This is a genomic window from Weissella paramesenteroides (assembly GCF_051903945.1).
Taxonomy (GTDB): Bacteria; Bacillota; Bacilli; order Lactobacillales; family Lactobacillaceae; genus Weissella; species Weissella paramesenteroides_A.
On record NZ_CP192268.1, the window covers coordinates 1,266,200 to 1,323,870 of the forward strand.

48 protein-coding genes, 6 tRNA genes and 3 rRNA genes (2 of these 57 running past the window's edge) are annotated in these 57,671 nt (G+C 38.2%); 9 read left to right on the forward strand and 48 right to left on the reverse strand.

What is annotated here, in order from left to right; translation table 11 throughout:
• The 11 genes from yajC to ruvA form a co-directional block, all read right to left on the reverse strand.
• Window positions 1–327, reverse strand: the 5' portion of a protein-coding gene (gene yajC / locus ACQ4QH_RS06080; RefSeq protein WP_439818163.1) for a preprotein translocase subunit YajC. The gene continues 63 nt to the left of window position 1, outside the view; only the first 327 of its 390 coding nucleotides appear in the window; its start codon is at window positions 325–327; the stop codon falls past the left edge of the window.
• A gap of 35 nt (window positions 328–362) precedes the next feature.
• Window positions 363–1,508, reverse strand: coding sequence for a tRNA guanosine(34) transglycosylase Tgt (gene tgt / locus ACQ4QH_RS06085; RefSeq protein WP_439818164.1), 1,146 nt, complete (start codon window positions 1,506–1,508; stop codon window positions 363–365).
• A 168-nt stretch (window positions 1,509–1,676) separates the two neighbouring features.
• Window positions 1,677–1,749, reverse strand: a tRNA-Val gene (locus ACQ4QH_RS06090).
• An 8-nt stretch (window positions 1,750–1,757) separates the two neighbouring features.
• A 5S ribosomal RNA gene (rrf, locus tag ACQ4QH_RS06095) occupies window positions 1,758–1,874 on the reverse strand.
• A gap of 77 nt (window positions 1,875–1,951) precedes the next feature.
• Window positions 1,952–4,867, reverse strand: a 23S ribosomal RNA gene (locus ACQ4QH_RS06100).
• A 201-nt stretch (window positions 4,868–5,068) separates the two neighbouring features.
• Window positions 5,069–5,141, reverse strand: a tRNA-Ala gene (locus ACQ4QH_RS06105).
• Window positions 5,142–5,211: 70 nt separating this feature from the next.
• A 16S ribosomal RNA gene (locus ACQ4QH_RS06110) occupies window positions 5,212–6,786 on the reverse strand.
• Together the 16S, 23S and 5S rRNA genes with 3 tRNA genes alongside form the textbook arrangement of a ribosomal RNA operon.
• 178 nt (window positions 6,787–6,964) lie before the next feature.
• Window positions 6,965–7,036 (reverse strand) — tRNA-Gly (locus ACQ4QH_RS06115).
• 96 nt (window positions 7,037–7,132) lie between these two features.
• Window positions 7,133–8,179, reverse strand: coding sequence for a tRNA preQ1(34) S-adenosylmethionine ribosyltransferase-isomerase QueA (gene queA / locus ACQ4QH_RS06120; protein WP_439818165.1), 1,047 nt, complete (start codon window positions 8,177–8,179; stop codon window positions 7,133–7,135).
• A 12-nt stretch (window positions 8,180–8,191) separates the two neighbouring features.
• The gene (ruvB, locus tag ACQ4QH_RS06125; RefSeq protein ID WP_439818166.1) at window positions 8,192–9,202 is read right to left on the reverse strand and encodes a Holliday junction branch migration DNA helicase RuvB; all 1,011 of its coding nucleotides are present in this window, start codon (window positions 9,200–9,202) and stop codon (window positions 8,192–8,194) included.
• Between the two features lie 17 nt (window positions 9,203–9,219).
• Complete coding sequence (ruvA, locus tag ACQ4QH_RS06130) at window positions 9,220–9,810, reverse strand: Holliday junction branch migration protein RuvA (protein WP_439818167.1); 591 nt, start codon at window positions 9,808–9,810, stop codon at window positions 9,220–9,222.
• A gap of 405 nt (window positions 9,811–10,215) precedes the next feature.
• Here ruvA and ACQ4QH_RS06135 point away from each other — a divergent pair, with 405 nt between their 5' ends.
• Window positions 10,216–11,445 (forward strand): multidrug efflux MFS transporter, encoded by a 1,230-nt coding sequence (locus tag ACQ4QH_RS06135; RefSeq protein ID WP_439818168.1) that lies wholly within the window; start codon window positions 10,216–10,218, stop codon window positions 11,443–11,445.
• Between the two features lie 80 nt (window positions 11,446–11,525).
• On the opposite strand, the gene ACQ4QH_RS06140 is transcribed toward ACQ4QH_RS06135, so the two are convergent.
• The 4 genes from ACQ4QH_RS06140 to uvrC form a co-directional block, all read right to left on the reverse strand.
• A complete protein-coding gene (locus tag ACQ4QH_RS06140; protein WP_439818169.1) occupies window positions 11,526–12,140 on the reverse strand; it encodes a DUF1361 domain-containing protein in 615 nt (204 codons plus the stop codon).
• An 81-nt stretch (window positions 12,141–12,221) separates the two neighbouring features.
• Window positions 12,222–12,923: a YigZ family protein gene (locus tag ACQ4QH_RS06145; protein ID WP_439818170.1), complete on the reverse strand. Its 702-nt coding sequence runs from the start codon at window positions 12,921–12,923 to the stop codon at window positions 12,222–12,224.
• Window positions 12,924–13,020: 97 nt separating this feature from the next.
• Entirely contained in the window at window positions 13,021–14,331 is a 1,311-nt protein-coding gene (gene obgE, locus ACQ4QH_RS06150; RefSeq protein ID WP_439818171.1) for a GTPase ObgE, read from the reverse strand.
• Between the two features lie 92 nt (window positions 14,332–14,423).
• Window positions 14,424–16,217, reverse strand: coding sequence for an excinuclease ABC subunit UvrC (uvrC, locus tag ACQ4QH_RS06155; RefSeq protein ID WP_439818172.1), 1,794 nt, complete (start codon window positions 16,215–16,217; stop codon window positions 14,424–14,426).
• Window positions 16,218–16,344: 127 nt separating this feature from the next.
• Between uvrC and ACQ4QH_RS06160 the strand changes: the two genes are divergently transcribed.
• The gene (locus tag ACQ4QH_RS06160) at window positions 16,345–16,476 is read left to right on the forward strand and encodes a hypothetical protein (RefSeq protein WP_002828375.1); all 132 of its coding nucleotides are present in this window, start codon (window positions 16,345–16,347) and stop codon (window positions 16,474–16,476) included.
• Between the two features lie 131 nt (window positions 16,477–16,607).
• On the opposite strand, the gene ACQ4QH_RS06165 is transcribed toward ACQ4QH_RS06160, so the two are convergent.
• The 23 genes from ACQ4QH_RS06165 to coaBC form a co-directional block, all read right to left on the reverse strand.
• Window positions 16,608–17,858 carry an ABC transporter permease gene (locus tag ACQ4QH_RS06165; protein ID WP_439818173.1) on the reverse strand — a complete coding sequence of 417 codons (1,251 nt, stop codon included), beginning with the start codon at window positions 17,856–17,858 and terminating at the stop codon, window positions 16,608–16,610.
• The gene (locus ACQ4QH_RS06170; RefSeq protein ID WP_439818174.1) at window positions 17,851–18,753 is read right to left on the reverse strand and encodes an ABC transporter ATP-binding protein; all 903 of its coding nucleotides are present in this window, start codon (window positions 18,751–18,753) and stop codon (window positions 17,851–17,853) included. Before ACQ4QH_RS06170 ends, ACQ4QH_RS06165 begins: the two co-directional genes overlap by 8 nt.
• A 222-nt stretch (window positions 18,754–18,975) precedes the next feature.
• A complete protein-coding gene (locus ACQ4QH_RS06175; RefSeq protein ID WP_439818175.1) occupies window positions 18,976–21,750 on the reverse strand; it encodes a DNA translocase FtsK in 2,775 nt (924 codons plus the stop codon).
• A 35-nt stretch (window positions 21,751–21,785) separates the two neighbouring features.
• Window positions 21,786–22,301, reverse strand: coding sequence for a tRNA (cytidine(34)-2'-O)-methyltransferase (locus ACQ4QH_RS06180; protein ID WP_439818176.1), 516 nt, complete (start codon window positions 22,299–22,301; stop codon window positions 21,786–21,788).
• 120 nt (window positions 22,302–22,421) lie between these two features.
• Complete coding sequence (locus ACQ4QH_RS06185) at window positions 22,422–23,570, reverse strand: AI-2E family transporter (RefSeq protein WP_439818177.1); 1,149 nt, start codon at window positions 23,568–23,570, stop codon at window positions 22,422–22,424.
• Between the two features lie 133 nt (window positions 23,571–23,703).
• Window positions 23,704–24,729: a lactonase family protein gene (locus ACQ4QH_RS06190; RefSeq protein ID WP_439818178.1), complete on the reverse strand. Its 1,026-nt coding sequence runs from the start codon at window positions 24,727–24,729 to the stop codon at window positions 23,704–23,706.
• 90 nt (window positions 24,730–24,819) lie between these two features.
• Entirely contained in the window at window positions 24,820–25,770 is a 951-nt protein-coding gene (locus ACQ4QH_RS06195) for a TerC family protein (RefSeq protein WP_439818179.1), read from the reverse strand.
• Window positions 25,771–25,985: 215 nt separating this feature from the next.
• Window positions 25,986–28,070, reverse strand: coding sequence for a glycine--tRNA ligase subunit beta (glyS, locus tag ACQ4QH_RS06200; protein ID WP_439818180.1), 2,085 nt, complete (start codon window positions 28,068–28,070; stop codon window positions 25,986–25,988).
• Window position 28,071: 1 nt separating this feature from the next.
• Entirely contained in the window at window positions 28,072–28,998 is a 927-nt protein-coding gene (glyQ, locus tag ACQ4QH_RS06205) for a glycine--tRNA ligase subunit alpha (RefSeq protein WP_150191199.1), read from the reverse strand.
• A 298-nt stretch (window positions 28,999–29,296) separates the two neighbouring features.
• Window positions 29,297–30,088 (reverse strand): DNA repair protein RecO, encoded by a 792-nt coding sequence (gene recO, locus ACQ4QH_RS06210; RefSeq protein ID WP_439818181.1) that lies wholly within the window; start codon window positions 30,086–30,088, stop codon window positions 29,297–29,299.
• A 60-nt stretch (window positions 30,089–30,148) separates the two neighbouring features.
• Window positions 30,149–31,057 (reverse strand): GTPase Era, encoded by a 909-nt coding sequence (era, locus tag ACQ4QH_RS06215; RefSeq protein WP_439818182.1) that lies wholly within the window; start codon window positions 31,055–31,057, stop codon window positions 30,149–30,151.
• Between the two features lie 26 nt (window positions 31,058–31,083).
• The gene (locus ACQ4QH_RS06220) at window positions 31,084–31,509 is read right to left on the reverse strand and encodes a diacylglycerol kinase family protein (protein ID WP_436586040.1); all 426 of its coding nucleotides are present in this window, start codon (window positions 31,507–31,509) and stop codon (window positions 31,084–31,086) included.
• Complete coding sequence (gene ybeY, locus ACQ4QH_RS06225; protein ID WP_131473462.1) at window positions 31,493–31,975, reverse strand: rRNA maturation RNase YbeY; 483 nt, start codon at window positions 31,973–31,975, stop codon at window positions 31,493–31,495. Before ybeY ends, ACQ4QH_RS06220 begins: the two co-directional genes overlap by 17 nt.
• Before the next feature lie 2 nt (window positions 31,976–31,977).
• A complete protein-coding gene (locus tag ACQ4QH_RS06230; protein ID WP_002828390.1) occupies window positions 31,978–32,961 on the reverse strand; it encodes a PhoH family protein in 984 nt (327 codons plus the stop codon).
• A gap of 88 nt (window positions 32,962–33,049) precedes the next feature.
• Window positions 33,050–33,490: a GatB/YqeY domain-containing protein gene (locus tag ACQ4QH_RS06235; protein WP_439818183.1), complete on the reverse strand. Its 441-nt coding sequence runs from the start codon at window positions 33,488–33,490 to the stop codon at window positions 33,050–33,052.
• A 73-nt stretch (window positions 33,491–33,563) separates the two neighbouring features.
• A complete protein-coding gene (gene rpsU, locus ACQ4QH_RS06240) occupies window positions 33,564–33,749 on the reverse strand; it encodes a 30S ribosomal protein S21 (RefSeq protein WP_002828392.1) in 186 nt (61 codons plus the stop codon).
• Between the two features lie 121 nt (window positions 33,750–33,870).
• Window positions 33,871–34,752: a YitT family protein gene (locus ACQ4QH_RS06245; protein WP_439818184.1), complete on the reverse strand. Its 882-nt coding sequence runs from the start codon at window positions 34,750–34,752 to the stop codon at window positions 33,871–33,873.
• 259 nt (window positions 34,753–35,011) lie between these two features.
• Window positions 35,012–36,817 (reverse strand): aspartate--tRNA ligase, encoded by a 1,806-nt coding sequence (gene aspS, locus ACQ4QH_RS06250; RefSeq protein WP_439818185.1) that lies wholly within the window; start codon window positions 36,815–36,817, stop codon window positions 35,012–35,014.
• Between the two features lie 6 nt (window positions 36,818–36,823).
• A complete protein-coding gene (gene hisS / locus ACQ4QH_RS06255) occupies window positions 36,824–38,131 on the reverse strand; it encodes a histidine--tRNA ligase (RefSeq protein ID WP_439818186.1) in 1,308 nt (435 codons plus the stop codon).
• Window positions 38,132–38,421: 290 nt separating this feature from the next.
• Window positions 38,422–39,306, reverse strand: a complete 885-nt coding sequence (locus ACQ4QH_RS06260; RefSeq protein WP_439818187.1) for an N-acetylmuramoyl-L-alanine amidase — start codon at window positions 39,304–39,306, stop codon at window positions 38,422–38,424.
• 312 nt (window positions 39,307–39,618) lie between these two features.
• Window positions 39,619–40,059: a nucleoside 2-deoxyribosyltransferase gene (locus tag ACQ4QH_RS06265; RefSeq protein ID WP_439818188.1), complete on the reverse strand. Its 441-nt coding sequence runs from the start codon at window positions 40,057–40,059 to the stop codon at window positions 39,619–39,621.
• A 128-nt stretch (window positions 40,060–40,187) separates the two neighbouring features.
• Window positions 40,188–41,354 carry a hydroxymethylglutaryl-CoA synthase gene (locus tag ACQ4QH_RS06270; protein ID WP_439818189.1) on the reverse strand — a complete coding sequence of 389 codons (1,167 nt, stop codon included), beginning with the start codon at window positions 41,352–41,354 and terminating at the stop codon, window positions 40,188–40,190.
• Entirely contained in the window at window positions 41,351–42,565 is a 1,215-nt protein-coding gene (gene coaBC, locus ACQ4QH_RS06275; protein WP_439818190.1) for a bifunctional phosphopantothenoylcysteine decarboxylase/phosphopantothenate--cysteine ligase CoaBC, read from the reverse strand. Before coaBC ends, ACQ4QH_RS06270 begins: the two co-directional genes overlap by 4 nt.
• Window positions 42,566–42,781: 216 nt before the next feature.
• On the opposite strand from coaBC, the gene ACQ4QH_RS06280 reads away from it, so the two are divergent.
• The 3 genes from ACQ4QH_RS06280 (at window position 42,782) to ACQ4QH_RS06290 (ending at window position 43,127) form a co-directional block, all read left to right on the forward strand.
• A tRNA-Glu gene (locus ACQ4QH_RS06280) sits at window positions 42,782–42,853 on the forward strand.
• A 30-nt stretch (window positions 42,854–42,883) separates the two neighbouring features.
• Window positions 42,884–42,955 (forward strand) — tRNA-Glu (locus ACQ4QH_RS06285).
• Window positions 42,956–43,038: 83 nt separating this feature from the next.
• Window positions 43,039–43,127 (forward strand) — tRNA-Ser (locus ACQ4QH_RS06290).
• A 194-nt stretch (window positions 43,128–43,321) separates the two neighbouring features.
• Here the strand turns inward: ACQ4QH_RS06290 and ACQ4QH_RS06295 are convergent.
• On the reverse strand, window positions 43,322–43,747 hold the full coding sequence (locus tag ACQ4QH_RS06295; protein WP_439818191.1) for an ArpU family phage packaging/lysis transcriptional regulator: 426 nt from the start codon (window positions 43,745–43,747) through the stop codon (window positions 43,322–43,324).
• A gap of 194 nt (window positions 43,748–43,941) precedes the next feature.
• Between ACQ4QH_RS06295 and ACQ4QH_RS06300 the strand changes: the two genes are divergently transcribed.
• Window positions 43,942–45,276, forward strand: coding sequence for an ISL3 family transposase (locus ACQ4QH_RS06300; RefSeq protein WP_439818095.1), 1,335 nt, complete (start codon window positions 43,942–43,944; stop codon window positions 45,274–45,276).
• Between the two features lie 436 nt (window positions 45,277–45,712).
• On the opposite strand, the gene ACQ4QH_RS06305 is transcribed toward ACQ4QH_RS06300, so the two are convergent.
• Window positions 45,713–45,871, reverse strand: coding sequence for a hypothetical protein (locus tag ACQ4QH_RS06305; protein WP_439818192.1), 159 nt, complete (start codon window positions 45,869–45,871; stop codon window positions 45,713–45,715).
• Between the two features lie 274 nt (window positions 45,872–46,145).
• On the opposite strand from ACQ4QH_RS06305, the gene ACQ4QH_RS06310 reads away from it, so the two are divergent.
• Window positions 46,146–46,487: a hypothetical protein gene (locus ACQ4QH_RS06310; RefSeq protein ID WP_439818193.1), complete on the forward strand. Its 342-nt coding sequence runs from the start codon at window positions 46,146–46,148 to the stop codon at window positions 46,485–46,487.
• A gap of 1,169 nt (window positions 46,488–47,656) precedes the next feature.
• Here the strand turns inward: ACQ4QH_RS06310 and ACQ4QH_RS06315 are convergent.
• Window positions 47,657–47,914 carry a hypothetical protein gene (locus ACQ4QH_RS06315; RefSeq protein WP_439818194.1) on the reverse strand — a complete coding sequence of 86 codons (258 nt, stop codon included), beginning with the start codon at window positions 47,912–47,914 and terminating at the stop codon, window positions 47,657–47,659.
• Between the two features lie 181 nt (window positions 47,915–48,095).
• Here ACQ4QH_RS06315 and budA point away from each other — a divergent pair, with 181 nt between their 5' ends.
• On the forward strand, window positions 48,096–48,803 hold the full coding sequence (gene budA, locus ACQ4QH_RS06320) for an acetolactate decarboxylase (protein ID WP_439818195.1): 708 nt from the start codon (window positions 48,096–48,098) through the stop codon (window positions 48,801–48,803).
• Window positions 48,804–48,870: 67 nt separating this feature from the next.
• On the opposite strand, the gene ACQ4QH_RS06325 is transcribed toward budA, so the two are convergent.
• From ACQ4QH_RS06325 to ccpA, 3 genes are all read right to left on the reverse strand, one after another.
• A complete protein-coding gene (locus ACQ4QH_RS06325) occupies window positions 48,871–50,211 on the reverse strand; it encodes an aspartate aminotransferase family protein (protein ID WP_439818196.1) in 1,341 nt (446 codons plus the stop codon).
• A gap of 35 nt (window positions 50,212–50,246) precedes the next feature.
• Window positions 50,247–51,719, reverse strand: coding sequence for an APC family permease (locus tag ACQ4QH_RS06330; RefSeq protein WP_439818197.1), 1,473 nt, complete (start codon window positions 51,717–51,719; stop codon window positions 50,247–50,249).
• Window positions 51,720–52,129: 410 nt separating this feature from the next.
• Window positions 52,130–53,143 carry a catabolite control protein A gene (gene ccpA, locus ACQ4QH_RS06335; protein WP_439818198.1) on the reverse strand — a complete coding sequence of 338 codons (1,014 nt, stop codon included), beginning with the start codon at window positions 53,141–53,143 and terminating at the stop codon, window positions 52,130–52,132.
• 257 nt (window positions 53,144–53,400) lie between these two features.
• On the opposite strand from ccpA, the gene ACQ4QH_RS06340 reads away from it, so the two are divergent.
• The gene (locus ACQ4QH_RS06340) at window positions 53,401–54,501 is read left to right on the forward strand and encodes a M24 family metallopeptidase (protein ID WP_330155005.1); all 1,101 of its coding nucleotides are present in this window, start codon (window positions 53,401–53,403) and stop codon (window positions 54,499–54,501) included.
• A 93-nt stretch (window positions 54,502–54,594) separates the two neighbouring features.
• Here the strand turns inward: ACQ4QH_RS06340 and ACQ4QH_RS06345 are convergent, their stop codons facing one another.
• The 4 genes from ACQ4QH_RS06345 to ACQ4QH_RS06360 form a co-directional block, all read right to left on the reverse strand.
• Complete coding sequence (locus tag ACQ4QH_RS06345) at window positions 54,595–55,185, reverse strand: hypothetical protein (protein WP_439818199.1); 591 nt, start codon at window positions 55,183–55,185, stop codon at window positions 54,595–54,597.
• A 30-nt stretch (window positions 55,186–55,215) separates the two neighbouring features.
• Complete coding sequence (locus ACQ4QH_RS06350) at window positions 55,216–55,614, reverse strand: DUF948 domain-containing protein (RefSeq protein WP_002828408.1); 399 nt, start codon at window positions 55,612–55,614, stop codon at window positions 55,216–55,218.
• A 139-nt stretch (window positions 55,615–55,753) separates the two neighbouring features.
• Window positions 55,754–57,568: an oligoendopeptidase F gene (gene pepF, locus ACQ4QH_RS06355; protein WP_439818200.1), complete on the reverse strand. Its 1,815-nt coding sequence runs from the start codon at window positions 57,566–57,568 to the stop codon at window positions 55,754–55,756.
• Window positions 57,569–57,632: 64 nt separating this feature from the next.
• On the reverse strand, window positions 57,633–57,671 hold the final stretch of the coding sequence (locus ACQ4QH_RS06360; protein ID WP_439818201.1) for a competence protein CoiA. 1,020 nt of this gene lie beyond the right edge of the window; 39 of the gene's 1,059 nt are visible here — the last part of the coding sequence; the start codon falls outside the window, past its right edge — the gene reads right to left on this strand; the stop codon is at window positions 57,633–57,635.

Genomic DNA, 57,671 nt, shown 5'->3' on the forward strand with positions numbered 1-57,671 from the left:
TTCAGAAGCTGCCTCAGATTTTGTTGTTTCAGGTGTTTCTGTTAATTCTTCTGTCGTAACCGGTGCATTAGCTTCCTTAACAACCTGACGAATTGCTGATAATTCAAACACCAAGATAACACCTTCTGCATCTAAATCAAAAGTACGTGCTTCTTTGTTAACTGCTGCTATAGTACCATGCAATCCACCAATAGTGATTACTTCAGCACCAGGCTGCACGTCATTAATCATTGCTTGACGCTTCTTTTGTGCCTTTTGTTGTGGACGAATCATAATAAAGTACATTGCGGCGATAAATACAACTAAAATAAGTATATTTGCGTTCATAATAAATTTAAACTCCTTAAGTATATTGACTAATTTTAAAATAATCTGGCATTTGGTTCAAAATAACCGTACTTACGTAGCGTTTCTTCTCTAAACTCAAGTAAACGGTCTTCAGCGATTGCCTGACGCATATCTTCCATTAATTTTAATAAATAACGTAAATTGTGAACGGAAGCAATTGTTTGACCATATAATTCATTTGTCTTGAAAAGATGATGTAAGTAAGCCTTCGTAAAGTGCTGTGAGCCGTAATCTTCAGTTTCAGGATCAATTAACGAAAAATCATCTTTATATTTTGCGTTCTTTATCACCACTCGACCATTTGAAGTCATTAGTGTTCCCTTACGACCGATACGAGTAGGCAATACACAGTCAAACATATCAATACCACGAATTGCTGCGTCAATTAATGAATCTGGAGCAGCCACACCCATTAAGTATCGCGGTTTATTCTCTGGTAAGAATGGTACTGTGAAATCAAGTACACGGTTCATCTCCGGCTTTGACTCTCCAACCGACAAACCACCAATAGCATAACCAGGCAAGTCTAATGAAACTAAATCTTGAGCTGATTGCTTTCGTAATTCTCGGAACCCTGCTCCCTGGACAATACCAAATAATGCCTGATCTTGCTCACGCTTATGTGCTTTTTGAGCTCGCTCTGCCCATCTAGATGTTCGTTCAACTGAATTTTTAACATAGTCGTATGTTTCAAAATATGGAATTGCTTCGTCTAGTTGCATCATGACGTCTGAACCAAGGTTATTCTGAATTCTCATAGCAACTTCTGGAGACAGGAACATCTCATCACCATTTAAATGATTTCTAAAGGTAACTCCTTCTTCAGTAATATGATTATGGTCTGATAATGACCAGACTTGAAAACCACCTGAATCAGTCAATATTGGGCCATCCCAATTCATAAATTTATGCAATCCACCAGCTTGAGCAATCAATTCGTCTCCTGGTCTTAACCATAAATGATATGTATTTGATAAAATGAATTGTGATTTAATTTCTTTTAATTCACGTGGGGACACACCTTTTACGGTTGCTTGTGTACCAACAGGCATAAACATTGGGGTCATAACTTCCCCATGTGGTGTCGTAATTTTTCCCAATCGCGCACCGGTATGTTTTTCGACATGAAGTAATTCATACTTCACTGCGTAATCCGACATATCACGTTTCCTTTCACTTCTATATAAACAAACTAGTATACATTATATCAGAAACATGGGTTCCATAACGCCTAGATTTATATTTTGTCTACTTATTTTAGTTTTAAAAGAAAAAAGCTACCAATAATTTGGTAACTTTTTTATAAAATATGTATGCAATCTTCATTATGGACGTTACAGGGATCGAACCTGTGACCCCCTGCTTGTAAGGCAGGTGCTCTCCCAGCTGAGCTAAACGTCCATTATAATGCATCGCGATGTCCTATCCTCGCAGGAGGCGATCCTCCAACTACTTTTGGCGCTACTGAGCTTAACTACTGTGTTCGGTATGGGAACAGGTGTGACCTCAGTGCCATCATCACGACACGTTTTTTATTGAGTGAACTTAGTTCCCTCAAAACTGAATCATAATTGCGTTTTTCTTGCCTTACACCACTTGCTACTTGGTTAAGTCCTCGAACCATTAGTACTAGTCCGCTCCATGCGTCACCGCACGTCCACTTCTAGCCTATCTACCTCATCATCTCTGAGGGGTCTTACTTCATTTCTGAATGGGAAATCTCATCTCGAGGCGAGTTTCACACTTAGATGCTTTCAGCGTTTATCTCATCCGTACATAGCTACTCAGCGATGCTCCTGGCGGAACAACTGATACACCAGTGGTACGTCCACCCCGGTCCTCTCGTACTAAGGGCAGCTCCTCTCAAATTTCCTACGCCCGCGACGGATAGGGACCGAACTGTCTCACGACGTTCTGAACCCAGCTCGCGTACCGCTTTAATGGGCGAACAGCCCAACCCTTGGGACCGACTACAGCCCCAGGATGCGATGAGCCGACATCGAGGTGCCAAACCTCCCCGTCGATGTGGACTCTTGGGGGAGATAAGCCTGTTATCCCCAGGGTAGCTTTTGTCCGTTGAGCGATGGCCCTTCCATGCGGAACCACCGGATCACTAAGCCCTACTTTCGTACCTGCTCGACTGGTAAGTCTCACAGTCAAGCTCCCTTGTGCCTTTACACTCTGCGAATGATTTCCAACCATTCTGAGGGAACCTTTGGGCGCCTCCGTTACCTTTTAGGAGGCGACCGCCCCAGTCAAACTGCCTGCCAGACACTGTCTTCCACCACGCTTAGTGGTGTGAGTTAGAGTGTTCATACAACGAGGGTAGTATCCCACGTTTGCCTCCATCGAAACTAGCGTCCCGATTTCTACGGCTCCTACCTATGCTGTACAAGCTGCACAAACACTCAATATCAAGCTACAGTAAAGCTCCATGGGGTCTTTCCGTCCTGTCGCGGGTAACCCGCATCTTCACGGGTCTTTAAATTTCACCGAGTCTCTCGTTGAGACAGCGCCCAGATCGTTACGCCTTTCGTGCGGGTCGGAACTTACCCGACAAGGAATTTCGCTACCTTAGGACCGTTATAGTTACGGCCGCCGTTTACTGGGGCTTCAATTCGTACCTTCGCCGAAGCTAAGCACTCCTTTTAACCTTCCAGCACCGGGCAGGCGTCAGCCCCTATACGTCATCTTACGATTTTGCAGAAACCTGTGTTTTTGATAAACAGTCGCCTGGGCCTATTCACTGCGGCTCAGCTTGCGCTGAGCACCCCTTCTCCCGAAGTTACGGGGTCATTTTGCCGAGTTCCTTAACGAGAGTTCACTCGCTCACCTTAGGATGCTCTCCTCGACTACCTGTGTCGGTTTGCGGTACGGGCAGGTAAACACTAACTAGAAGCTTTTCTCGGCAGCGTGACATCACAGACTTTCCTACTTTATTTCGGTCCCCATCACAACTTGTCCGTATAAGTGCAAGCATTTGACTCACACTAAGACTTGTTGCTTGGCCCAGCATTTCCAGCCGCTGGGTTCTGTTAGCCTTCTGCGTCCCTCCATCTTTCAAACATGTTCACCTGGTACAGGAATCTCAACCTGTTAGCCATCGACTACGCCTTTCGGCCTCGCCTTAGGTCCCGACTAACCCTGGGAGGACGAGCCTTCCCCAGGAAACCTTAGTCATACGGTGGACAGGATTCTCACCTGTCTTTCGCTACTCATACCGGCATTCTCACTTCTAAGCGCTCCACCAGTCCTCACGGTCTGACTTCATTGCCCTTAGAACGCTCTCCTATCGCGCCACTGATGTGGCACCCGTAGTTTCGGTGGTGTGTTTAGCCCCGGTACATTTTCGGCGCAGAATCACTCGACTAGTGAGCTATTACGCACTCTTTAAATGGTGGCTGCTTCTGAGCCAACATCCTAGTTGTCTATGCAACTTCACATCCTTTTCCACTTAACACACACTTAGGGACCTTAACTGACGATCTGGGCTGTTCCCCTTTCGACAATGGATCTTATCACTCACTGTCTGACTCCCGGACATACGTGATTGGCATTCGGAGTTTATCTTAATTTAGTAACCCGAGATGGGCCCCGCACCAAAACAGTGCTCTACCTCCAACACGCTATCTTCCGAGGCTAGCCCTAAAGCTATTTCGGAGAGAACCAGCTATCTCCAAGTTCGATTGGAATTTCACCGCTACCCACACCTCATCCCAACATTTTTCAACATGTACGGGTTCGGGCCTCCAGTGCGTTTTACCGCACCTTCACCCTGGACATGGGTAGGTCACCTGGTTTCGGGTCTACAACAACATACTAAAACGCCCATTTCAGACTCGCTTTCGCTACGGCTCCGGTCTTTCCACCTTAACCTTGCATGGTATCGTAACTCGCCGGTTCATTCTACAAAAGGCACGCTATCACCCATTAACGGGCTCTAACTTGTTGTAGGCACATGGTTTCAGGAACTTTTTCACTCCCCTTCCGGGGTGCTTTTCACCTTTCCCTCACGGTACTGGTTCACTATCGGTCACTAGGGAGTATTTAGCCTTACGAGATGGTCCTCGCAGTTTCCGACCGGATTTCACGTGTCCGGCCGTACTCAGGATCCTACACGGGAGTTTGCTTACTTTCGCATACGGGGCTATCACCCTGTTTCGTTCAGCTTCCCAGCTGATTCTGCTAATAAACAAATTTGTAACTCCACAACGGTAGTCCTACAACCCCAGAGTGCAAGCACTCTGGTTTGGGCTCCTCCGCGTTCGCTCGCCGCTACTGACGGAATCGATTTTTCTTTCTTCTCCTGTTGCTAATGAGATGTTTCAGTTCACAACGTCTACCTTCGTTTAACTATGTATTCATTAAACGATAACTTGCATCACAAGTTGGGTTCCCCCATTCGGAAATCCCCGGATCACAGCTTACTTACAGCTCCCCGAGGCATATCGGTGTTAGTCCCGTCCTTCATCGGCTCCTAGTGCCAAGGCATTCACCATGCGCCCTTAATAACTTAACCGATCAACTTTCGTTGATGATTTCGTTTGAGTATTGTGACTCAATGGTCACAAGCGATTTTAAACTTATTTAAAAAACTCAAAAAATTACGCGGTGTATTTTTTCGGCTCAATTTAATTGATTTGATCAATTATAATGAATTTAAAAATTTACAATTATGATTCAGTTTTCAAAGAACTAATTAACAACCAGATGGTTGTTATGGAGAATATCGGGTTCGAACCGATGACCCCCTGCTTGCAAAGCAGGTGCTCTCCCAGCTGAGCTAATTCCCCATGTTTGAATGTTAACCACTCAAAACTAAATATCGTTTCGTTGAATGTGTAGGTTTCCGATTTTCCTTAGAAAGGAGGTGATCCAGCCGCAGGTTCTCCTACGGCTACCTTGTTACGACTTCACCCTAATCATCTGTCCCACCTTAGACGGCTGGCTCCTAAAAGGTTACCCCACCGGCTTTGGGTGTTACAAACTCTCATGGTGTGACGGGCGGTGTGTACAAGACCCGGGAACGTATTCACCGCGGCGTGCTGATCCGCGATTACTAGCGATTCCGACTTCATGTAGGCGAGTTGCAGCCTACAATCCGAACTGAGACATACTTTAAGAGATTAGCGCACCCTCGCGGGTTGGCGACTCGTTGTATATGCCATTGTAGCACGTGTGTAGCCCAGGTCATAAGGGGCATGATGATTTGACGTCATCCCCACCTTCCTCCGGTTTGTCACCGGCAGTCTCACTAGAGTGCCCAACTGAATGCTGGCAACTAATAATAAGGGTTGCGCTCGTTGCGGGACTTAACCCAACATCTCACGACACGAGCTGACGACAACCATGCACCACCTGTCACCTTGTCTCCGAAGGGAACATCCTATTTCTAGGATTGGCAAGGGATGTCAAGACCTGGTAAGGTTCTTCGCGTTGCTTCGAATTAAACCACATGCTCCACCGCTTGTGCGGGTCCCCGTCAATTCCTTTGAGTTTCAACCTTGCGGTCGTACTCCCCAGGCGGAGTGCTTAATGCGTTAGCTGCGACACTCAAGGGCGGAAACCCTCGAACATCTAGCACTCATCGTTTACGGTGTGGACTACCAGGGTATCTAATCCTGTTTGCTACCCACACTTTCGAGCCTCAACGTCAGTTACAGTCCAGAAAGCCGCCTTCGCCACTGGTGTTCTTCCATATATCTACGCATTTCACCGCTACACATGGAGTTCCACTTTCCTCTACTGCACTCAAGTCATCCAGTTTCCAAAGCCATTCCTCAGTTGAGCTGAGGGCTTTCACTTCAGACTTAAATAACCGTCTGCGCTCGCTTTACGCCCAATAAATCCGGATAACGCTTGGAACATACGTATTACCGCGGCTGCTGGCACGTATTTAGCCGTTCCTTTCTGGTAAGATACCGTCACACACTGAACAGTTACTCTCAGTGCCGTTCTTCTCTTATAACAGTGTTTTACGAGCCGAAACCCTTCATCACACACGCGGCGTTGCTCCATCAGGCTTGCGCCCATTGTGGAAGATTCCCTACTGCTGCCTCCCGTAGGAGTATGGGCCGTGTCTCAGTCCCATTGTGGCCGATCAGTCTCTCAACTCGGCTATGCATCATTGCCTTGGTAAGCCGTTACCTTACCAACTAGCTAATGCACCGCGGGTCCATCTCTTAGTGATAGCAGAACCATCTTTCAACCAACAACCATGCGGTTGTTGGTATTATACGGTATTAGCACTTGTTTCCAAATGTTATCCCCTGCTAAGAGGTAGGTTACCCACGTGTTACTCACCCGTTCGCCACTCTTTGTCAGATAAAATCACATCAGAGCAAGCTCGTCAGATCAATTAAAGACAAAGCGTTCGACTTGCATGTATTAGGCACGCCGCCAGCGTTCATCCTGAGCCAGGATCAAACTCTCATTTTAAAAGTTTGAGTATAACTCAATTGTTGTTATTTGTTTAACAGAAGTTAAACGAATTTATTAGCGAATTGACTTCGCAAATGTTTTTGTATCAAGCAAATTACTTGATGACCCTACACATTTGTTTCATCGAAACGATATTCAGTTTTCAATGATCAACATAACATCATTAATGATGTTAAGCGGACGACGGGAATCGAACCCGCATTCCCAGCTTGGAAGGCTGGAGCACTAGCCATTGTACTACATCCGCAAAGTGTTTCTCTGTATCAGCAACAATATATATAATACACACTTGTTCTGACAAAGTCAACACTTTTGTTATTTAACTTGCCTTTTATATCTATTTCTAATGATGAATAAACATTGCATCACCAAAACTGAAGAAACGATATTTTTCAGCAACTGCATGCTTATAGGCATTTAGAATATTATTGCGACCTGTAAATGCAGCAACTAACATTACTAAAGTTGATTTAGGTAAATGAAAATTAGTAATAAAAGCATCAACAACTCGCCACTCAAATCCTGGTTTAATAAATATATCTGTCCACCCAGAATCAGCATGTAATTCACCATCAAACTTGGCACCAATCGTCTCTAAAGTACGAATTGAAGTTGTCCCAGTTGCCACAATACGTCCACCATTAGTGCGAACTTCATTCAATGTTTGCGCAGCTTCTTCACTTAATTGATAGAATTCTGAATGCATTTTATGATCGTCAATATTGTCTTCCTCAACTGGCCTAAATGTACCTAATCCAACATGTAACGTCAGCTCAACTAATTTAATTCCCTTGTCAGCAACCTTTTGCAATAGTTCTGGTGTCCAGTGTAAGCCAGCTGTTGGTGCAGCTGCTGATCCATTAACCTTGGAATAGACAGTTTGATACCTTTCCTGATCTTCCAACTTTTCCTTAATATATGGTGGTAATGGCATTTCACCCAATTCTTCTAATATTTCTAAAAAGATGCCATCATAATGGAATTTAATCATACGTCCACCATGTTCTAATTCTTCAATTACTTCAGCCGTTAATTGACCATCACCAAATACTATTTTTTGACCAACTGGATATTTACGTGCAGGCTTAACAAGCGTTTCCCAGACATCATCTTGTTCTTGACGAAGTAATAATACTTCAACATGACCACCAGTTTCTGGTCGAACACCATAAAGTCGTGCTGGTAATACACGCGAATTATTCATCACTAATGCATCACCTGGATTAAGATAGTCTATAATATCGTAAAAATGACGATCATGAAATTCACCAGTATCTGCATTTAGCTCTAATAATCTCGAACCATCACGCCTTTCTAGAGGTGTTTGCGCAATCAATTCGTGTGGCAATTCATAATCAAAGTCATTTAAACTTGTAAAATTTTCAGTCATTTATTTGTACTCCTAATTATTTTTATCGGGTAGTGGCAAGTGTAGGTGTTCATACGCTGCCAAAGTAACAACACGTCCTCGTGGTGTTCGTTGTAAGAAACCAATTTGCAATAGATATGGTTCATACACTGATTCAATCGTATCAATCTCTTCACCAATGTTAGCAGCGATTGTCCCAACACCAACTGGGCCACCTTGATAAAATTTAATCATTGTTTCTAAAATTTTGTGATCGACTTCATCCAATCCCATGTCATCTATTTGCAATAAGGAAAGTGAAAAATTGACCATTTCATCAGTAATAGTTTGTAATCCCTTAACAGTTGTAAAATCGCGAACGCGTCGCAACAGACGATTTGCAATTCGAGGGGTTCCTCGCGATCGTCGCGCAAGTTCATAGGCACCCTCATCTGCAACTTCAATATTAAAGATATCGGCTGAACGTTTAATTATTTTTGAAAGTTCACCTGGTGTATAATACGCCATATGTTCAACAATACCAAAACGATCACGTAATGGTTGCGATAACATACCTGCCCTCGTCGTCGCACCAACCAATGTAAATGGTGGTAATGGAAAATGAATTGGATGTGCAGTTGGGCCTTCTCCAGCTATAATATCAACATAAAAATCTTCCATTGCAGAATATAGCATTTCTTCGACTTGCTTAGGCAACCGATGAATTTCATCAATAAAAAGAACGTCACCTGGTGCCAGTTCGTTTAACAATGCTAATAGATCACCTGATTTTTCAATTGCAGGTCCAGACGTTGTTCTCAGACCGACTCCCATTTCGTGAGCCACAACCATTGCTAAAGTTGTCTTTCCTAATCCTGGTGGTCCATATAGCAAAATATGGTCTAACGGTTCTGAACGTTGTTTTGCCGCCTCAATATAGACATGCAATCTTTGTTTTAAATCTTCTTGGCCAATATACTGCTGTAATGTACTGGGTCGCAATGTTTGTTCAATCGACTGTTCACCAGTGTCAGTAGACATGTCATGTAAAAAGTCCTCTGCCATTTGTTTCTCCCCAAAAATTACTGCAATAATTTCAATCCAGAGCTAACATACGCTGCAGTTGATAAGCTTGTCTGCTTTGTTAGCTCTTTTTCAACGCGCTTAATATCTTTTTTAGCATATCCCAAAGCCTCTAACGCTAGTAAAGCATCAGCTAATTCTGAATCCGGTGCTTTTTCTTGCACCAACACTTTATTATCATCAATTGACAGTGTCAAATCCGAAAGCTTATTTTGTAAATCCAAAACGATTTGTTGCGCTGTTTTTTTACCGATGCCTGGGAATTTTGTCAAAAAGCCAATATCATTTTGCGTGATGGCATTAATTAGCCCGGTATGATCACTATTTGCTAAAATTGCTAATGCAGATTTAGGTCCAATCCCTGAAACATTTAGTAGTTTCTGAAAAAGGTCTTTATCTTCTTTAGTTAAAAATCCATATAAATTCTGATCATTATCGCGAATTATCTGCTCAACATAAACAGTCATTGTACTATTCAAAGAAAATGTATATGGATTAGCAACTAACACACGATACCCAACTCCCTGTATATCAATCACAATATAGCTTGGTAATATTGCGGTTATCGTACCTTTTAGATATTCGTACATGTTTTTCTCCACTTCTACAAGTCACTGTTTACATTATAGCAGAAAAAAATCACTAACCTTCGATTTACTGAATGATGGCATTTTTAAAACGTGAAATTTTGTACAATAATATTCACATTTTGTTCACATTTCCTAGTTAATATGTATTTATCGACTTAAAGATAAGTAATGAGCAAGCCTACACTCATCGCTTGGTCGTTTCGTCACCCACATGACGAAGAGTTTTTACTTTCCTAGTAAATCTACTCAATTAACATATCTCTTATTAAACCTACAACAAAAAAGAACTGGTTAATAGCCAGTTCTTTTTTGTTGTTTAATGAAAATATTAATAACGTGCACGAATATCACAAAACGAGTAGAATAAATGGTTATAAAAAACAATTCAATTAGGAGACAATAATCATGTTGAAAGAAAAATTGTCAGAAATGCCTACCTGGCGGCGAAATTTATTCGTGCTTTGGTTTGGTGTATTCATGACTGGCATAGGTTTTAGTGAAGTCATGCCTTTTTTGTCTCTCTACGTAGACACTCTAGGTAACTTTACCAAAGACCAATTAACACTTTATAGTGGCATAACTTTTTCCATTACTTTTTTAATGACTGCAATCATATCACCTTTTTGGGGTAAATTAGCTGATAGCAAGGGACGTAAACTCATGCTATTACGGGCATCATTAGGCATGGCTATTGTATTCTTCTTAATGGGCGCTGCTCAAAATATTTGGCAACTTATTTTCTTCCGAGCATTGCAAGGGTTGTTTGGTGGTTTCATTTCAAATGCGAATGCAATGATTGCCACACAAACACCAAAAGAAAAAGCCGGATACGCATTAGGGACATTAGTAACTGGTGTAACCGGTGGTCAATTACTCGGCCCATTTATTGGTGGTATATTAGCTTCAATTGTAAGTTATCGTTTATCTTTCATTATTACAGGTATCATATTTTTACTAGTATTCGTACTTGTATTAACACTAGTGAAAGAAGAATTCACGCCCGTTGCACGTGGTGAATCTCTTTCACGAAAAGAAGTGTTTAAACAACTAAAGCATCCGCAATTAACTATCAGCTTGTTTCTAACCACTTTTATCATTCAAATTGTTAACCAATCAATCAGTCCTATCGTGGCTCTCTTTGTCCGCGAACTAAATCATGGTGCGGTTGGTACAACATTCTGGGCTGGCGTTGTGGCCGCCATGCCTGGTATAGCAACAATGCTGGCAGCCCCTAGATTTGGTCAATTAGGTGACCGGATTGGTACCCATCGGATTATGTTGATTGGCTTTACACTTGCCTTTTCATTTATGCTACCAACAGGATTTGTAACTGCCGTCTGGCAACTAGCTATCTTACGTTTCATGATCGGTATCTCTGACGCAACCATGTTACCTGCTGTACAAACATTACTAACAAAAACGACACCAACACAAGTCACCTCACGCATATTTGCTTACAATCAATCATTTCAGTCACTAGGTTCTGTAGCTGGACCAGCTATGGGAACCGTCGTTGCAATGTTCTTTGATTATCGAGGCATATTTATTGCCAGTGCCCTACTCATTGTTGTTAATGCTGGCCTATTCTTTTATCGCACGAATTCATTAAAAAATGATGATTCACTTAATCTTTAAATTTTTAAAATAAAAACCTTGATTTTACTTTAACAAGTTGAGACTACCAACTAACATTTAAAGTATATCAAGGTCTTTTTTTAATCTATATTTATACGACGAACCATATGATAAAGCACTAACAAAGCAAATTGTAATGCTCCAAATGAAATAACAAACACTAAACTGTGCATTGATATGGAAGACATAAAAAGTTTTATCACCTTTTGTGGATCACTAACTATTTCCCATGAGTTAATACGCAAAAATCTGCCTAAATAAATACCATATGCGGAAACAAATGATAAAACAACATAAAACATAATTGTCCAAATGGTTGATAGTTTCTGGTAGTATACCCGACCAACAATATGCGCTGAAGAAATACCCAATATTAATCCTGTCAATACACCTACTGCTAAAATCGCATAGTTGAAAAACTGTGTTTCTGTCATTAATCCGGTACCAATTGATGATAAATGACTAAAATCAGTTACCATATACATGGCATTCGGGAAGAACACTAGCCAAATGATTGTTATTAAAATTTGTACAACACGGTACTTTTTAAAATAACGAATCAATAAAGCTAAATCAAATGGTATCAATGCTAAAATTATATTCCAAATTAAAAAATTGTAATTGGTTGGTACCAACCAAATAACCAAAAGTAAACCTAAAACAATTAAGTGTACTCTTACAATATCTGTTTTCATCTTTTCTTCCAATACTCTGTTATTAATCTGACACGAATACCCACATCATACAGCAAACAAGATAAATGCATCATAAAAAAATTATTTCAGTGTTTCCGTTTTAGCATGTACTTTATTGGTATACGGCACTTCATACCAATTAATTCCGTCCAACTCAATTTGTACTTGTCCAGCCATCTCATTTGTCAACGCTTGCTTAAATAACGTCATTTCCGAATCGGCAACAGCAATCGTAACAGTCACATCAGCAGCAAATGATGTATCCAAAATTTGATAATTTTTTTGCTCTAACCAATATTTTAGCGGATCAAATTGCTTATACGCAATTTTTAAATTGACTTCATGTCGTTGAATGCGTTCAATTAACCCACTTGCCTCAATACCACCAACAACAGTTCCAGCATAAGCTCTAACAAGGCCACCCGCTCCAAGCTTAATGCCTCCAAAATAACGTGTCACAACAACAGCAACATCACGGATGGCGTTATTTTTCAAGACCTCCAATATGGGCACACCAGCCGTTCCAGCTGGTTCACCATTATCGGAGTATCGTTGTGTTTCATTACGATCTCCTAACAAATATGCCCAAACATTATGCGTTGCCTTTCGGTGTGTCAAACTAATATCATCAATGAACTCTTTGGCTTCTTCTTCATTAGTTATTCGAGCGATATTCACAATAAATCGTGACTTTTTAATCACTTGTTCCCAAGTACTTTGTTTGTCCGCAATTGTAATATATTTTCCTAACTGGCTAACATGCTCAGCTTGATTTCCTGCCATGGTTCCTCCTTCCATTTCAATAAATGAATAAAACTCGCTTATTCTCAGCATTACCGAAAACAAACGAGCTATAAACTTGTCAAATTAACAATCAATCTTACTCTTCATATTCAAATTGGAAATCTAAAATTTTTACAACGTCACCATTTTCGGCACCTGCTTCATGAAGTGCTTCATCGACACCCATAAACCTGATTTGTCGTGCAAAACGCATCAATGACTCAGTAAAGTTCGTATTTGTACGTTTGAACAATCGCTCAATTTCATTACCAGATAGAATCCAAGTGCCATCTTCATCTCGTGATAACTCAAATGGTTGTTCTCGTTCTTCAAATTCATAATTTGCTTGCTCATCATCAGCATCCACCATACCCTTAGGTATAAAGACTGGTGTCTCGTCTAGCAAGTCAGCTGTTCGACGTAACAATGGCTCCAACCCTTCACGCGACAATGATGAAATTGGCATAATTTCAATGTCATCTGGCACATTATCATTGTTCCGTAATTGATCTTCAAACATCTCAAGAGCTGTTTGTGCATCAGGCATATCCATCTTAGTTGGCACGATAATTTGTGGTCGTTCCAATAGTGCTGGATCATAAGCTGCTAATTCTTGATTGATTTTTAAATAATTATCATAGGGATCTTGTTCAGGATCAACTCCTGACATATCAATCATATGTAAAATTACTCGCGTACGCTCAACATGGCGAAGGAATTGAATACCTAATCCAACTCCTTCAGAAGCCCCTTCAATCAACCCAGGTAAATCCGCCATAACAAAATCACGACCGTCATCTAAACGAACCATACCCAAATTAGGTACTAATGTAGTAAAGTGATAAGCTGCCACTTTTGGCTTTGCTGCCGTTACAACTGACAACAAGGTTGATTTTCCAACAGAAGGAAAACCAACTAACCCAACATCCGCCAAAACCTTTAACTCTAAGGAAATGTCTAATTCTTCACCTGGCTCACCATTTTCAGCAATTTCTGGTGCTGGATTTTTCGATGAGGCAAACCGTATATTACCACGGCCCCCACGACCACCTTGTGCGATGACTAATCGTTGACCTTTTTCAGTCAAATCACCAATTACTGCACCAGTCTCTGTATTTGTGATGGTCGTTCCTTGTGGTACCTTAATAATCAGGTCTTCTGCTGATTTTCCAGTCATCCCTTTTGTTGCACCATTACCACCCACTTGTGCTTTAAAGTAACGCTTATATCGAAAATCCATTAACGTACGTAGCCCTTCATCAACGACCATAACGACTGATCCACCATGACCACCGTCACCACCGAATGGACCTCCCATATTAATATATTTTTCATGACGGAATGAAACTGCACCATCCCCGCCTTTTCCTGCTTTAACAAAAATTTTTACTTGGTCGACAAACGCCATCGTTCATGACCTCACTTTCTTTTTAGCTTTCTTGTAGCCAACTGTAAACTGTCGACTTACATTTTACAGTACTTTTTCAGGTTTGACCACCTTTAGTCATCGTGACTTTGCATTGCTGCCAATGATATTCGAATATTATTGGCAACCCTCTCAGATATACCTAGTTTTTTCAAATCGTCTAATGAAGCAGTAGCCATTTTGTTCATTGAACCATAGGTCGTGAGCAATTTTTGGCGTGTTTTAGGTCCCACACCAGCAATGCCATCCAGTCTTGACCCTAACGAACTTTTAGAATGTAGCTGTCGGTGAAATGTAATCACAAATCGGTGAACCTCATCTTGGATTCGCTGTAGCAAATAAAAGCCTTGCGAATTAGGGTCAAGGTGAACATGTGCCGCCCCCTCTTCTTTTAGCAAATCAGCTGTTTTATGTTGATCATTTTTAACCATAGCTGCAACCGGTATTGAAAGACCTAACTCATCTTCAATGACTTCCCGAGCAGCATTTAGTTGAATAACCCCGCCATCCATCAAAATAAGATCAGGCATTTCACTATGTTCTTTCAACAATCTTGTATAGCGTCTACGAATAACTTCCATTGTTTCTGCACGTTCATCAGCATTTTCAACTGTTTTATTTTTATACTTACGATATTTATTTTTATTTGGGACACCATCTTCAAAGACAACCATTGCAGAGACCATATCTGATCCTTGTAAATGAGAATGATCAAACGCTTCAATTCGGTGAATCGCCGAAATATTTAATGCATCAGCAATTTCTTGCATCGCACCACTTGTTTTTGACTCATTCATCTCTAGTAAACGAAACTTTTCATCTAGGACAATTTTGGCATTTTTACCTGCTAATTCTAATAACGCACGTTTTTCACCTCGTTGTGGTGTTCGTACTGGAATATTTAATACTTGAGAAATGGTCTCTTTATCTACTCCCGCTGGGACCAAAATCTCCTTAGGTAACACTGCATTCTGTCGATTATAAAATTGAAGAATAAAACTAGTTAATTCTTCTTGAGCAGAACCAACGATAGCAAATAAACGTTTCTCTCTTTTCATTAAACGTGCTTGCCTAATAAAGAAAACTTGAACAGATAACCAACCCCTGTTCATATAGAAATTAAATATATCTCTTGGTGTACCATCACGTGAGATAATTTTTTGTTTTTCAACAGTTGCTTCGATAAACTTCAATTGATCTCTCAAGTCTGCTGCTCGCTCATAGGCTAAGTTTGTTGCGGCTTCTGCCATTTTTTTCTGTAACATTTTCGTGACAACTTTAGTATCACCATCTAAGAAACGTTTAATCTTTTTTATTTGTTCGTTATAGACCTCTTCCGGAACTTCTTTATAACATGCTCCCAAACATTGCCCAATGTTAGCATACAAACATGGACGTCCTTGATAACCATTACAACGACGTAATGGATACACTTTTTGTAAAAAATGTAACGTTTCCTGGGCAGCATAAACATTAGGGTACGGTCCAAAGTAATGACCACCATCGTCTGCAACTTCATTCGCTAATAAAATTTGTGGATCTCGCTCATTAGTTATCTTGATATATGGATACCCCGTACCACGTTTTAGCCTAATGTTGTAATAAGGCTGATATTTTTGAATCAGGGTAATTTCTAAAAGCAATGATTCTTTTTCGGAACTGGTAACAATAAAATCAAAATCCGCGATATTTGCCACCAGTTGCTCTGTTTTTCCTGAATGTTCACTTTTAAAATAAGAGCGAACTCTATTTTTTAAATTTTTAGCTTTCCCAACATAAATAATCTTTCCATCCTTATCTTTCATCTGATAAGAACCTGGTAATTCAGGTAATAAAGCTAGTTTTTGCTCAATATGTTCTGATGCCATCTATTTGCCTTCCCTAATTATTAGCTGACAATCTAATCTGTTGTGTTTATCCCAATTTTTCTCATTTAACCAAATTTTAATTAAACATGCTATAATAATGCTAATTATTAAATAGGAGGTCCTTTACATGCCACTACAAACCAAAAGAAATGATGAATTATCTCGCCAAATTGACGAAGTATTTGATATTCCTGATTTGAAGGACAAGAACAAAGATCGTTTCCTCGGAAATAATAAAGACGAGGAAGAAGAAAAATAGTGATAACCAAACGCCGTATTTTACGGCGTTTTTCTTTATTGATAAGTATCATATCAATAATAACTGTCAATAATCACTTCTACATCATAACAACCCTATGCTACTTTCTCAATAGCATAGGGTTGTTATGGTTAATCTTCAATTGTTTTTTTACTGAATAATCCTTTTAAGCTTAGTAACGCTGCTTTAGTAATATTACCATCTGTATATGTCAACACATTTTTCTTATAAACACGCAATCCATATCTTGCGAGGAAAATCAACACAACTACTTCCAATAATAGCGCAATTAATGCATCTGTCATATTGGCATATTGTAGTCCTAATCGTGCTGGCATTAAAGTTTGTGAAATGAATGGTACATATGATAGTACATTGATCAAAAGATTATGTGGTTGCCCTTCCAATACAAATGATAAAATATAACCAATCATTGCCACATAGGTAATTGGCGATACAGCCTGTTGCACTTGACTTAAATCATTAATCATTGCTGAGATAATTGCAGTCAAAATCATATACAAGAATATCCCAACAATCGCTAATAATCCTGTCATTATGGCGAAGTTAATATCAACACCCGCTAGCATCTCCCTAACCATATCAATATACTGATTTTTAGGCATAAAGATCGCAAAAATTCCGCCAGCTAAAACATAAACAAGGCCGTGTGTGATTGCAAGACCAGCCACTCCTAAAAGTTTACCAAAAAATTGTACACCAGGTGAAGTGACCGCTAACAAAATTTCCATAATCCTAGAAGACTTTTCATTGGCAATTTCTTGAGCTATCATGCCCACATATGCCGTTAGAAAAATAAATATAAAAATGCCTAACCCCCCAGCCAACATACTGTTGGCAGTATTAGAAGTTGCGCCTCCTGCAGAAGACTTACCATTTTTATTATAAACAGTCGAATCAAATGCCGGTGGCTCCATCAGCGTCTGTAACTGATCAGCATTTAAATGCAATTTTGTCGCTTGATTAATCATATAATACTGATTAATTGTTGATTGTAATGTATCTTCAGATAATGAGTCTGCATCAGTAGACATTGTCAGATGGTATTGCCCATTAGCAGAGGTTAAATAGCCATCAATTTTATCTCGTTTCATAGCTTGCTTCGCTTTAGCGGCTGATGGCATATTTTTGTATCGTGCACCCACAGCCTTATTTTGTTTCAAATAAGTTGTTAATGATGCATTATTTACAACTGCAACAGTTGGCTTCTCAGTACTCTTAGTGGCGTCCATAACAAATACGATGCCACCAATGACTAGCAAGATCAAGATTGGTGCTAAGACAATTGACCAAAATCCAAATGTCTTTAGGCGGTTAGTATACGTTTGTCGGGCAACCAAGAATAATTGATGTTTAGTCATTTTTGTCACCTCCAGCCACTTCACGACGGAAAATCTCATCTAAAGTCGGTGGTTGTTGTGCGAATACCGGCACATAACCATATTTAGAAACCGTTCGAAATACTTCTTTTCCCGCATCATCATTAGATAACTTCAAATGCCGACCATGACCATCTTGTTCAACTGACAATACCCCAGGTATTGCCAATAACTCAGCATCAGGAACTATTGATTCTAAATAAATTTCACTACGCCCAAAAGACTCTCTAATCTCTACTAATCCACCACTTAAAACTGTCTGTCCATGCTTTAACATTAACAACTCATCGGACAATTTTTCTACCCCACTCATATTATGCGAACTAAAGATAATCATGGCGCCGTTTTCCTTTAATCGTGAAATTTCATTCATCATTAATTGTGTATTAACTGGATCAAGACCTGTAAATGGTTCGTCTAGTATAAGTAATGATGGCTCAGTAATAACTGTAGCAATTAATTGTACCTTCTGTGCATTACCTTTTGACAAACTTTGCACTTTGTCAGTGACCTTCCCCACCACATCTAATCGTGTCATCCAGTGTTTTAATTTTTGTTTTGCATCAGCCTTAGTCATTCCATGAAGTTCAGCAAAATAAATCACCTGTTGCTCAATACTTAATTTTTGGTATAAACCACGCTCCTCAGGTAAAAAACCAATATTCTGTTTGTCACGGTTTGTTATCGCATGATCATCCCAAGTAATCGTGCCGTGAGTTGGCTTAATAAAGTCCAACATCATGCGAAAGGTTGTTGTTTTTCCAGCACCATTTTGTCCAATTAAGCCAATAACATGCCCTTCCTCTAATCGCATATTCATATTATCAACTGCAATCTTATCACCAAATTTTTTGGTTAAATTTTTTAGTTCTATCATTTAGAAAACTCCTAACATAGTCGTTTTTAATTTATTGGCAGTTAACACATTATTAGGATAGCATACTTTACCAAGACCTTTTGGTTTTAAATTTAATGCAATATGACATAAATGAATAAAGCTGCTAATCCACCAAATTAATTGGTTTGATTAACAGCTCTTAAACTCACTTTAAAAAGTGAAATTGATTCAAAATATTAATTCATATTGTCCATATGACACTTATTGTGCGTTCTTTTTAAACCGGTCCATCATTTCTGGCGTGAATTTTAATTCACGAGGTTTTGATCCATTTGCCGGACCAATCAACCCCCGATCCTCTAATGAATCAATGATACGACCAGCACGATTATATCCCATGCCAAAATGTCGTTGAATAGATGATGTTGATGCACCACCTGCTCTAAGAATGAATTCCAATACTTCATCCCATTTTTCATCTAATTCATCAGTTCCCGAGTTGTTGCCATTTTCTAATGCCTGTACCTCAGCATCTGATACTGACATTGACTCATCATACTGTGCACTACCTTGTTGTTTGATAAAATCAGTAATTGCAGCAACATCATCGTCAGATATAAAGGCGCCTTGCACACGCTGTGGTCCGTTTGAACCAATCGGAGCAAATAACATATCACCTCGACCTAACAACTTTTCAGCACCATTACCATCTAAGATAGTACGAGAATCAACACCTGAAGAAACCGCAAAAGCCATTCGTGAAGGCACATTAGCTTTTATCAATCCAGTAATGATATCAACGGATGGTCGTTGGGTAGCAACAATCATATGAATACCAGCCGCACGTCCCAATTGGGCAATGCGCACAATGGCATTTTCAACATCTCCAGAAACTGCAGAGGTCATCATTAAATCAGCCAACTCGTCAATGATAACCACTAAATATGGCATTTTCTGAGAAACAACACCTTTTTCTGTTTCATCACGTTTTGCCACTAATTTGTTATAACCGTCAATATTACGAACGCCTTCTTCAGCAAGTAACTTAAAACGTCGATCCATCTCTGCGACAACCTTCTTTAATCCTAGTGCTGCCTTTTTGGGATCAGAAACGACTGGTGTAATCAAATGTGGAATATCGTTATATACTGACAATTCCACTTTTTTGGGATCAACCAACATCAAGCGGACTTGTGATGGTTTTGCCTGCAATAGAATTGATGCTAAGATGCCATTGATAGCAACAGACTTTCCTGACCCTGTTGAACCAGCAATCAATAAGTGTGGCATTTTAGTTAGGTCCACTTTTACAACTCCACTGGTAACGCCCCTTCCAATAGGAACAATCAATGGTTTATCAGTGTCAACACCGGCCTCTTCCACCATATCTCGAAAACCAACTGTTGCTTGTTGATCATTGGCAACTTCAATACCCACAACATTTTTACCAGGAATTGGTGCTTCAATACGTAACGACTTTGCTGCCAATGCCAATGCCAAATCATCAGCCAAGTTTTGAATTTTTGAAACTTTGACACCAACCGCTGGTTTAATTTCATACTGAGTAACTGTTGGCCCCAATACAACCTTTTCGACCGTCGCATTAATTTTGAAACTCTGCAATGTTTGATGAAGAATTCGCGCTTTTTCACTTAATGCATCACGTTCTTGTGACTGATCGGTAGAGCCAATATGTTGCAATAACTGCGTTGTGGGTAAACGGTAATTTTTATCACTAATTATCGTTCCTAATCCACTCGCATCAACATCTGGTGTTGGTTCAGTCATTGCTGATGGTGTCACATGTCGATTGGCATGATGTGTTACCTTATTAGCAGCTTCTTTTTCTGCACGATCTAGAATATCTACATGTGATAATGGCACATCCTGACCAGGCAATAATTCATCATCCGCCAAGTCTTCACCATAAACAACTGGCTCTACTGGATCAGCTGATTGAATCACCCGTTGAGAATCAAAATTAGTAGTCGCTTTTTGTGATGCACTTGGTGCCACAGATGCAGAAACATTTTTTGTGCGATTAACGGTTTTTGGTACACGACTAGCTTCACTGCTCTTCATTAACGTTGAGTCAACAGACATTGTGGCTTGTTGTTCATGTTGGGAAGTTGGGGCGACAATTTCGGGTACCACAAACTTCGTTACGATAGCCTCTGAATCGTCATCAGTTAGCGATTGTTTCTTATTGAAATGAACCTCACCAGACGAAGAAGCCTCAGGTAGTGGTTTTTCCTTCTTACCCTTTCGTGGACTAAATGGTTCTTCATTAAAGAATTCATTCATCGCTTCTTGTTGTCGGTCTTTTTGTTTGGTACGGAATGTATTGATAGACTCTGTCACCTTTTCATGAGCAGTGGTTGCTTGCGTTTGGACTAAATCCCCTGCACCTTCGGCAAATGAAAAGAAATTATCGAATACACCGCGTAATGGTAATCGAAACATAATAACCGTGCCAACAATCAATAAAACAATTGCAATTAACCACGAACCAAAATTACTCATGGTCAAATAAGTATATTGATAGATAATTGCTCCAATAATACCGCCACCAACAGGCGTTGTTACTGCATGATTATTTAAATCTTGGTTGATCAATTGTTGAATAGTTGCAACATAATCACTGTGCAAATTCATTTTATTAAACAATAGGATCGATCCTATCAACATTATACCAACATAAAACAATGTAAACCCTAGATAATGATGCCATTTCAATCGAGGTGGCCATGTTCCATATGCCATGACGACTAAGAATGGTACCAACAAAACAAGCAACAATAGTTGATATGATCCGCCCACCAATAATCGAATTAAGTTTGCTACTAACTTTCCGATTAGACCAACTTTGGCAATAGCTAATATGGTTAAGATGACTGCAATTAGCCCCGAAATCTGTGGTAATCGCGAAATAAACCAAGCTAACGTGTCATTATTGCTCTTTTTCTTCCGACTAGATGTCTTTCTTGGTCGCCGATTTGTCGTACTTTTTCTAGTTGTCGTTTTTTTATATGCCATATGATCCTCCTTTCTTAAAAAATTTAACCTAAAAACTACTTAAGCTTATCGTAATCATATTCATGTGTCAGATCAAGATTAGGGAAACTCTGCTGACGTAAGGCCTCATAAATAATAATTGCTGCTGTATTTGATAGGTTTAATGAGCGAATATGCTCGTCATTCTGCGGAATACGCAAGGCTTGATCTGGATGTTCTTTCATAAAAGGTTCTGGCAGACCAGTCGTCTCCTTACCAAATAGGAAATAGTAGTCATGATTTGTATTTGTGTAGTCAGCCTGATGGTATGATCTTTTTGCAAACTTTGAAATCAGAAATAATTCATCAGTATCTTTTAAAGTAGCCATAAAAGCAGGTAAATTTTTGTGGACTGTAATATCGACATTATCCCAATAATCTAAACCAGCTCGCTTAACATGCTTATCATCTAACTTAAATCCCAAGGGCTCAATTAAATCTAATTTCGTATTAGTTCCGGTTGCCGTTCTAGCAATATTTCCCGTATTTGCTGGCATCAATGGTTCAAATAAAACAATATGATTTGTACTCATAATTAACTTCTCCTATTTTCTCTAGGTTATTTTAACCTACACGTGATTAATGCATACAAAAACAAGTATAGCACGTACATTCAGTACCTTGCGCTATACTTGTCAAAATTTATTAATGTCTTAATTCTGATTCGTTTCTTTAAACAAGTCCGAACTCGTCTGCCACCAATTATAAAAACGATAAATCAATACCTTTAGGATAGCATATCCAGGTACACCAAAGATAACTCCTAAGATACCAAAAATATTACCAGCAGATAGTAAGACAATCAAAACCGTTACAGGATGAATTTTCATAGAAGATCCCAACAATTTTGGTGAAATAATTCGTCCTTCTAACGTTTGTTCGATCATAAAGACAACTAGCACTGATATCAGCATCACTGGTGACACAAAAATTCCGACAACAACAGCTGGTACCATCGCTAAAAATGAGCCAAGGAAAGGAATAATATTCAAAATTCCTGCAACAATTGCAATTAACCAACCATATGGTAAGCCAATAATCGTATAACCAATTGCAAACATTATCATGACTGCAAAGGCAACTGAAATCTGTCCTCGAATGTAGTTTGAAATTTGAGTACTAATTTCCTTTAGCGTTTCCAAAAATGAGTGACGCGCTTTCACTGGTAAAAACTTTGCAATATATGCTGGCATTTGATGACCATCTTTAAGCAAATAGAAGAGGACAAACGGAAATGTGATAATTGCAATAACAACGCTAGTTACTGTACCAACAACTGAAGAAACGCCATGTAATCCCTTTTTAGCATATTCAGCTGAATAGTCTTTCAACCAAGTTGATATTTCACTATTCGTTGTATTGAACCACTTATTAACCGCATTAAATTGTTTATTAGAGGTGAAATGATTAATCATCGTCACAATTTTATGCCAATAGGTTGGCCATTCATTAACCAAGCTAATAATTTGATTACTCATCCAAGGGATAAATACAGCTAATCCCCAAATAATCAGCACTGCCAAGACAATAAATTGTATTGAAATCGTTGCAATCCTTGGAAAGTTAAAGCGCCGTTCTGCCCAGTCAACCATCGGATTTAGTAAGAAATAAAACACACCAGCAATAATTATTGGTGCACCAACTGCACTAAAAAATTCTGCAACCGGATTAAAAATAAAGGCCACTTTGTGAATCATGAAGACAATAATTAAGAACAACAAAATCATAAGCATGGCGGATACGATTTTATTATCCAACAACCAGCGGTGAAAAATAGATTGGCCATTTGATTTTTCTTTCATGTGTTTGCTCCTTTACATATAACATTTAAATAAATCAGTCATTTTATAAAAAAGCCCCCATTTGGATGTTCATACATCTTATGTACATCACCATAAGGGGGTTATTATTCAAGATTGGTAATAAAAACTGTGATTAGATAAACAAAACACGAATTGCTTCTGGCACAGCAAAATCTTTTTGAACAAGACGTAGCTCTCCTGTCTCGCTATCACGTACATAGACTGAAACATTGTCTGTATTTTGATTAGCCGCAACCAAGAATTTCTCATCTGGACTTAAAGCAAAATCTCTTGGAAAATCTCCTTCAGTCGAAATCCACTGTATATGTTCAATCGTTGCGCCATTTTCTTTAACAGCAAATACTGCAATTGAATTATGACCACGATTTGACGTGTAAATAAAACGTCCGTCATTTGAAACATAAATGGCAGCACCACCATTATGTGCATCCCAATCTTCGGGAATCATCAACACAGTTTGTAATAAAGTGAATGAGCCATCTGTATTATACTTTAATACTGATAATTTTGATGATAATTCTCCTAATAAATAGGCATATTGGCCATCAGGACTAAAGCGAATATGACGAGGCCCAAAGCCAGCTTCAGTATTGAAAGTAGCCACTAATTTTAGTTTACCTGAATCAGAAACATCAAAAGTCAAGACTTTATCGGTACCCAAATCAACAACAACCACACGATTATCTGGTGTTAAATTGCTAAAGTGTACATGCGTACTTTCTTGCTCAGGACGTGGTCCCTTACCTTCGGATTGATATGAGTCCGTTAATGTCAAATCACCATTTTCGGCGATTGCATATACGTCTATTGTTCCCTTATGATAGTTTCCTGTATATACTAATTGGCGAGATTCATCGACTGCAACATAGGCAGGTGAAGCTCCTTCACTAAGCACTTCCTGTTGTAAAGTTGCATGGCCATCTTTATAATCATAGACAGCAATACCACCTTCACCATTGCCCTTATCAACTGCATACAATTTATTGGCATTGCTCAAGGCCAAATATGTTGGTGACCCAAGTTCAGCTACAAGATTTGCATTTGATAGTTGACCTGTTTCCGAATCAAAATCCGCAGCATAAATCCCTTTTGACACACGTTTTGTATAAGTTCCAAATAAAATATATTCTGTTGCCATTTATTTGCTCACTTTCTTAGTCATATTGTATTTTAAATCGCTTACATTATATCATAATTTGAATATATAATTAACTAACACCGCCGCAGTCTAAAACTTCCGACGTTTTTCTACGCGACCAACTATAACTGAAGCAACAATTGCAATAGTTAACAAACTGATAATAATAACTAATGAAACTATATTAGAAATATGCAATGTACTCCCCAGCGCTTTCATCCCTTCGTTGAAAATCATTTTTACACCGATGAAAGATAATATACCAGCTAAGGCATACTTGATGTAACGAAACATTGGTAAAATACTTGATAATGCAAAGTACAAAGATCGCAATCCCATAATTGCAAAAACATTTGATGTCACCACAATGAATGTATTTTGCGTCACGGCTAATACTGCTGGAATTGAATCTACAGCAAATAACAAGTCTGTCCCCTCAATGAATAATAGCGCGATTAAAAACTGAGTTGCATAGCGTTTACCATTCTCTTTCACTATAAAATGTGGCTCAATAACATCTTCTTTCATTGGTAGAATTTTCCTTAATAACTTAATCAGACGATTATCATTAAGGTCCTGCTGCTCTTCCTTTTCAAAGAGCATTTTTATTCCCGTAATGATTAAGAAAATACCGAACAAATACATTAACCAAACGAATCGTTCTAGCAATGCAGCACCACCAAAAATAAATAGCACACGCATGATTAAAGCGCCAAATACACCCCAAAACAACAGTCGATGTTGATATTTTATATCAATGTTGAAAAAACCAAAAACCAATATAAAAATAAATAAATTATCGATACTTAAGGATTTTTCCAATAAGTAGGCCGTAATAAAGTCTAGGGCATGGCCACTTCCCATTGTCGTCCAAATGATGCCACTAAATATGAATGCTAAAATTATCCAAAAAGCACTCCATAATAATGAAGACCGCATCGTTGGTGCATGATTTCCTCTATGAAAGACGCCTAAATCCAATGCTAGCATGATAACAACAAAGACAAAAAACAAAACCCAATAACCTAAACTAACCGCCATCGATATCTCAACTTTCTTTTGTGGTACTGATAGTGTGACAATGTATACAATACATAATTTATGAAGTATACCTGACGAAACCTTAAACATAATTAAAAAGGTCGAGATTAAAATAGATATTATAAATAAAATCCATCAATCAATCAATTTAATATTGATCGATTAACGGATTTAAACTTGCTCTAAAAAACTAAAGCCGATTGTAGCGATAATTTTTAATTTGATTTAACATCAAGTGCCATAAAGTTAGCAACTTTTTCAGCCACATCAGAAACAATCTGCAAAGTTGCCAAACGGTTTTGTTTAACATCTTCATCTTCAACCATGACCATTGTTTGATCAAAGTAGGCAGCAATTGCCGGTTGCAAACCTAATAATGCTGACACTAAATCATCGGTTGTTAACGACTCATTTACCAATGATGATGTTTCTGAATAGAGTTGTTTCTCAGCATCGTTTTCAAATAATGCTGGATTTACAATAGCCCCTGTTGGGTTTTTAGAAGTTAAACGCATTACTCGAGTTAGTGATTCCACACCCTCACGGAATGTTTGATCATTACTATGAGCTAACAAAGCATTCGCTGAAGTGAACATTTGTGTGGTATCGGTCAATTTACCAGTTGTCACCGCATTAATGACATCATAACGAATTTTTTCGGTCTGCATCGCTTTGACAACACGATCTGTTAAGAAAGTAATCACATCATTAATAACTACCTTCAAATTATTAGCAGCTTCTTCAGGCAGTCCAAAATGTCCATCGTCAGCCAGTACTTCATCAACTAATTCTGAAAGGATGATATCGATTGGTAAATGCCAGTCATTTGCATGCAAAATATTAACAACGCCAGATGCAGCACGACGTAGTGCATATGGGTCATTAGATCCTGATGGCATCATACCACCCGCAAAGAATGACAATAAACTATCTAATTTATCAGCTAATGCTAATACTTTACCAAGCACTGATTCTGGTAAAGCACCATCCGCAGAAATTGGCATATAGTGTTCACGAATAGCTTGCGCAACAGCTGGATCTTCGCCAAATAGTAGCGCATACTTTTCACCCATGATGCCCTGTAACTCATCAAACTCTCCGACCATCCCGGTCATCAAATCAAACTTATATATTTCTGCAGCTCGAGCTAACTGCATTTGTTGATCTGTAGTTAGTGAAATTTGTTGACCAATAATAGCTGCTAGTGCTTGCGCACGTTTTGTATGATTGGCAACAGATCCTAATTTTGCATGGAATGATACCACTTGTAACTTATCATTATAGAAATCAATATCATTCTTTTGGTCTTCATGATAAAAGAATTTTGCATCCTCTAAACGAGCAATTAATACTTTCTCATTTCCAGCAATCACATTATCTAAGTGTTCGCTGTTTCCATTACGGACAGAAACAAAATAAGGTAATAATGCACCTGAATCATCAATAACATGGAAGAAACGCTGGTGTTCACGCATTGAAGTAATCAAAACCTCTTCAGGAAGTTCTAGATACTCAGAATCAAAACGACCAACGAAAGCAGTTGGATATTCAACAATGTTATTGACTTCCTCCAATAAATCGGCATCCTTTTCAACATGCCAATTATTTTCAGCTGCAAGTGTATCAATTTGAGAAACAATGTTAGCCTTACGCACATTGGCATCCGCTTGAACATAGACTTTTTCCAAATCATTAACATAATCACTTGCCTGAGCAATATTAATTGATTGACCTAAGAAGCGATGTCCACGTGTTTCACGTCCTGAAGCAACGTCTAATACGTTAAATGGCACAATCTTATCATCTAATAAGGCAACAATCCAACGAATAGGTCGTACATATTCAAATGTATGACGGGCCCACTTCATTGTCGTTGTAAAGGTCATACTCATAATAACCTCTTTAAAGCCACTCAACACTTCTACGGCTGGCTTTCCAGCTTCAAATTTTGTGACATAGATATATTCATTGCCCTTGAACTCTTTAAAAGTAATATCATCAGTCGTTACTCCTTGGCCACGAGCAAATCCTTGTGCAGCTTTTGAATAATTTCCTTCTTTGTCAAAGGCTGCCTTTTTTGCAGGTCCTTTAACTTCTTGTGTTAAATCATCGGCCTTATCTGCAACCTCTGAAATCAAGATAGCTAAACGACGAGGTGTTGAGAATGGCTTGATATCACCATATTGTAATCGATTCTCCTTCATGAAAGTTGCTGCACGTTCAACCAATTGGTTAATTGCTGGTGTAACCAAATGTGCTGGCATTTCTTCCAAACCAATTTCTAGTAAAAAGTTTGCCATATTAGTTTTCCTCCTCATCAACTGGTAGATACTTTGCACGCAACGCCTCGTCCTTCAATAGTGGGAATCCTAGCTTTTTGCGTTCATCAATAAATGCGCGAGCAACTGAACGAGCCATGTTTCGAATACGTGACAAATATTTTGCGCGCTCCGTAACAGAAACCGTACCCCGAGCGTCTAGCAAATTAAATGTATGTGATGATTTCAAAATATAATCATATGCCGGATGAACAAGTCCTTCAGCCAACAATTTCTTAGCTTCTGCCTCGTATTCATTAAAATGACGTAATAACATCTCTGAATCTGACTTTTCAAATGAGTAAACTGAATGCTCGTACTCTGGCTCCTTAAAAATATCACCATACAATACGCCATTTCCCCATTCCAGATCGTAAACTGTTGGGACATCTTGAATATATGATGCAAGACGCTCTAAACCGTATGTAATTTCAGATGTCACTGCATCAACTTGAATACCACCTACTTGTTGGAAATATGTAAATTGGGTAACTTCCATACCATCAAGCCAAATTTCCCAACCAATACCGGCAGCCCCCATTGATGGGTTCTCCCAATTATCTTCAACAAAACGAATATCATGTGCTAAGGGGTCAATGCCTAGTGCCTTTAATGAATCCAAATATAACTCTTGAATGTTATCAGGCGATGGCTTCATAACCACTTGGAATTGGTGATGCTGATAAAGACGATTGGGATTATCACCATATCGGCCATCAGCAGGTCGACGTGAAGGCTCAACATAGGCTGCATGCCATGGTTCCGGACCATTTGCACGTAAAAAGGTGTATGGGCTCATTGTACCCGCACCCTTTTCAGTATCATAAGCCTCCATCAACATGGCTCCTTGATCAGCCCAAAACTTTTGTAACGTCAAAATAATATCTTGCACACTCATTTTTGCGCTCATTATGACAAATTCCTTTCCTTTGACTGGATAAAACCATAAAAAAGCCCCACATCAACCATAAAACAATGGTTAATGTAGGGACGATAATTTCGCGGTTCCACCCTACTTCTAGCATCGAAACACTAGCAGCTTTTTTAATTGAGTTTATTAATTAATAGTGCCCCTCAACCATTGTCAGACCACCCTCACATTAACGATGGCTCGCTGTACTAACAACAAGTTAATTCTTCTATTAATTTCTGTAATCATTACAACTTATAAGTTTAGCACGCCTTACTTACTTGTCAATAAGGATATTTTATGACGTTTGGTCACCATTATTCATCTCTCGTGGCATCACTCGATTTTGCCAAGACGATAATTGTTGAATGAACGATTTTGACTTTAAATGAATCCCCACTTGATCATCATACAATTTATCCATCACACGTGCCATTTCTTGTTTTGTCTGCGTTTTTAAACTCAAGGTCCCAATCAATTTTAAATCAATGTGCGCTAACTTCGATAGAATACGTACAGCTTTAGTATCTGCATGTAATCGATGTTCATCAGCTGACCAATGCTGTTGACACAAAGTACCATTGAACTCTTCGGAGAAATCTAATGGCAGATCACTACGACCACAAATCGCACACTTCCCCCAAGTTGGTTGCATACCAAAAACTGGTAATAATTGGATTTCAAAGTAATTTGCAATACCTTGTGGATCAAGACCACTATTTAATTTATCCAGCGCTTCTACTACCAAATCATACCATCTCGGAATCGGTTGATTGTCTACAAAGGCTGCGTCAATTAATCCGAGAATATAAGTCATATATGCATTTAAGACAATATCCGTCAGTAAAAAAGATGTATCTTTGGTTGCTTTCACATCGTTAATAAAACTCATTCCGGTTGGATTAATCGTTCCTTCAAATGTTGCTGTATGCAATGGTTGGATTTCGGCAGTAAATTGATATCTTTGGCTTTTACCATGACGAATATAGAACATTCGTTTACCAGCTTCACGAGTTAACATTTTGACCATCAAATCTTTTTCTTTGTGATCACGTTGATACATAACAATTGCGTCAAAAACTTCAGTCATTTTATTCACCTACTAAAAAAGAGTGAGACAAACATATAAGATGTCAAACTCTAATTTTTACTATATATCTGAATCTTCTTTATAACCATATGATTGTAGAGCTTGTGGCTTATCACGCCAACGATCTTCTACCTTTACCCAGGTCTCAAGAAAAATTTTATCGCCAAGCAAACGTTCAATATCCTTACGAGCACGCGTACCAATTTCTTTAATCATTGCGCCACGTTTACCGATAATGATATTCTTTTGACTTGGTCGTTCAACAACAATGGTTGCTTGAACATGTAATCGTTGTTCATCTTCCCGTTCAATCTTATCTATGACTACGGCGACAGAATGTGGCACCTCTTGACGAGTTAATTCTAAAACTTTTTCACGAATCAATTCACTCATAATAAAGCGTTCTGGATGATCAGTTAACTGATCGGCTGGATAATACTGCGGACCAGACGCCATATGAGCCATCGTAAATTCTAATAATTCTGGCACACCTTCACCTGTTAGCGCAGAAATTGGGAAAATTTCGGCAAAGTTCATTTGCGCACTGTAATCTGCGATTTGGTTTAGGACCTCTGCACGATTAATTAGATCAACCTTATTGATAATTAAATAAACGGGCGTATTTGATTCCTTTAAACGCTTAATAATGAAATCATCACCGACACCACGCTCTTGATCAGCATTAACCAATAACCAAACCATATCAGACTCACGTAAAGCCGACATAGCTGTTTTCACCATGAAGTCACCAAGTGAATTGTGGGGCTTATGGATACCTGGCGTGTCCATGAAAATCATCTGACCTTCATTTGTCGTATAAATCCCCTGAATTTTATTTCGGGTAGTTTGTGCTTTAGGTGACATGATGGCAATTTTTTCACCGATCATTTTATTTAAAAGTGTAGACTTTCCGACATTTGGTCGACCAACCAAGGCAATAAACCCCGATTTAAATTCTTGTTCGCTCATTAAACTTCTCTCTATTTCTTTGTTTATTATCTAAAAATCATTTGTAGATTAGGTAGTAAATAAGGTTGAAATATCAATATACCAATGATAATTGCAAAAGCAACTGCTGCTAATACACCACCTGATGCAACATCTTTGGCCACTTTAGCTAATGGATGATACTTCTCACCAACTATCAAATCAACAATTGCTTCCACAACTGTATTCAAAAATTCAGCACTTATTACCGTAAATACTGCGACTGATATCCACAACCAGTCTGAACGCCCTAAATCAACATAAATACCAACTATTAGAACAACACAAGCGGCAAATATGTGAAAACGCATGTTACGTTCACGCACCAACAATTCACCAATTCCGGCAATGGCATGTCCAAAGGCTTGGACAAAATGGGAATTTTTGTGAACTTGGTGAGTCTCTTCAGTTTTTTTATTATCTTTTGAGTCCATAACTATCTAATATTTCACGCTGTAAATCAAACATGATTTTTTCATCTGCTTCACTTCGCATGTGGTCGTATCCGTTTAAGTGTAAGAATCCATGTACAACCAGAAAACCTAATTCTCGTTCATAAGAGTGTTCAAGATATTCAGCTTGCTCACCAATTTTATCAACCGAAACAATGATATCACCAATATTCTTCGCAATATCATCTGCCATCTCGTCATCTATCAATAATGGGAGATCATCACCATCATCTTCAATAGCAAAAGAAATCACATCAGTTGCCTTATCTAATCCCCGATACTCACGATTATATCTCTGAATTTCATCATTATTAACAAAAGTTACCGACATTTCGGTATTTTCAGGCAATGACAAATATTTACCAGCATAATTTAAAACATCATTAACTAGTTTTATTTGTTCCTCTGGCACGCCTGGTTTTGATTGATCAATTATTGCTAAATCCATTTTTAATCCTTTTCAACTGTTTGTTTTTTTACGTCATATGCTTCATAAGCATTAATAATTGCACCGACAACTGGATGACGAACAACATCATCAGCATTGAATGTTACAAAAGCGATATGATTGACCTCTGCAAGAACTCTTTGCGCCTGAATTAACCCAGACCGTGTCTTAGTTGGTAAGTCAATTTGTGAAATATCACCATTAACTAACATTGTTGATCCAAAGCCCAGACGTGTTAAAAACATCTTCATTTGTTGTGGTGTTGTGTTTTGCGCCTCATCTAAAATAATAAAAGCATTATCCAATGTGCGACCACGCATATAGGCTAGTGGTGCAATTTCAATTGTTTCACGTTCCATTAAACGCTCGGTATGTTCTTTACCCAAAATAGCATACAAGGCATCATAAATAGGTCTTAAATAAGGGTCGACTTTTTCCTTCAAATCACCAGGTAGAAATCCAAGACTTTCTCCCGCCTCAACCGCTGGACGTGTAATGATGATGCGCTCAACATCTCCTCGTTTCAATGCAGCAACAGCCATAACAACAGCCAAATATGTTTTACCTGTTCCTGCCGGTCCAATTCCGAAAGTAATATCGTTTTGACGAATAGCATGAATATAACGTCGTTGGCCATAATTTTTAACTCTTACTGGGCGACCTTTAACATCACGCAAAAGTGTTTCAGTATACATATCTTCAAAATACTCAATCGTACCACGTTCAGCCATGTTTATAGCGGATACAATATCAGCAGGACTCACCTTAATACCACGTTTTATCAGTGAAGTTAGTGCTGTTACAACTGAATGAGTAGCCTCAACTTTGTCTTCATCACCCTTTATCGTTAATTGATCACCAAAAACCGATAAATTAACTGCTAACCCCTCTTCAATCAATTTTAGCTGACTATCTTGCGGCCCAACTAAACCAATTTCTTGTTCTGCATTTTCAAAATGATAAATTTTTTCAACTTGAGTTGCCAACCGTTAAATTCCTCGCATTTCAAAGTTTTTTGCTTAAGTATAGTATACCGCAATTATCTATGTATCGGGGAGAACCCCGTTTTTGAATTTATAACAATGATTGCACTTTTTGGCTAACTAGCTTACCATCAGCTTTTCCTTTAACTTTTGGCATCAATGCTCCCATTACTTTTCCCATATCAGCTTTGCTAGTTGCACCGACTTCATTGATTGTCGCCTTAACAATCTCTTCAACCTCTGATTCAGATAATTGCTTAGGCATATATTTGTTTAGAACAGCAATTTGTTGTTGAATACTCTCTGCCAAATCTTCACGGTTAGCTTCTTGATAAGAAGTTAATTCTTCAACACGCTGCTTCATTTCACGTGACAATACTGTCATTTCATCATCAGCCGTTAAATCATGTCCCAACTTAATTTGCTCATTCGATAATGCTGATTTGACCATACGGATAACACTAAGCGTTTCTTTATCCTTTGCCTTCATTGCTGCTTTCATATCTTCTGTTAATTGTGCTAATAGTCCCATGTCTAACTCCCGTTTTTTCTACATTATACAACAAAACCGGACTATCAACGAGGATAGCCCGGTACGAACCGTTTTACCGGCCCTTCTTGTTCTTACGCTTACGTGCAGCCTCAGCCTTCAACTTACGTTGTACTGATGGCTTGATGTAAAATTCACGCTTACGGTATTCTTGTAGAGTACCGTCCTTTGATACACCACGCTTAAAGCGACGGAGAGCATCATCAAGAGACTCATTCTTACGAACAACAGTCTTTGCCATAATGTTTACCCTCCCTTCACGTGTGAAGATTTCAACTTATATGTAATATATGTCGCACACTTTGTTCTTTACTATTTTACCAAAACAGGCTTTTTTGTCAATGTTTACTTTTAAACAATATCTATAATTTTGGCTCATAGAAACCACCAAAAATACGATCAATACGCCATAATGAAGCCCATGCCGTTGGATCTACACGATATATCGCCTCATGGAGTTCAAATTGTTCGTACATTGAAATAACTGTAAACAGAATTTCTTTTTTATGATGGTTATAACCACCTTCAGCATGGTGAACGATGGTAATACCACGACGTAATCCCTCTTGAATCTCAGCGATCACTTTTTCTGGTTCCTCTGTGACAATCATCACTTGCATTTTTTGCTGTCTAGTATAGACTAAATCAATCACGCGGGCGTTAACTACCAGTCCAATTGCGGTGAACAAAGCATATTGGATACCAAACATAATGCCCGATGCAACTAAAATAAAGAAATTAAAGGTTAGATTAACTGCTCCCATTTTGGCACCGGTCTTACGTCGAACCAGAATACCAATAATATCTAATCCACCCGTAGATAAACCATTACGTAAGGCAAATCCAGTGCCAAATCCATTGACTGCCCCACCAAAAATGGCCATTGCTAGTGGATCATCTGTCCACAAATGCGTCGGCTGTTTTATCCAATTCATCGCCATGGCTGCTAATAAAATTGCCACGCCAGTAAAGAATGCAAACCGCTTACCAATTTTACGATAGGCTAAAATGAATAACGGTAAATTAAGCAATATCAGCCAAATACCAACTGGCACTTGAACACCAACCAGTCTAAGTATAAGTGTATTCAATAATTGCGCTAACCCAGTAAATCCTGATGAATAAATGTGTCCGGGTGTCCAAAAAAAGTTCAACGCAACTGCTGATGCCAAGGCATAAACCATGGCACTACCAAAACGACTTGAATATTGATGATGATTAAAATACTGTTCTAACTGCTCCATTTTTCCTATTCTTTCATAATACGGTGTGATAAGTCTGTTTATGATTTTATCATGTGATGTGAATTTATCCAAACGTTTAAAAATATTTGCTAAAATAGCTCGAACTTTTTAACACCATCCCGAAGAAACCAATAAATTCCTAATCCTTATAGATTGGAAAAGACGTCAATCTACCAATTGCATTCGGTAGATTGACGCCCCGTAAATGTGTTCCAAAAGACTGAATTCTCACTATAATAACTATTTCATAATTGAAATTTTACTCTTCGGCCATATTTGGTGCCGTTACATCAGCATAGACTGGTGCCGTCAACTTTAAATCTCCGATAACTTGTGCCTTAGCAACAGGTGTTGGTGCCTCAGTCATTGGTTCTGTAGCCTTTGAGTTCTTAGGGAATGCAATCACTTCACGAATATTATCTTGACCCGCTAATAACATTGCCAATCGATCAAGTCCCAAAGCAATACCGCCCATTGGTGGGAAACCGTATTCCATTCCTTCCAATAAGAAACCAAATGCTTCATGAGCTGCTTCTTTTGTAAATCCTAGCGCAGCCAACATTTTTTCTTGAACATCCATTTGATGAATGCGGATTGAGCCAGATCCTAATTCATAACCATTCAAAACCAAATCATAAGATTGTGCATGTGCTTGATGCGCACCTTCAGTCGTTGCCAACAATGGTAAATCTTCTTCATTTGGCATTGTGAATGGATGATGTGCAGCAATCCAACGATCTTCTTCTGGTTGGTAATCAAATAATGGCCAGTTAACGACCCAAGCAAAAGCCCAATTACTTTCATCGATTAATTCAAGTTCTTGTGCTGTTCGACGACGAAGAGCATCCAATGTTGCTGCGACAACATTTGCATTATCTGCTGCAAACAATAACAAGTCACCAGACTTGGCATTGGTTGTTTCTAGTAAAGCCGCTTCCTTAGCCTTAAGGAACTTTGCAATTGGTCCGGAAACTCCCTCATCACCAACTTTTAGCCAGGCAAGTCCTTTTGCACCAAAGCGGGTCACATATTGTGCCATCTTATCAATATCTTTACGAGAGTAATGATTTGCACCACCTGGTACAACAATGGCCTTTACCTCGCTACCATTCTTAATTGCATTTGCAAAAACACCAAATTCTGCATCAGCCATCAATGCTGACAGATCTTGAAGCTCCATGCCAAATCGCATATCTGGCTTATCTGTTCCGAAACGACGCATTGAATCGGCGTAATCAAGAACAGGAATTGTTGCTTTATCCAAATCATAGTTCACAGTTCGCTTCATAATAGCAGCTACCCAATCAGAAACCAAATCCATAATTTCATCTTGGTTCATAAATGACATTTCAACATCTAACTGAGTGAACTCAGGTTGACGATCACCACGTAAATCTTCATCACGAAAGGCCCGTGCAACTTGATAGTAACGATCAAAACCTGCACCCATCAATAATTGCTTAAATAACTGTGGTGACTGTGGTAATGCATAAAACGAACCCGGATAAACACGTGATGGCACCAAATAATCTCGCGCACCTTCAGGAGTTGACTTTGCAAGATATGGTGTTTCGATATCAATAAATCCATTGGCATCTAAAAATTCGTGAGTGGCTGCCGTTATCTTTGAACGAATCCGTAAATTACGTTGCATTTCGGGACGACGTAAATCTAAATAACGATATTTTAAACGTAATTCATCGGAAACATTAATGTCGTCTTCAATATAGAACGGTGTTGTTTTTGACGCTGATAAAATTTTAGCACTTGTTACATGAACTTCAATCTTACCTGAGTGCAAATGTTCATTAACAGCGCCCTCACCACGTGATTTAACATCCCCAACAATTTCGATAACATATTCTGTACGCATATCTTCAGCGGCTTTTAGCGCTTCTTCACCAAATTCATTTGAAAAAGCCAATTGTACGATCCCCTCACGGTCACGTAAGTCAACGAAAATTAAACCACCTAAATCACGTCGCTTTTGTACCCATCCTTGAAGCGTTACTGTTTGGTCTAAATATTTTTCATCAATTAGACCGGCATAATTTGTTCGTTTCATTATCAACTATTCTCCTTCATTCTCAGGTGACTCTACATATTCTGGTAAGTTCGTATATAGCTCAGCAAGTTTAACGGCTGTTTCCTTACCTGTTTGCATATTTTTTAAGTTTGCAGATTGTTCTGCCAATTCACGTTCACCAATCGTAATCATGTAACGTGCATTTAATCGATTAGCCGTCTTAAATTGTGCTTTCAACTTACGTTCTTCATAATCTCTGTCCGCACTATAACCGAATGAACGAATGGCTTGTACCATTTGCATTGCTGCAATATCAGTATCTTGACCTTGATTAGCTACGTAAATATCAAGATTATTTTCATCTGGTAGCGGTGCATTCTCAGATTCAAGCAATAACATCAGTCGCTCTAGTCCAATTCCAAAACCAACTCCGGCCATCTCTGGTCCACCAAATTCTGATACTAAGCCATTATAACGACCACCACCAGTAATCGTTGACCAACCGTGTCCCAATGCTTTGGCTTGGGTCATAACCTCAAAAATTGTATGGTTGTAATAATCAAGACCTCGAACAACAGTTGCATCAACTTCATAGTCAATTCCCAAAGCATCCAAATATTGTTGAACTTTCTGCCAGTGTTGTTGTGCATCGTCAGACAAAAAATCTAAAATTGATGGCGCATTAGCCACAATTTCTTGATCCTTAGCATCTTTTGAATCCAAAACACGCAATGGATTCTTTTCCAAACGCTCTTGCGAGTCATGTGATAACTCTTCAAAATGAGGTTTTAAGAAATCAATCAAAGCTTGACGATAATTTTCGCGAGATTCTTTATCTCCCAATGAATTTACTTTAACTTTTAAATTAGCAATTCCTAAAGTCTGGAAAAAATCAACAGCCATTGCAATAACTTCAGCATCTAGTGCTGGTGACTCTGATCCTAGTGCTTCGACTCCAATTTGATGGAATTGCCGCATCCGTCCTGCTTGTGGTCGCTCATACCGGAACATAGGTCCAATATAAAATAGCTTATATGGTTTTGCATGTTCAGGTCCAAATAATTTATTCTCAACAAATGCTCGTACTACACCAGCAGTTCCTTCAGGACGCAACGCAATATGACGGTCACCTTTATCCTTAAAGTCATACATTTCTTTTGTTACAACATCTGAGGTATCTCCAGCTGAACGTGCAAAAATGTCGAAATTTTCGAAAATTGGTGTACGAACTTCTGCATATTGATAGTCGCTGAATAATAACCTAGCCGTTTCTTCTACATAGTGCCACTTAAGAGACTCATTAGGAAGTAAATCAGCTGTCCCCTTTGGCTTTTGAAATAATTGCTTTGCCATAAAACTTTTCTCCTATTCATTTTCAAAAATAAAAAACACCCCTAACGATATCAAACATCGTCAAGGGTGCTAATCACAACAGCACGGTACCACCTTGTTTTTTGGCTAATAACCGTAACGTGGCTCTACGCACAAAATTGTGACCTTAAAAGTGTCCCCTCAAAAACAACAACACGGACTTTCACCAATCACCGCTCGCTATGCTTGTTCTAAATGAGTTTTCTTTCTCATCGGTTTTATTTATTACATCTCATTATCTTATAGTTCTAAAATGCCGTCAAGTAAACATTCTATTGCGCTGTTTTCGTTTGATTTGTTAAATAATTCTGAATACCAATCGGTATTGCTTTAGCAATTTTTTCTTGATATGACTTTGATTTAATATATTTAAAATCATGATTAGAATTCATATAGCCATTTTCAAGTAAGATTGCTGGCACCGAATTATCACGAATAACTAAGAAATTACCATATTCGACACCTTTATTAAGTAATGGTAATGCTAATTTAGCATTGATACTCTTAGCAAGTGCATAAGAGCCATTATCTTTGTGGTAGTAGTAAGATGTGTAACCTGTTGCTGTATTTGGATCAGGGGATGAATCAAAGTGAAATGAAATAAACATATCTGCATGATTATCTTCAGCCACTTTTGGTATCTTAGCCAAATAAACAATTTTATCTGTATTACGAGTCATAATCACGCGAGCGCCTGTCTTACGTAATTGTTTAGCAACTCGTTTCGCTAATTGTAACGTATAAGTTTTTTCATATTTATTATTCGTAGATAGTGAACCAACATCAGAACCACCATGACCTGGATCAAGTACGATTGTCGTTTCTGATAAAGGTGTGACTGACTTTAGTGGTTGTTGTCGATGTAATAGCCATCCTGCAACCCAGCCAGTTGATTCATCCTCGCGTCGAACTTCATACCAGCCTTCTGACTTTTTTAAAATCTGTAAGTGCTCACCCTTTTTAAGTACTGAAATTGGCGCACTTTCAACACCTTTCTGCTTTCGCAATGTCAAATTAGGTATTTGTACGGTTATTTGTTGTTTATGCAGCAACACCACCGTCAATGAGACCGCCGTCCCAAGCATAACAACCACAATTGTTAATGGCACCCAGAATTTCATTAACCAAAGTCGCATTAATTGTACTAACTTTTTCATGATCTGACCTCATATTTTGGTTATATATACCAATTAGTTTACCCTTTTTTATATTAAATAGCGATACAAACAAATAAAAAATGAGGATGCGACAAAAAATAATTTAAAATAGACGACAATGGTGTTTGCATAATGCAAAAGCTATCACAATAATTATTCATTTTTTTTTGGTATTTAAAAGCCATCGATCTTCCAGTTTTAAACTGGTCGGATCGACAGCCTCAGTAAGAAAAATTAACATACACCAGCTAATGACGTGCCAATTAAAATCATTTGTCACTCATTATGCTGTTATAGTTTGTTGACCTAATATTAAAACGTCTTACCTGTCCATTTGTTCGCAGGTAATTTATCAAAATCATAAGTGGCAATATCTGCCACGTCAGTCACAACAGCATGTGCCGGCGCAGACATCATCAAATTAATAGCCCCTTCTTTTTCCTTCACTAGAATAACCGGTTTCTTAGTTGCTTCTGAATAACCGATTTCCCATGCAGTACCTGGATCGACGTGTTCATTATCATAATCAATAACTGCAACAACAACTTCAGCTGGATCCAAATGATCCTTATCACCTTTATAAATTGCTTCTGCCCATTCTGGAGAACCAAATTCAAACTCATCATGCACTTCTGTACGTGGACTAAAAAATTCAGAAACTGTCTGATTCTCTGTCAATGCTTTTTCTAAACGCTCAATACGATCAATTTGTTCATCATTAAAAAATGGACCAGCCAGGTAAACACGTTTCATATAATTATCCTCTTTGATTATTAATTTCACTATATTTTATCGAATAAATAGCGAACAATCAATTAAAAAAACGTGTTTTAAGGATAATTTGTGAACAAAAATGTGTTTTATTGATATTTTATAAGTTTCTAATTGCAAACATACTGACGCTGCTCATTTTTTTGACCATGAAGGGTAAATTTAGCGCCATCATTTTTGATATCAATTTCACGATCCTCTGGCCCACGTAATTGTTTATTAAATATTTTTTCATAATCTGAAATTGTTACATATTGCCGATTAGCTAATAATGATTCAATCTGACCCGTTACTAAGCCCGAATTAAAATGTGGTTGCAAAGTCAATGAGTAAAACTCACCTTCTGCACCAGAGCCATACGAGAACATACCAATTCGGTCACCAGCTTCAAGCGATTGTGAATTTTCCAATAATGAGTACAAACTCAAATATAGAGAACCTGTATATAGATTACCAATTCGCTTATTGTAGACACGACTAGCTTCAAATTCATCTAATAATGCTGCTTGTTGCTCATCATTAGCCTCCGGTAACACGTCACGTAAGGCTTTTAATCCCATTTTCGTAAATGGCAAATGGAACGCTAGCGCTTTAAAATCAGAAATATCACGACCAGATTTTTCCTTATAGCGTTGCCAAACTGCTTTGAAAAATTCCTGATAAACATTCGATGAATATTTACCGTCCACTCTGGCGGTATCAGCATAAATTGGTCGCCAGAAGTCCATGATATCACGTGACAAAAATTGATTATCTTGATTAATTTCAGCAATCATTGGATTAGCAGAAACTAACATCGCCACAGCACCACCACCTTGAGTTACTTCACCACTGGTTTGTAGTCCATATCGTGCAATATCCGATGCAACCACAAGTACCTTTTCTTTCGGGTGCAATGTGACATAGTCCCTAGCTTGCATGAGTGCGAAAGTTCCTGCGTAACAAGCTTGCTTCAACTCAATCGTTCGAGCATATGGGTTGATTCCCAATAAGCGTTGTAAATAAACCGCACCAGACTTAGAATTATCAATTCCCGATTCCGTCGCAAATAGAATCATCGTAATTTCCTTACGATCTGAAGCCGTCAACATTTCATCAGCAGCATTTGCTGCCATTGTCACAACATCCTGTGTTGCAGGAATAACGGCCTGCTCTGTTTGACCAATGCCAATTAAATACTTGTTTGGTTCTTCACCACGTGCATTAGCTAGTTCAACCATATCAATATACTGATGTGGTGAAAAGAAACTCATTTTATCAATTCCAATAACTGTCATTTTTCTACCTGTCCATTGATTGCAATACTAATTTTCTTCATAATTTCACGAGCCAACGAAATTTTACTTTGTAAAGGTAACATCTCTGGCTCTTTATCTTTTGTCAAAATTGTAACTTGATTCGTATCATAACCAAAGCCAACTTGATCCTTTGATACATCATTTGCAATTAACATATCAGCATTCTTCTTTTTCAACTTATTTTGTGCATAAGTCATCAGGTTCCGTGTTTCAGCAGCAAAACCCACCAAATACTGTCCTGCTTTCGCTGAGCCCAATTGAGCCAAAATATCAGGATTTTCAACTAAGGTCAAGTTAAGCTCCCCAGAATCTTGCTTTTTTATCTTGTTTTGTGCCGTTTGCGCCATACGATAATCCGAAACTGCTGCTGCCATAATGATAACGTCTGCATGCGGTAACGCCGTAAACATTTGTTCTGACAACTCTTGAGCAGATTGTATATGAACAGTCTTCACTCCAACTGGGTCTGGTAACTGAGAAGTTGCTGATACTAAGGTAACATCAGCTCCCTGTTCGACTGCTGCACGAGCCAATGCATATCCCATTTTACCAGATGAGCGATTCGAAATATAACGTACTGGATCAATTGCCTCTACGGTACCACCAGCAGAGATAATGACATGTTTACCCTTTAATTGACCGTTTTTTTGGTAAAGTGCAAGTTCACTATACGCTAAAATTTCATTTGGTTCAGGTAACCTGCCTTTTCCAGTGTATCCTTCTGCTAATAGGCCATCCACGGGGTCAATGACAATATCACCATCTTCTTTAATTTGTTTTAGGTTTCTTTGAATAGCTGGTTGCAAATACATATGTTCATTCATTGCTGGGACGACAATCATTGGTGAATGTCTTGCAGCTAAAACCGTACTAGCTGCATCGTCAGCCACGCCATTAGATATTTTAGCAATAATATTTGCGGTCGCTGGGACGACAAAAAAATAATCTGCCCAATCAGCAAGAGATATATGTGCAATTGATTCTCCAGTCCTTTCCGCAAATAAATCAGTCACGACTGGTTGATTTGTTAATACAGCCAGTGTCTTGGCTGTGATAAATTCTGTTGCGGCAGATGTCATGACAACTTTAACATTCGCATCCATCTTTATTAATAAACGCGCAAATATTGCTGCTTTATAAGCTGCAACACCACCACTAATAACTAATACGATGTTTTTTTTTGAAAACATATGCTGTTCTCCTTAGTTTAAAAAATCCAGATACAATTAGTTTACCATGAACGACAAGTCTTAAATTAAAAACAAATTGCTATCCGTCATTTTAACGAGAACAACTATAAATAGCAATATTCTAGTTTTTTTTAAATAAAGTCTTGCATCAATCTAATTCATCTGGTATATTATTATCTGTTGTTGAAACAGAAACATTCCAATCAACATTTACATGGCTCATTGGTCAAGCGGTTAAGACTCCGGTTTTTCACACCGGCATCCAGGGTTCGACTCCCTGATGAGCTATTGATTTCGACCATCAAACTTCATAATTTTGGCTCATTGGTCAAGCGGTTAAGACTCCGGTTTTTCACACCGGCATCCAGGGTTCGACTCCCTGATGAGCTATTAATGTTGCTAGGATACTTGTTATCCTAGTTTTTTTGTACTTGAAACATACAAATGATATCGGTATAATGTTTAATTGTGATGGAGCTATGGCAGAGTGGTAATGCAGCGGACTCGAAATCCGCCGAACCGGTGTCGAACCGGCGCACGGGTTCAAATCCCGTTGGCTCCTTTTTAGGTTTTATGAATGCCTTTGTATCAACGTTTTACCTTTATATCAGGCATTCAGGTACACACCTAAGTACACACAAAGTCATATAATTACATGGAAATAGAGTTAAATGTGTACCTAATGTGTACCTAGAAAAATCAATGGATAACCACACCTTGTTATATGTCGCTGTTCGCTTTAAGTGAATGGCGTTTTTATTTTGTCTCGGTAAATACTCGAAAATCATAGATGTCTATGAAAACATCCACAAACATCATCAATCCTTGATTAACCAACTGTGCGCCACGCCTAGAACTATACCCTGAACACCGTTTAATCTCTAACCATTGCAAGTTCTGTAAATACCGATAGTCTAGAAACATCCGTGGCTTTTCAGGTAAACACTTGATCACTTCTACAATTTCACTAGGCCACTGCTTAGCTTGCAAATGATTAGTGAGTTTAGCTTCAACATTATTTTCATTGCTCCCACCTCTGGGCATAGCATCAAGTATGGGACTTTTTAAACTGATAAAACTAACATGCGCCTGTGCTTTTATGATTGGCAGTTCTTTAGTAAAGGATGCTTTCACATTTGTTAGTGTTTGTTTTTCATCTATGGTTTGTTCTTGTATCAGCATTGAAAACATCCTTTCTTATACTCTAACTAATTGCTCGGACTATTTACCATTAAAATAATGGCTCTATACTTTCTAGCGTGAAACTAAAAATTTCACGCTTTTTATTTCGCCTTTTTCACAAATATAAAAAGACACCAATAATATACCGGCGTAAAATGTAATCGACGAAAAAAACAGATACGAGGTATTTATTGATGTCCATTAATGATTCTATCCTAAATTCAGTTGGTTTAACAGACAAAAACATTAAATTTTTAATTTCTGATAACGGTGATTTTAATGAATTAATGACCATAGGTCATGATCAACACCAAATCTTACGCTATCGCGCAACGTTAACGACAGTTCCAGAGCATTGTCCGCAATGTGGTTTCTTATTGTCGGGACATTTTTATCTGGCTGGTACCGATACTGCATCATACAAATTACCCACAGCAAACGGTTATCAACAAATTTTATTGTTAACCAAGCAACGTTATCAATGTCTACGTTGTAAAAACACATTTATAGCACAATCAAAAGATTTTATGTCCAATTCAACTATCTCACGGCCATTGTTACATCAAATTATTGATTTAGCAAAACGTGATATTTCCGAAAAAGATATTGCTTACATTTTGCATATATCACACAGCAAAGTTAATCGACTACTGCATCATGCCGCTAAAGCATATCGTACGAATTATACAAAATCATTACCTACGGTCATTTGTGTTGATGAAGTACTCTATGCAAAGCATCATTACGGTTTTGAAATGATAAATGGCACGACGAGTGATTTAATTGAGATTTTTCCAACCCGTACCAGTATAGATATTCGTAGGTATTTATCTAACTACGACCTATCTAATCGTCAACGTGTACAATACGTCGTTACTGATATGAACGCTAATTATAGCGCACCCTTACGGGTGATGTTTCCTAACGCTCAAATTATCATTGATCGTTTTCATATCATTCAATTAGCCATGAAGGCTGTACAATCCACACGTATCACACTACAACGAACAATTAATAATAAGCGTAGTCGTGTATATAAACTACTAAAATCTAACTGGCAATTCTTTATTACAGACCAGTCAAAGATAGACACAACGCAACCACGATGGTTCAAAGGAATTAATGAGTACCTATATCCACAAGATGCTCTACAACTTATCTTTGGTCTATCACCAAAATTCAAACAAGATTATAAAATATACCAAGCCGTCTTACGTGCGCAACGATCTCGTTCGTTTGATGAATTTTCAGTAATTTTATCGCAATACAAGCCCAATCACTCAGCAATGGACCAGGTGATTTTAACCTACAAGAAAAATCTAAAAAGTATCAGAAATGCCTTTTTACAAACACCTTCTAACGGACGTATTGAAGGCATTAATCGTCGCATTAAACAAATTGGCCGTACGGCATATGGCTATGGTAATTCATTGAATTATTTTTTCAGAATACGTCTACAACTATTCAATCGCAAACATATAAACGCTAGTTTTATGAACCTACTAACTAAAAAAAGCTTGCGAGTCTGACAAAATCATCAGATTCACAAGCTATATTTCACAAACTCTTTAGATCGATTTTACGATTTTTCACGCTATTTGACATAGAGCCAAAATAATCAGCTATCAGCCTATTTATGTTATCTACCATAACTAAACATCCCCTTTACAGTGTTATCACTAACTGCACTTCATAGTAAGTTCTTACTTCTGGCCAAAATTATTTAATGTCAGGTTTTGACATGTCGATAATACTAAGTTTCTAATGTAGTAATTCAGTCTTTTTATAGCCTGACTAATCTACTTCATTATAATATACAACGTATAGTATAGGGGATGCCTGTAACTATATAACATTACATGGCATTAAAAAAACACCAGTAACTAAATACCAGTGTTTATATAGCAGACAATTTACCCTACTTATATTCAAAAATGCTCATAGAATGCGTTTATATAACGTTTTTCATGCCTTGATTTCTTGACTGAAAACAACAATTAAAGCACCAGCTATTACACCTAATGTCAGTATGCCATTTGATAGGAAAATTATGCTAAGCACGATAATAAGAAAACCTAAAGCCATAATAATATTTTTTAAATTATTCTTGTTTTTATTTTTCATTGTCTACCTCTATTTCTGTTGTTACCATGATCCCTCTTCTAATATAGTTATTGTACTATCTTCTCAATTAAAAATTCGACTATAAAACTCATTCTGTAAAATTCCATATTAAACAAAGGCAAGTTTATTTATGGTTGTACTTCCGTTATAAATGTTCCTACAAATACAGTTGTTAATCTCGCTAACCCAAAGTGGCGAACGTCTACATGCCATGGCTGACATTTCAGCTATGAGAGTATGCTAAACTAACTTTAAAAAAGGTGGTGGTCGATATATGATGAGCGACTTAGATTACTGGCGGTTGCGTTTGCATGAGTTCATAGATACAAATGAAATTGATACGATTGGTGCTACTAATAAATTTAATAGACTTACTGGTATTGGCAAAGTTTGTTTTATTGCTGTTGTAAATGAGCTTATTCAACCACTCCTAGATAAATACGCCATAGATCCACACTACTTTAAACAGTTACTTGATAAAAAAATTACTTCTAAAAATTTCACCTATCTGCGGGTTTATATCTGGGCCAAACACTTTCATCAAGATGGAATAACTGCTTCACTGGGTAACTTTGATGCCAATGAGCCTAGCTATCTGAAATTCAATAATGATTAGCCCCCTATCTAATCTTATAAATAGAGCACACACATACTGTCGTCTTACAAGTTGCACCAATTTTCAAAAGTTTTTTCTGGGGTATTTTAGTCATTGATGCACTGGCGCTTTAACATTTAACAGTTGAAAAAGTACCCCTTATTTGCACCCTAAAACGACTACTAAAACAAATGGTTCGATAATTTTAGTTTTTGCTGTGACTGGTTTTCATCTTTTATCCCCCTACCCTAAAATTTTCAAAACTCATCATTTTTATAAGAATACAGTAATGGTGTGCTCATTTATTCGTGATGACATGGGGCTATGTCTGAAAAATATTTATAACTGCGGTTTGTGTGCCAGGTGGCATTATTTGATATCCGGTTATCTTTTACCAAAGCAGGGACGGGATACAAAAAAGCAACAACAAATGAATGCTAGTGCTCACGATCAATTAAATTATATACAACTTCATCCGTTTCCATTATGATAATTAAGTAGTGAATTTGAGTTAGCTACTCAATGAAACTATCCGAGTTAGTGAGTATATCCATACCTTACACATTCTCAAATTCGGGAGGTGTGATGATGATACAAAATTCTACGGGAGTATGCTCGCATGGTGTCTCTAGCTATCTGTATAGCTATTGTGCTAGGCGCTCTAGGTAAGTTTGCTATCAACTTAGCAAAAGCCTACGAGATAAAGAAAAACGCTGATAAGCCATAAAGACTAATCAGCGCAATTCTATAAAAAGAATATTCTCAAACTCGGTCGCCTGTAAGGTCTTGCACACCTTGCAGGTTTTTTGTATGTCCTAATTATACGGCGTGCGTTCCCACTTTGTAAAGACTATGATGTCATAAGGTTCAATTGCCGTGCCATTCCCTATATCATAGTTACTATTGTAGCTACTGCTAACAGTACACCTAACACACCTAGAAAGATGAACCAAAAGTTCGGGTTGTCCTTGTACCTGATAATACTAAACGCAATGTACACACCACCTACTATCATAAACAACCACTACCAACCAGTAATCACATACAACATCAGTAGCACACCAACGACTATCAAATTAAAATCTTTTATGAACTTCACAACTTTCCCCCTCGTCTATCAGTATCAACTGCTACATCCATAATACAATAAAAACGCCAACAGAGTTATCTTGCTGACGCTTATTTATTATCTAGTAATTTGTATCTTCATTCAATTCTTGAATGCACTGCTTCAACTCTGCTACTTCATCTTCTAAGTTGCTTATCCCATCCTCTGGGTTATCAGCAATTGGAATATCAGCCACTTCCCTACGTAAGTCCTCTATATCACTCAATACATTTTCATCTTCAAGGTCAGCATAGTATCGAACATAATCAGCCAATTTAGTTAGCATTACATAATTTCTAATACTGGTATCTTCCAATAATTTACTTATTTTGCCATTCATTTGTGTACCCTCTATTGGGGTGTTTTTTTATTCTATAAATTAGCTTTATTCTTCTAAACTGCCATAATTTTTTATCAAAAGTGGCTACTAAGCTCTTTTTAAGTTAACAAGCGTAATAATTACTTATTAAATGTACTCACATTAAGTAAGAATTTTATCTTAAAAAAAGTTGGAAGTAGTAATGAATAAAATTTTTCAACATGGCACCCTTGAATTAATTATGGCTGGTTTGTACGATGGTACCCTTACCTTTTCAGAGTTACTTGAAAATGGTGATACTGGGATTGGTACTACCCACGGTTTAGATGGCGAAGTAACCGTTATTGACGGTCACGCCTATCAAACAAAGTCTTCAGGTGAAACAGTAGAAATTGTCGACTTAAACACCACCACGCCATTCGCATCAGCTCATAAGTCATCAACAAACAGTTTAAAGATCAAGTCGTCTCCATTAACCTTTAATTTATTAGATGAATTAATTAATCAACAAAAGTTAACTAACTCATTTTTATCAATCAAGGCTCATGGTACAATTAAAAACCTTCAAGTTCGCGTAGCTCCCAAACAGAATAAGCCTTACCCGGATTTTAGCACTGTAGCAGCAAGTCAACCGGTATTCAATTACGAAAACGTTACTGGTACATTGGTTGGTGACTTCGGTAACGATTTATATACTGGTGTAATGGCTGGTGGTTGGCATATCCATTTCATTAGCGACGATCGAACAATTGGAGGTCATGTGTTGCAATTCGATACGGATAACGTTGATCTAGAAATAGACATATTTGATACACTAAACTTACATTTGCCAACTAACAATACAGACTTTACTGAACACGATGTTAATTTTGCTGATTTACAGGCAGCTATCGCCCAAGCCGAAAAATAATAATTTTATCTAATACAAAACGACGAACCAAGCATCCCCATGTTCTGCTTAGTTCGTCGTTTTTTAGTTACCAACCAATATGATGACGTCCACTTGGTTCAAGTAACTCACCAGCTTGATAGCCAGCAAATACTTTATGGATAACATCAAATGCTTGTTGTAATTCTTCTTGTTTAATGACTAGTGGCGGTTGAAACCTTAGCGTATTACCACGCAATGAGATCATCAGCACACCATTTTTAAATAGGTTATAGATAATGGTATTGGTTCCTTGCTCATCTCCCAAGCCGGTTTCAGGATCAATAATATCAATACCACCATTTAACCCATACAATCGGACATCGCCAATAAAATCAAATGTTGCTTGCTCTTTTTCAAAAAATTGCTTCGCAAATTTGCCAAGCTCAGCAGATCTTTCAACCAAATTTTCAGACTTAATCACATCCAATGTTGCTAATGCTGAAGCAGCACTGACAACATTACCAGCAGTTGTATAAACATTTGCAGGTGCATCAAGACTTTGCATGATCTCCCGTCTACCTAAAACAGCACTTAACGGCAAACCCGAAGCCATTGATTTGCCCATCGCAATCAAATCTGGATGGATGCCAAAATGTTCAAATGCCCAGAACTTACCTGTACGACCATAGCCTTGGTTGACCTCATCAACAGCTAACAGGATACCATGATCATGCGCAAAGTCTGCTACTTTCTGCCAATAACCCGTTGGTGGTGCCATAATACCACCATCTCCTTGAATTGCTTCAATCATGATGACTGCTGTTTCTTCAGCTGGTAAATAATTTTCGAATGGTTCTTTAAAAGCAGCAAACATGCGCTCAGAAAAATCTTCATCATTCTCACCAGGCAAGCGTTTATCAGGGGATGGAAATGGTACTTTATAAAATCCAGGCAATAGTGGTCCAATCTTACGACTCATGTTTAAGCTGACTGCTGATGCAGAAATCGAACCATAGGTTGATCCGTGATATGCCCCGACAAATGAGACAACATTCGTTCTACCTGTATATCCGCGAGCAAACTTAATGACTGCATCGTTAGCATCGGAACCTGAATTACCAAAAACAACCATCCAATCTTTTTCATCACCAGGTGCTAATTTTACCAATTCTGAAGCTAGCTTAGCCTCCGTTGATGTCGCAAAATATGCAGCAGTATAATGAACTAACTTTTCAGCCTGTTCTTGGATAGCTTTCACAATCTTTGGATGTGCATGCCCCGTATTTGTTGCACTAGCACTTGCTAACAAATCAATATACTCATTTCCAGCAACATCCTTTAAGATTGCACCTTTACCTGAATCAAGAACAACATCAAAATAATAAACACGACCAGCACCAGCAAAATGCTGTTCTTCTTGATTTAAAATATCATTATTTTCAACCATTTTTGATATCTTACTCCCCCTAGACTAAGTACTGTTTACTTACCTGATTTACTTCTCAATACTGAATGCTTGGCTCCATAAAGGAAGTACACAATAATTCCGATAATAAACCAAACCAATGCATAAATTTTTGCTTCTGCACTAAGTCCCCAAAATATCCATGCTGACAAAATTGCACCAATTGCTGGGGTTACAGGATAGCCTGGCATTTTAAACCCAGCTTCTGGCAAGTCTTTTCCTTCTCGTTTATGCAATGAATACATAGCTAGTGAAACAAAAATAAATGCAATCAAAGTTCCTGCAGAAATCAACTCTGAAAGGAACGAGAATGGGAAGAACGATCCAACAAGGACCGCAACAACAGTCAAAACTAACAACCCGCGATTTGGTAATCCCTTGTTTTCAGTAACTTGACCTAACCATTTTGGTAACATACCATCACGTCCAAATGAGTAAAGTAACCGTGAACCAGCCATCATCATACCAATTAATGCTGTCAACATTCCAACAACAGCGATTGTTGAAACCGTTGCCGCAACGATTGGATGACCAGCTTGTCGCAATGCCCAACCAACAGGTTCAGCGTTATCAACGTACTTAGTGTACTTAAACATACCAACAAGAACCAGTGAAACACCAACAAACAAGACGACGGCAATTAGCAATGATCCTAAAATACCACGAGGCATTGTTTTTTGCGGATTAACGGCTTCTGCGGAATTTGAAGCAATTGAATCAAAGCCAATATAGGCTAGGAAAATACCAGATACACCGGCCCAAATTCCTTGGAACCCACCTAATGTCGTACCATTTGGGTTATATGCAGGAACAAATGGTGAATAATTTTCCGGATGAATGGCTGTTAAACCAACCACGATAAATAACAAAACGGCGAGCACTTTGATAACAACTAGTATTACTTCAACACGAGATGCTTCATGTACACCATGTGATAATAGCCATGCGACTAAAATAATTGCTATAAAGGCCACGATATCAACAAACCCACCCTTAGGTCCACTGACAGATGAGGCCCAACCAAATAGTGAATGCGTATCTAATGCACCAGATAATGCTGATGGCAAGTTAATACCTATTTGAGAAATTAATCCTCTAAAATTTGCTGATAAACCAGAACCAACGAATGCAACTGCAATGATGTATTCAGCTAACAAAGCCCAACCGGCAATCCAACCGAAACCCTCACCAAACAAAACATTAATCCATGAATATGCTGAACCAGCAACAGGTAAAGTAGATGCCATTTCGGCATATGCCAAGGCAACAAAGCCAGCAACAACTGCTGCCAATAAGAATGAAAATACAACTCCAGGGCCAGCATAATTAGCCGCCACAACGCCCGGTAAAGTAAAAATAGCCGTTGAAACAATTGTTCCAACACCTAATGCTAAAAAGTCCTTCGTATGTAAGATACGTGGCATATCCGCATCTTTGCTAATATATGTGGAAGCATCCTCGCGCTCCAAAAATTTTGACCATAGCCCCATATAAAAATTCTCCTAACTTGGGTGACTTTATCAAGCATGATTTCAAAAACTTAAGCTTAAAAATTAGAATATTTTTTTATTTTAAGTAAAAAATCACCTATTGTAATATTACTGGATGAAATTTATATTGCTATCACATAACTAAGAATTAAAAAAATAATAGCTTTACAATATAGTGACAGCAAAACATCAACCAATTATTTCAATGATACCGCGCTGATTATAAAAGTCAATATTTTTCTAATTTTTTTATCATTTTTTGACTAAATCAGTTATAAGATTAACGTTCTTAAATAAAAAAAGGACAGTTTTTGAAATCACTCAAAAAACCACCCTAGTTTTCGTATTTTGTTACTTAATAAGACTAATGTTTATGAATTCCAAAACAGATCTAAAATCCTATCGTACCCCTACATATTATCATGCTTTGTTGATCCACGATCTACATAACCATGTGGGAGAACAATGTTATTAACTGCCAATTCTTCATGATTCATCAACTTTGTTAACATGCGCATGGCAACGGCACCAATATCATAAATTGGTTGTGTAATCGATGACAATTGTGGCCGTGTAATCACCGCAACCTTTGAATCATTACCTGTAATGATTTCAAAGTCATCTGGTACATTAACACCTGCATCTGTTAGACCATTAATCACACCAGCAGCCATTTCATCATTTGCAACAATTGCTGCAGTGGCCTCTGACTCTTTAATTTCTTGCGCGAGTTGATAGCCCGACTGATAATCATATGTTCCTTGGAAAACTAGTTTTTCATCATAAGCCATATCGTACGCAGCCAAAGCATCTTGATAACCAAGTAGTTTATGTGCTTTGTTCATATAATGATCTAAATCACCAGTGACGAAAGCAATTTTGGTATGACCCGCTTGCAACAATCTTGTCGTTGCATCACTCATTGCTGATCTATATTCAATATTAACTGATGGCTGTTCTTCATATTCATCTAACAATCCAGCCAAAACTACTGGTACATCCGCCTTCTTAAATTCATCGCGAATATCATCATTTAAGATGTTGCCCATAAATACAATACCATCAACTTGCTTACCAAGAAGATTTTCCATCACTTGAATTTCTTTTGTATTTGACTCATCGGAATTCGCTAAAATAATTTGATAATGGTACATTGCAGCAACATCATCAATACCACGAGCTAATTCAGCAAAATAATGATTAGTAACATCAGGAATAACGACACCAATTGTCATTGTCCGCCGTGATGCCAATCCTCGAGCAACTGCATTTGGACGGTACCCCAACTTAGCAATCACCGCATTGACTTTTTCTTTTGTTTCAGCTTTAACATTTGCATTACCATTGACGACACGTGAAACAGTTGCCATTGACACTTTTGCTTCTCGCGCCACATCATAAATTGTGACAGTTTGTTTATCCATTACTATTCTCCTAAAAATACAAATTTTTAATTCAGACTCGAGCGCTAGACAAATTTATTTAATCTAACAGCCATTAACTGATTTTATTTTATGGGAACGCTTACAATGTGATTGTAACATGTTTTCATAATTTGTTTCATCATTTAATAATAATTTCACACAATGGTTAATTGTAACATAACTTTCTATCATAGATGGGCATTTTTTAAAAATGAGCGTACAATTAATCATATATTTCAATTAAAGGAGAATTTTTAATGACCAATAAACTTTCATCAATACAAAGTTGGCTGGAAGAACAACAACTAGATGTTGCTTACTTCTCAGATTTTCATTCAATTGATTACCTAACGGGTTTCAATTCTGATCCTATTGAGCGTGTACTCGCTCTAGTGGTTTTCCCACAAGATGAGCCATTTATCTTTGCACCAGCCCTTGAAGTTGAAGCTGTCAAAAGCTCAGGCTGGTCTCATCCTGTTTATGGTTATCAGGACCAAGAAAATCCGTGGGCACTAATAAATGAACATTTGCACGCCCATACACAACATACAGAAAAATGGGCAGTTGAACAAGAGCAACTTACACTAAAACGTGCTTCTCTTATTCAAACGGCTGTTCCAGAAGCAAAGTTTATCGGTAATTTATCACCATTAATGACCAAATTGCACTTGATTAAAACTCCTGATGAAATTATTAAATTACACAAAGCTGGTGAAGATGCAGACCGCGCATTTGAGTTTGCCTTTAATGCCTTGAAAGCTGGTGTTTCTGAACTTCAAGTAATGGCAAAATTAGAGTATGATTTAAAATCATCAGGTGTTGTTGGCATGTCATTTGATACACTTGTTCAATTTGGTGCGCATGCTGCCGAACCACATGGTGACACAGGAAACAATACGTTAAAGCCTGGTGATCTTGCCTTATTTGATCTTGGTACTATCTATGATGGATACGTATCTGACGCAACACGTACGGTTGCCTTCCAATCAGTATCAGATCATCAACGAGAAGTTTATGATGTTGTCTTAGAGGCTGAACTAACTGCCCAAGCTGCCGCCAAGCCAGGAATGACTGCTGGTGAATTGGACGGCATTGCACGAGATATCATCACAAAGGCTGGTTATGGAGAATACTTTGTACATCGACTTGGGCACGGAATCGGTTCATCTGTGCACGAATCAATTCAAATTGCACAAGGAAATGACTTAGTTCTACAACCAGGAATGTCATTTTCAATCGAACCAGGAATTTATATTCCTGGCGATTTAGGTATTCGTATCGAGGACTCAGTTATTGTCACAGAATCTGGTGTTGATCCATACACGCATTCACCTAAAGAACTACGTATTATTGAATAATTTTAAAATTAATATATTACAAAAAACGTTAGCTCAAACCAATTTGGTTGGGCTAACGTTTTTCACATATTTAATTATTATAGAATTGAAGAACTACTTATCAGCTTCCTCAGATAAACCTTTTTTATTGGTCTCTGATAGCCCAGCAGTTGGCTCCAACACCTCAGGCTCAACCTCATCTTCAAAGCTTTCAAAAGTTTCTGACGCAACGGCATCATCCGTTGGTGAAAGAACAATATCCTCTTCTGTCTGTTCAGCAACATCAGCTTTAATCTGTTCTCTAAAATCATCGGCCTTTGCTTTAGCTTGATTAGACAAATCTTGCGCTTGATTTCGTAGATTCGTTGCCTTGGCTTGCGCTGATGCCAATAATTCATCAGCCTTTGCACGTAAATCAGCAGACTTTTCCTCAGCTGATTCCTTAAGGTCCGTCACCTTGGTATCAAAGGCATAGCTCTTATCAGACACAAAATCATCGGCCTTATCACGAACTGAGGCAACGGCATCAGTCGCAGCATAACTGTAGTCCACTACTTTATCACGAAAATCGGCTACAACATCATCAAACTTTTCTTTTAAGTCATCTTGTTGTTCAACAGTCAACATCTTATAGTAACCGTATCCTGCAGCGGCAACTAAACTACCAAATGCGACACCAGCTAAAAATCCTTTTGTCTTTGACATGAATATATCCTCCGTTTTATTAACCAATGGCTATTTTTGCGTAGCTTCAGCTTTTTTTGCATTCTTACGATTCTTTCTAGCTGCATTAGCCGCAAAAAGTGCTGACGCTACTTTCGTTTTGTTTGAACTAGACGATGATCGTACTTTGTCTGTTAAATTATGTGTCGCATCATTTAATTCTGATACTGAGGTCCCCAAATCAGCAATTGCCTGAAAGGCAGGATCAATCGTCGCTACCTTTCCATTCACATCATCTAACAACGTATCTACATTAGCTAATATATCATTAGCCTCACGTGCAATAATATCAACATCTTTCGTCACAACACCTAGTGTTTGCGTCAATCTCACTAAGAATAATCCAATAAATAGAACTAATAATAATACTGCAATAGCTAAAATTATTAGAGCAATTTGTCCACCTGACATATTTTCCCTCCTAGCATTTCTGTGTATACCCACTATTTTAACGTTTTATAACTGTACTGGCAATTGTAAGAATTTTATAGATAAATGTATACACCAGATATGATATCATCATTACTTTCTAAAATTACCTAACTTAATGTTACTCAAGACCTAATTCATCAACTAATTGCTCGAATTCATTTAAGCGCTGCTCAAAGACCTTGAAAGTCTCTCGTAGATAGTCAGGTTTCGTCATATCGACGCCTGCTTTTTTCATGACATCAATTGGGAATGCTGATGCACCAGCTTTTAGATACGCCTTATATGCATCAACCGCTGTTTGTCCCCCATGTAAAATTTTATCTGCCAATGCCGTAGCGGCAGCAAATCCGGTACTATATTGGAAGACATAGAAGTTATAGTAAAAGTGTGGAATACGCTCCCACTCGTGTGCAATTTCCTCATCTGCAGTCAATGCTGGACCATAATAACGTTGGTTCAACTCAGCATATGCCTCATTCAATACTTCAGCCGTTAGTGGTGTACCACTAGCATCAGTTTCATGCATCCACTGTTCAAATTCAGCAAATTGTGTCTGTCGGAATAAAGTACCCTTGACACCATCTAGATACTGATTTAACACGTATGCCTTTAATTTTTTATCAGTAATGGTACGTAATAGGTAGTCTGTTAACAAATTTTCGTTCGTCGTCGATGCAATTTCTGCAAGAAAAATTGGATAGTCACCATATTGGTAAGGCTGACTCGTTCTTGTTAAGTAAGAGTGCACAGAATGGCCCATTTCATGTACTAATGTACTTAAATTATTCAGATTATCAACCCAATTTAGTAGAATGAATGGATTCGTATCATAAGAACCACCTGAATAAGCACCCGAGCGTTTACCTTTATTCTCAATAACATCAATCCAGCGATTATCAAATGCTTGTTGGACAATTGCCAGATAATCTTCACCCAAGGGAGCTAATGCTTTTAATGCTTCTGCTTGAGCACGTGGATAATCAATTTCATAGTCTGGTTCACCAAGAATCGGCGTATACAAATCATAAGAGTGTAGTTCTGATAATTTCAATAAACGTTTACGTAAATTCATATAGCGATGCAATAAAGGTAATGCCTTATTTACTTCAGCAACAAGCGTGTCATAGACTATCTCAGGCACATTATTAGCAGCTAAAGCAGCTTGACGAGCTGAGTCAAAATGGTGCACTTGGGCTAGATAATTATGTCCCTTGACATGACTACCAATTAACGAAGCAAACGTATTATCTAGTGCCATGTATGATGCGTAAAATGTTTTAAACGCATTTCTACGTACATCCGGATTAACAGATTCTAACAATCGTGAATAAACCCCATCTGATAAGGTTTCTAATTCACCTTCATCATTTTCTACAGCATCAAACTGAATATCAGCATTATCTAGCATACCGAATGCCCGTTCTGAAGCACCAAAAACATCACCTGCAGCAGCTAATAATTTTTCTTCACTTTCGGGAAGGACATGACCTTTTTGGGTCAAAATATCATCAAAGTAGTGTTGGTAATCATTTAGACGTGGCTCAGCTGCAAAAAATGCTGCGAGTTGATCCGCAGAAAGTGAGAGAACAGTTGGGTCAAAAAATGCAATTGCGGCAGAAACCTTAGCGGCAATTGTTTCGGCCTTATTACTTAATCCCTGATAAAAACCATTAGCCGTATCTTGATCTGATTTCATTGATGCATAGACGTATAACTTCTCTAAGTCACGCATTAATCCTAAGCCATATTGCAGTGCATTGTACAATGCCGTGCCCGATTTTGTTGCACTGGTGGCAAAAAAATCTGCAGTATTGAGACGATCTGCTAATTCATCATAGGCATTTTGCCAAGCTTCATCACTAGCAAAAATTGTACTAAGATCCCATGTTGCTGATTCTGGTAGTTCTTCACGTAAAGGTAGTTCTTTAACCATTATTTTCCCTCATTTCAGTCTAATATAATCTTCATTTTATCATAGTTTGTTTGTCTATTCAGTGCTAGTTCGATAGTTTCCTTGATAGGATATGAGAATCACT

What these genes read in the sequence shown, in the direction of transcription:
- ACQ4QH_RS06220 (WP_436586040.1), bottom strand. Translation starts at nt 31,509, where the DNA reads ATGGACTCAAAAGATAATAAAAAAACTGAAGAGACTCACCAAGTTCAC.
- glyQ (WP_150191199.1), bottom strand. Translation starts at nt 28,998, where the DNA reads ATGAGCGCAAAAATGAGTGTGCAAGATATTATTTTGACGTTACAAAAG.
- ACQ4QH_RS06140 (WP_439818169.1), bottom strand. Translation starts at nt 12,140, where the DNA reads ATGAAAACAGATATTGTAAGAGTACACTTAATTGTTTTAGGTTTACTT.
- ACQ4QH_RS06340 (WP_330155005.1), top strand. Translation starts at nt 53,401, where the DNA reads ATGACCAATAAACTTTCATCAATACAAAGTTGGCTGGAAGAACAACAA.
- ccpA (WP_439818198.1), bottom strand. Translation starts at nt 53,143, where the DNA reads ATGGATAAACAAACTGTCACAATTTATGATGTGGCGCGAGAAGCAAAA.
- ACQ4QH_RS06325 (WP_439818196.1), bottom strand. Translation starts at nt 50,211, where the DNA reads ATGGTTGAAAATAATGATATTTTAAATCAAGAAGAACAGCATTTTGCT.
- pepF (WP_439818200.1), bottom strand. Translation starts at nt 57,568, where the DNA reads ATGGTTAAAGAACTACCTTTACGTGAAGAACTACCAGAATCAGCAACA.
- ACQ4QH_RS06315 (WP_439818194.1), bottom strand. Translation starts at nt 47,914, where the DNA reads ATGAATGGCAAAATAAGTAAATTATTGGAAGATACCAGTATTAGAAAT.
- ACQ4QH_RS06330 (WP_439818197.1), bottom strand. Translation starts at nt 51,719, where the DNA reads ATGGGGCTATGGTCAAAATTTTTGGAGCGCGAGGATGCTTCCACATAT.
- ACQ4QH_RS06185 (WP_439818177.1), bottom strand. Translation starts at nt 23,570, where the DNA reads ATGAAAGAAAAATCAAATGGCCAATCTATTTTTCACCGCTGGTTGTTG.
- ACQ4QH_RS06195 (WP_439818179.1), bottom strand. Translation starts at nt 25,770, where the DNA reads ATGGCGGTTAGTTTAGGTTATTGGGTTTTGTTTTTTGTCTTTGTTGTT.
- hisS (WP_439818186.1), bottom strand. Translation starts at nt 38,131, where the DNA reads ATGGCAAAGCAATTATTTCAAAAGCCAAAGGGGACAGCTGATTTACTT.
- ACQ4QH_RS06180 (WP_439818176.1), bottom strand. Translation starts at nt 22,301, where the DNA reads ATGAGTACAAATCATATTGTTTTATTTGAACCATTGATGCCAGCAAAT.
- ACQ4QH_RS06350 (WP_002828408.1), bottom strand. Translation starts at nt 55,614, where the DNA reads ATGTCAGGTGGACAAATTGCTCTAATAATTTTAGCTATTGCAGTATTA.
- obgE (WP_439818171.1), bottom strand. Translation starts at nt 14,331, where the DNA reads ATGGCGTTTGTCGACCAAGTAAAAATTTTTGTTAAAGCAGGAAAAGGC.
- ACQ4QH_RS06300 (WP_439818095.1), top strand. Translation starts at nt 43,942, where the DNA reads ATGTCCATTAATGATTCTATCCTAAATTCAGTTGGTTTAACAGACAAA.
- ACQ4QH_RS06235 (WP_439818183.1), bottom strand. Translation starts at nt 33,490, where the DNA reads ATGGGACTATTAGCACAATTAACAGAAGATATGAAAGCAGCAATGAAG.
- ACQ4QH_RS06265 (WP_439818188.1), bottom strand. Translation starts at nt 40,059, where the DNA reads ATGAAACGTGTTTACCTGGCTGGTCCATTTTTTAATGATGAACAAATT.
- ACQ4QH_RS06245 (WP_439818184.1), bottom strand. Translation starts at nt 34,752, where the DNA reads ATGGAGCAGTTAGAACAGTATTTTAATCATCATCAATATTCAAGTCGT.
- ACQ4QH_RS06190 (WP_439818178.1), bottom strand. Translation starts at nt 24,729, where the DNA reads ATGGCAACAGAATATATTTTATTTGGAACTTATACAAAACGTGTGTCA.
- recO (WP_439818181.1), bottom strand. Translation starts at nt 30,088, where the DNA reads ATGACTGAAGTTTTTGACGCAATTGTTATGTATCAACGTGATCACAAA.
- ACQ4QH_RS06270 (WP_439818189.1), bottom strand. Translation starts at nt 41,354, where the DNA reads ATGACAGTTATTGGAATTGATAAAATGAGTTTCTTTTCACCACATCAG.
- ACQ4QH_RS06160 (WP_002828375.1), top strand. Translation starts at nt 16,345, where the DNA reads ATGCCACTACAAACCAAAAGAAATGATGAATTATCTCGCCAAATTGAC.
- ACQ4QH_RS06310 (WP_439818193.1), top strand. Translation starts at nt 46,146, where the DNA reads ATGATGAGCGACTTAGATTACTGGCGGTTGCGTTTGCATGAGTTCATA.
- ACQ4QH_RS06165 (WP_439818173.1), bottom strand. Translation starts at nt 17,858, where the DNA reads ATGACTAAACATCAATTATTCTTGGTTGCCCGACAAACGTATACTAAC.
- coaBC (WP_439818190.1), bottom strand. Translation starts at nt 42,565, where the DNA reads ATGTTTTCAAAAAAAAACATCGTATTAGTTATTAGTGGTGGTGTTGCA.
- ACQ4QH_RS06145 (WP_439818170.1), bottom strand. Translation starts at nt 12,923, where the DNA reads ATGGCAGGAAATCAAGCTGAGCATGTTAGCCAGTTAGGAAAATATATT.
- ACQ4QH_RS06305 (WP_439818192.1), bottom strand. Translation starts at nt 45,871, where the DNA reads ATGAAAAATAAAAACAAGAATAATTTAAAAAATATTATTATGGCTTTA.
- queA (WP_439818165.1), bottom strand. Translation starts at nt 8,179, where the DNA reads ATGACTGAAAATTTTACAAGTTTAAATGACTTTGATTATGAATTGCCA.
- ruvA (WP_439818167.1), bottom strand. Translation starts at nt 9,810, where the DNA reads ATGTACGAATATCTAAAAGGTACGATAACCGCAATATTACCAAGCTAT.
- ACQ4QH_RS06345 (WP_439818199.1), bottom strand. Translation starts at nt 55,185, where the DNA reads ATGTCAAAGACAAAAGGATTTTTAGCTGGTGTCGCATTTGGTAGTTTA.
- rpsU (WP_002828392.1), bottom strand. Translation starts at nt 33,749, where the DNA reads ATGGCAAAGACTGTTGTTCGTAAGAATGAGTCTCTTGATGATGCTCTC.
- ACQ4QH_RS06135 (WP_439818168.1), top strand. Translation starts at nt 10,216, where the DNA reads ATGTTGAAAGAAAAATTGTCAGAAATGCCTACCTGGCGGCGAAATTTA.
- ACQ4QH_RS06175 (WP_439818175.1), bottom strand. Translation starts at nt 21,750, where the DNA reads ATGGCATATAAAAAAACGACAACTAGAAAAAGTACGACAAATCGGCGA.
- glyS (WP_439818180.1), bottom strand. Translation starts at nt 28,070, where the DNA reads ATGGCAAACTTTTTACTAGAAATTGGTTTGGAAGAAATGCCAGCACAT.
- ACQ4QH_RS06260 (WP_439818187.1), bottom strand. Translation starts at nt 39,306, where the DNA reads ATGAAAAAGTTAGTACAATTAATGCGACTTTGGTTAATGAAATTCTGG.
- uvrC (WP_439818172.1), bottom strand. Translation starts at nt 16,217, where the DNA reads ATGGCATCAGAACATATTGAGCAAAAACTAGCTTTATTACCTGAATTA.
- era (WP_439818182.1), bottom strand. Translation starts at nt 31,057, where the DNA reads ATGAGCGAACAAGAATTTAAATCGGGGTTTATTGCCTTGGTTGGTCGA.
- ACQ4QH_RS06170 (WP_439818174.1), bottom strand. Translation starts at nt 18,753, where the DNA reads ATGATAGAACTAAAAAATTTAACCAAAAAATTTGGTGATAAGATTGCA.
- ACQ4QH_RS06295 (WP_439818191.1), bottom strand. Translation starts at nt 43,747, where the DNA reads ATGCTGATACAAGAACAAACCATAGATGAAAAACAAACACTAACAAAT.
- tgt (WP_439818164.1), bottom strand. Translation starts at nt 1,508, where the DNA reads ATGTCGGATTACGCAGTGAAGTATGAATTACTTCATGTCGAAAAACAT.
- aspS (WP_439818185.1), bottom strand. Translation starts at nt 36,817, where the DNA reads ATGAAACGAACAAATTATGCCGGTCTAATTGATGAAAAATATTTAGAC.
- budA (WP_439818195.1), top strand. Translation starts at nt 48,096, where the DNA reads ATGAATAAAATTTTTCAACATGGCACCCTTGAATTAATTATGGCTGGT.
- ruvB (WP_439818166.1), bottom strand. Translation starts at nt 9,202, where the DNA reads ATGGCAGAGGACTTTTTACATGACATGTCTACTGACACTGGTGAACAG.
- ybeY (WP_131473462.1), bottom strand. Translation starts at nt 31,975, where the DNA reads ATGGATTTAGCAATAATTGATCAATCAAAACCAGGCGTGCCAGAGGAA.